The 57,671-nt window shown below is 44.0% G+C and carries 40 protein-coding genes (2 of these 40 cut by a window edge); 16 read left to right on the top strand and 24 right to left on the bottom strand.

Annotation, left to right across the window (positions count from 1 at the left end; all coding sequences use genetic code 11):
• Together LU351_RS07260 and ylqF are read left to right on the top strand one after the other, a co-directional pair.
• On the top strand, nucleotides 1–1,080 hold the 3' portion of the coding sequence (locus LU351_RS07260) for a coiled-coil domain-containing protein (protein ID WP_232593398.1). It extends 714 nt beyond the left edge of the window; 1,080 of the gene's 1,794 nt are visible here — the last part of the coding sequence; the start codon falls outside the window, past its left edge; the stop codon is at nucleotides 1,078–1,080.
• Between the two features lie 50 nt (nucleotides 1,081–1,130).
• Nucleotides 1,131–2,087 (top strand): ribosome biogenesis GTPase YlqF, encoded by a 957-nt coding sequence (gene ylqF / locus LU351_RS07255; protein WP_232593397.1) that lies wholly within the window; start codon nucleotides 1,131–1,133, stop codon nucleotides 2,085–2,087.
• Nucleotides 2,088–2,163: 76 nt separating this feature from the next.
• On the opposite strand, the gene LU351_RS07250 is transcribed toward ylqF, so the two are convergent.
• Both LU351_RS07250 and LU351_RS07245 read right to left on the bottom strand, forming a co-directional pair.
• Entirely contained in the window at nucleotides 2,164–3,057 is an 894-nt protein-coding gene (locus LU351_RS07250; RefSeq protein WP_232593396.1) for a hypothetical protein, read from the bottom strand.
• Between the two features lie 662 nt (nucleotides 3,058–3,719).
• Nucleotides 3,720–5,000, bottom strand: coding sequence for a phosphatidylinositol-specific phospholipase C domain-containing protein (locus LU351_RS07245; RefSeq protein WP_232593395.1), 1,281 nt, complete (start codon nucleotides 4,998–5,000; stop codon nucleotides 3,720–3,722).
• Between the two features lie 1,619 nt (nucleotides 5,001–6,619).
• Here LU351_RS07245 and LU351_RS07240 point away from each other — a divergent pair.
• The gene (locus LU351_RS07240; protein ID WP_232593394.1) at nucleotides 6,620–9,418 is read left to right on the top strand and encodes a metallophosphoesterase family protein; all 2,799 of its coding nucleotides are present in this window, start codon (nucleotides 6,620–6,622) and stop codon (nucleotides 9,416–9,418) included.
• A 460-nt stretch (nucleotides 9,419–9,878) separates the two neighbouring features.
• Nucleotides 9,879–10,508 carry a suppressor of fused domain protein gene (locus LU351_RS07235; protein ID WP_232593393.1) on the top strand — a complete coding sequence of 210 codons (630 nt, stop codon included), beginning with the start codon at nucleotides 9,879–9,881 and terminating at the stop codon, nucleotides 10,506–10,508.
• A gap of 230 nt (nucleotides 10,509–10,738) precedes the next feature.
• On the opposite strand, the gene LU351_RS07230 is transcribed toward LU351_RS07235, so the two are convergent.
• Both LU351_RS07230 and LU351_RS07225 read right to left on the bottom strand, forming a co-directional pair.
• Complete coding sequence (locus LU351_RS07230; protein WP_232593392.1) at nucleotides 10,739–11,356, bottom strand: RNA polymerase sigma factor; 618 nt, start codon at nucleotides 11,354–11,356, stop codon at nucleotides 10,739–10,741.
• 321 nt (nucleotides 11,357–11,677) lie between these two features.
• Nucleotides 11,678–14,152 (bottom strand): zinc-dependent metalloprotease, encoded by a 2,475-nt coding sequence (locus tag LU351_RS07225; protein WP_232593391.1) that lies wholly within the window; start codon nucleotides 14,150–14,152, stop codon nucleotides 11,678–11,680.
• A 176-nt stretch (nucleotides 14,153–14,328) separates the two neighbouring features.
• Between LU351_RS07225 and sstT the strand changes: the two genes are divergently transcribed.
• From sstT to LU351_RS07210, 3 genes are all read left to right on the top strand, one after another.
• On the top strand, nucleotides 14,329–15,576 hold the full coding sequence (gene sstT, locus LU351_RS07220) for a serine/threonine transporter SstT (RefSeq protein ID WP_232593390.1): 1,248 nt from the start codon (nucleotides 14,329–14,331) through the stop codon (nucleotides 15,574–15,576).
• Nucleotides 15,577–15,649: 73 nt separating this feature from the next.
• Entirely contained in the window at nucleotides 15,650–17,896 is a 2,247-nt protein-coding gene (locus tag LU351_RS07215; RefSeq protein ID WP_232593389.1) for a S9 family peptidase, read from the top strand.
• 222 nt (nucleotides 17,897–18,118) lie between these two features.
• Nucleotides 18,119–19,093, top strand: a complete 975-nt coding sequence (locus tag LU351_RS07210; protein WP_232593388.1) for a hypothetical protein — start codon at nucleotides 18,119–18,121, stop codon at nucleotides 19,091–19,093.
• Nucleotides 19,094–19,164: 71 nt separating this feature from the next.
• Here the strand turns inward: LU351_RS07210 and LU351_RS07205 are convergent, their stop codons facing one another.
• From LU351_RS07205 to LU351_RS07195, 3 genes are all read right to left on the bottom strand, one after another.
• Nucleotides 19,165–20,025, bottom strand: coding sequence for a hypothetical protein (locus LU351_RS07205; RefSeq protein WP_232593387.1), 861 nt, complete (start codon nucleotides 20,023–20,025; stop codon nucleotides 19,165–19,167).
• Between the two features lie 4 nt (nucleotides 20,026–20,029).
• Nucleotides 20,030–21,178: a hypothetical protein gene (locus LU351_RS07200; protein ID WP_232593386.1), complete on the bottom strand. Its 1,149-nt coding sequence runs from the start codon at nucleotides 21,176–21,178 to the stop codon at nucleotides 20,030–20,032.
• A 289-nt stretch (nucleotides 21,179–21,467) separates the two neighbouring features.
• Nucleotides 21,468–24,149, bottom strand: coding sequence for a glycoside hydrolase family 3 protein (locus LU351_RS07195; RefSeq protein WP_232593385.1), 2,682 nt, complete (start codon nucleotides 24,147–24,149; stop codon nucleotides 21,468–21,470).
• Nucleotides 24,150–24,248: 99 nt separating this feature from the next.
• Here LU351_RS07195 and LU351_RS07190 point away from each other — a divergent pair, with 99 nt between their 5' ends.
• Complete coding sequence (locus tag LU351_RS07190; protein ID WP_232593384.1) at nucleotides 24,249–24,938, top strand: hypothetical protein; 690 nt, start codon at nucleotides 24,249–24,251, stop codon at nucleotides 24,936–24,938.
• A gap of 57 nt (nucleotides 24,939–24,995) precedes the next feature.
• On the top strand, nucleotides 24,996–25,475 hold the full coding sequence (locus tag LU351_RS07185) for a LabA-like NYN domain-containing protein (protein WP_232593383.1): 480 nt from the start codon (nucleotides 24,996–24,998) through the stop codon (nucleotides 25,473–25,475).
• A 272-nt stretch (nucleotides 25,476–25,747) separates the two neighbouring features.
• On the opposite strand, the gene LU351_RS07180 is transcribed toward LU351_RS07185, so the two are convergent.
• The 3 genes from LU351_RS07180 to LU351_RS07170 all read right to left on the bottom strand — a co-directional run bounded on the left by LU351_RS07180 (nucleotide 25,748) and on the right by LU351_RS07170 (nucleotide 33,651).
• Nucleotides 25,748–26,053, bottom strand: coding sequence for a hypothetical protein (locus LU351_RS07180; RefSeq protein WP_232593382.1), 306 nt, complete (start codon nucleotides 26,051–26,053; stop codon nucleotides 25,748–25,750).
• A gap of 65 nt (nucleotides 26,054–26,118) precedes the next feature.
• Nucleotides 26,119–28,584: a penicillin-binding protein 1C gene (gene pbpC, locus LU351_RS07175; protein WP_232593381.1), complete on the bottom strand. Its 2,466-nt coding sequence runs from the start codon at nucleotides 28,582–28,584 to the stop codon at nucleotides 26,119–26,121.
• A gap of 51 nt (nucleotides 28,585–28,635) precedes the next feature.
• Entirely contained in the window at nucleotides 28,636–33,651 is a 5,016-nt protein-coding gene (locus tag LU351_RS07170; protein WP_232593380.1) for an alpha-2-macroglobulin family protein, read from the bottom strand.
• A 112-nt stretch (nucleotides 33,652–33,763) separates the two neighbouring features.
• Between LU351_RS07170 and LU351_RS07165 the strand changes: the two genes are divergently transcribed.
• A complete protein-coding gene (locus LU351_RS07165; protein ID WP_232593379.1) occupies nucleotides 33,764–34,192 on the top strand; it encodes a GNAT family N-acetyltransferase in 429 nt (142 codons plus the stop codon).
• A gap of 38 nt (nucleotides 34,193–34,230) precedes the next feature.
• Here LU351_RS07165 and creD read toward each other — a convergent pair whose 3' ends face one another.
• Both creD and LU351_RS07155 read right to left on the bottom strand, forming a co-directional pair.
• A complete protein-coding gene (creD, locus tag LU351_RS07160) occupies nucleotides 34,231–35,619 on the bottom strand; it encodes a cell envelope integrity protein CreD (RefSeq protein WP_232593378.1) in 1,389 nt (462 codons plus the stop codon).
• A gap of 167 nt (nucleotides 35,620–35,786) precedes the next feature.
• Nucleotides 35,787–37,805, bottom strand: coding sequence for an oxidoreductase (locus LU351_RS07155; protein ID WP_232593377.1), 2,019 nt, complete (start codon nucleotides 37,803–37,805; stop codon nucleotides 35,787–35,789).
• A gap of 304 nt (nucleotides 37,806–38,109) precedes the next feature.
• Between LU351_RS07155 and LU351_RS07150 the strand changes: the two genes are divergently transcribed.
• The 4 genes from LU351_RS07150 to ilvD all read left to right on the top strand — a co-directional run bounded on the left by LU351_RS07150 (nucleotide 38,110) and on the right by ilvD (nucleotide 43,732).
• Nucleotides 38,110–38,781 carry a TetR/AcrR family transcriptional regulator gene (locus LU351_RS07150; RefSeq protein WP_232593376.1) on the top strand — a complete coding sequence of 224 codons (672 nt, stop codon included), beginning with the start codon at nucleotides 38,110–38,112 and terminating at the stop codon, nucleotides 38,779–38,781.
• A 74-nt stretch (nucleotides 38,782–38,855) separates the two neighbouring features.
• Nucleotides 38,856–40,013: an acetylornithine deacetylase gene (argE, locus tag LU351_RS07145; protein WP_232593375.1), complete on the top strand. Its 1,158-nt coding sequence runs from the start codon at nucleotides 38,856–38,858 to the stop codon at nucleotides 40,011–40,013.
• A 90-nt stretch (nucleotides 40,014–40,103) separates the two neighbouring features.
• Nucleotides 40,104–41,411 (top strand): amino-acid N-acetyltransferase, encoded by a 1,308-nt coding sequence (argA, locus tag LU351_RS07140; protein WP_232593374.1) that lies wholly within the window; start codon nucleotides 40,104–40,106, stop codon nucleotides 41,409–41,411.
• A gap of 482 nt (nucleotides 41,412–41,893) precedes the next feature.
• Nucleotides 41,894–43,732 (top strand): dihydroxy-acid dehydratase, encoded by a 1,839-nt coding sequence (ilvD, locus tag LU351_RS07135; protein WP_232593373.1) that lies wholly within the window; start codon nucleotides 41,894–41,896, stop codon nucleotides 43,730–43,732.
• A gap of 163 nt (nucleotides 43,733–43,895) precedes the next feature.
• Here the strand turns inward: ilvD and LU351_RS07130 are convergent, their stop codons facing one another.
• The 12 genes from LU351_RS07130 to LU351_RS07075 form a co-directional block, all read right to left on the bottom strand.
• A complete protein-coding gene (locus tag LU351_RS07130) occupies nucleotides 43,896–45,257 on the bottom strand; it encodes a tetratricopeptide repeat protein (protein WP_232593372.1) in 1,362 nt (453 codons plus the stop codon).
• Between the two features lie 14 nt (nucleotides 45,258–45,271).
• Nucleotides 45,272–45,880: an energy transducer TonB gene (locus LU351_RS07125; protein ID WP_232593371.1), complete on the bottom strand. Its 609-nt coding sequence runs from the start codon at nucleotides 45,878–45,880 to the stop codon at nucleotides 45,272–45,274.
• 4 nt (nucleotides 45,881–45,884) lie between these two features.
• Nucleotides 45,885–46,289, bottom strand: a complete 405-nt coding sequence (locus LU351_RS07120) for an ExbD/TolR family protein (RefSeq protein ID WP_232593370.1) — start codon at nucleotides 46,287–46,289, stop codon at nucleotides 45,885–45,887.
• Nucleotides 46,290–46,329: 40 nt separating this feature from the next.
• A complete protein-coding gene (locus LU351_RS07115; RefSeq protein ID WP_232593369.1) occupies nucleotides 46,330–46,857 on the bottom strand; it encodes a MotA/TolQ/ExbB proton channel family protein in 528 nt (175 codons plus the stop codon).
• Between the two features lie 11 nt (nucleotides 46,858–46,868).
• Complete coding sequence (locus LU351_RS07110) at nucleotides 46,869–48,242, bottom strand: MotA/TolQ/ExbB proton channel family protein (protein WP_232593368.1); 1,374 nt, start codon at nucleotides 48,240–48,242, stop codon at nucleotides 46,869–46,871.
• Nucleotides 48,239–49,024 carry a DUF3450 domain-containing protein gene (locus LU351_RS07105; RefSeq protein ID WP_232593367.1) on the bottom strand — a complete coding sequence of 262 codons (786 nt, stop codon included), beginning with the start codon at nucleotides 49,022–49,024 and terminating at the stop codon, nucleotides 48,239–48,241. Before LU351_RS07105 ends, LU351_RS07110 begins: the two co-directional genes overlap by 4 nt.
• A gap of 310 nt (nucleotides 49,025–49,334) precedes the next feature.
• On the bottom strand, nucleotides 49,335–49,835 hold the full coding sequence (locus tag LU351_RS07100; protein ID WP_232593366.1) for a dihydrofolate reductase: 501 nt from the start codon (nucleotides 49,833–49,835) through the stop codon (nucleotides 49,335–49,337).
• A 251-nt stretch (nucleotides 49,836–50,086) separates the two neighbouring features.
• A complete protein-coding gene (locus tag LU351_RS07095) occupies nucleotides 50,087–50,923 on the bottom strand; it encodes a thymidylate synthase (protein WP_232593365.1) in 837 nt (278 codons plus the stop codon).
• A gap of 21 nt (nucleotides 50,924–50,944) precedes the next feature.
• Entirely contained in the window at nucleotides 50,945–51,787 is an 843-nt protein-coding gene (gene lgt, locus LU351_RS07090) for a prolipoprotein diacylglyceryl transferase (RefSeq protein ID WP_232593422.1), read from the bottom strand.
• 158 nt (nucleotides 51,788–51,945) lie between these two features.
• Nucleotides 51,946–52,464, bottom strand: coding sequence for a shikimate kinase (locus LU351_RS07085; RefSeq protein ID WP_232593364.1), 519 nt, complete (start codon nucleotides 52,462–52,464; stop codon nucleotides 51,946–51,948).
• A gap of 90 nt (nucleotides 52,465–52,554) precedes the next feature.
• Nucleotides 52,555–54,846: a phosphoenolpyruvate--protein phosphotransferase gene (gene ptsP, locus LU351_RS07080; RefSeq protein WP_232593363.1), complete on the bottom strand. Its 2,292-nt coding sequence runs from the start codon at nucleotides 54,844–54,846 to the stop codon at nucleotides 52,555–52,557.
• A gap of 90 nt (nucleotides 54,847–54,936) precedes the next feature.
• Nucleotides 54,937–55,434: an RNA pyrophosphohydrolase gene (locus LU351_RS07075; protein ID WP_232593362.1), complete on the bottom strand. Its 498-nt coding sequence runs from the start codon at nucleotides 55,432–55,434 to the stop codon at nucleotides 54,937–54,939.
• Between the two features lie 398 nt (nucleotides 55,435–55,832).
• Between LU351_RS07075 and LU351_RS07070 the strand changes: the two genes are divergently transcribed.
• Together LU351_RS07070 and LU351_RS07065 are read left to right on the top strand one after the other, a co-directional pair.
• Nucleotides 55,833–56,486 carry a histidinol-phosphatase gene (locus LU351_RS07070; protein WP_232593361.1) on the top strand — a complete coding sequence of 218 codons (654 nt, stop codon included), beginning with the start codon at nucleotides 55,833–55,835 and terminating at the stop codon, nucleotides 56,484–56,486.
• An 80-nt stretch (nucleotides 56,487–56,566) separates the two neighbouring features.
• A protein-coding gene (locus LU351_RS07065) for an imelysin family protein (RefSeq protein ID WP_232593360.1) crosses the window boundary here: on the top strand, nucleotides 56,567–57,671 show its 5' portion. 179 nt of this gene lie beyond the right edge of the window; 1,105 of the gene's 1,284 nt are visible here — the first part of the coding sequence; its start codon is at nucleotides 56,567–56,569; the stop codon falls past the right edge of the window.

The following is a 57,671-nucleotide window of genomic DNA, read 5'->3' as shown; positions in this document are numbered from 1 at the left end:
ATAAAGCGTCTAGAGGCTGCCCAGAACCCGATTTGGGAAACCATTTCCACTACGGCAAAAAACATCGCTCGCAGTATGGGAATCCATCTTATTGTGGCCATTCTCGCAGCAGCGTTGATTTATCAATTGATCAGTTTACTGGGCAGGCTACCCATTCTGATTCTAGGCAAGCAGCGACCTGAACAATTCATCTCCTTTGAACGCAGTATTAACCTCATCAAACGCATGGTGGGAGCCACTCTTGGTACCCTGGTGTATTTAATGGTGCTCTACGGGTTTTCAGAATGGCTTATTCTCGTATTATCACTGATTATCATCGCTTCCATTCTGATGAGCTTACGCGTTGCGATACCCCAATATTTAGTCGAGCTACGTACGCTACTGAATATGGGGTCTGTAAGGCAGGGGGAGCGCCTAATGTATCAAGGCATTCCTTGGAGAGTAAAAGAATTGGATGTGTACACACATCTTCACAACCCTTGGCTAGACGGGCACTTACGCGTTCCCGTTACAGAGCTTAGCGCCTTATCTTCCAGGCCTTTTCACCAAAATGAGCCCTGGTTTCCATGCCGATTAAATGATGTCTTGTTATTTCCCAATGGTGTCTTGGGTATCGTCGAACAGCTTTCACCTGAGCAAGTTCAAATTGAACGAGGAAAAGCCATATTCACCTATCAAATCGAAGATTTACTCAAAACCCCATTTCAAAACCTCACTCGAAAGGGGTTCAGTATTTTTATGACACTCCCCTTAGATTACACCCTTCAGCCAACAATACTGGAATCGGCACTACCTGCACTAAAAACTTCCATGTTGAGTATGCTACGTACCAGCGAATTTGCCGAAAGCCTGTTAGATTTCACGTTTGAGTTTGATGCTGCCAATGACTCCTCTTTAGACTTTAGGCTTATCGCCTCCTTCACGGGTAAATATGCCTTACAGTATTACCATATCAAGCGACGCCTAGAGGCCAACTTTATCGAAGCCTGTAATAGTAATGGGTGGACCATTCCATTCCATCAACTCATGGTTCATCAGCCGCCATCCACTGAAGGCAAAGCGCTTATGAATGAATCGTGATACGATTCATTCTATCAACACAGGTAAAAATAAAACGGACAAGTAAAAAGATGAGTATTAATTGGTATCCAGGTCATATGCACAAAGCACGTAAGCAGATGATCGAAGTACTCCCTAAAACCGATATACTCATCGAAATTCTCGATGCCCGCATTCCCTACAGTAGCGAAAACCCTGCAATCGCACAATTACGCGGTAATAAACCGTGTATAAAATTACTCTCTAAAACAGACCTTGCCGATACCGAGCAAACCAAAACTTGGCAGCAGTATTTCGAGTCTGACCAGAACGTGAAAACCTTGGCGATTACTACCACAGACCAAACCACTACCCGCACGTTACCACAACTCATCAAAAAGCTATTGCCTAACAAAGTGGCTCAACAGCGTACCATTCACGCCATGATTGTTGGCATTCCGAATGTGGGTAAATCCACTCTGATTAATACATTGGCAGGACGCTCCGCCGCAAAAGTGGGTAACGAACCCGCTGTAACCAAATCCCAGCAGCGAATTCATCTTGATGACAATATTATTTTAAACGATACACCTGGCATTCTTTGGCCAAATGTTGAAAACCCACATAGTGGCTATCGATTAGCCGTGACCGGTGCCATTAAAGATACCGCCATTGAATACGAAGACATTGCCTTATTTGCCTGTGAAAACTTAGCACAACGCTATCCCGAAAAGCTCCAAGAGCGTTATGGCATTACTATCCCCTCGGCAATAGCAGGTAATGATCAAGCACTCATCAATATGCTGGAAGAAATCGGTAAAAAGCGAGGCGCACTTCGTGCTGGAGGAAAAGTGGATTTACATAAAGCCGCTGAAGCCATCATCCATGATATTCGCAGCGGTGCACTGGGGAAACTGACATTCGAGTCACCAGCAGACAGAGAGCAAGAAGAAAAGTTAGTAGAAAAAATTCGCCAAGAAAAAGCCGAAAAAAAACGTGCGAGAAAAGAGGCTGAACAGCTCAAACGCAGCGGAAAGAGACATACCTGATTTTCACTAAAAGTCGGTCAATTTCGCGTTGCAGGTACTTCAATAACTACACCTACACCTACACCTACACCTACAACTAATTAGCCGTCACCACCGTGGTACTCTCCACTCCATTTTCCGAATACACCACTTCACAACCGACGCCCCCACAGCTCACAAAAAAGGGCTCTTGTTGCCAACAATACGCCTCATAAAGCTCTTCCAAGCCACCCCTGACTAAACGCAACCCATCTTTCGGAAACTCACATCCTGCATCCATCATTGTGCGCTCAGCGGCAAATTCATAGCGACCGTAGCTGACTTTATTTCGCATATTCTGAGGTAGCCAATTTCTTGCTAAAGCGCCTTCATTCACATGAACAATCATTTGGTCATTAAACTGACTGTAAGCATGAGCAAACGCATCCTCTACCGAGTTGGACAACACCGCACTTGCCATAAAACTGGATAAAATAGGTACCGCTAAGGAAACCACCCCCAAACCGAGCCGATCCGCTGATATCACACCTGATCGCCCTTTCGCACGTAAGGTCAACACTTTTTTTCCAATGCTGTCGTGAATATCAAATTTCAAATCCACAGAGGCACGCATCAATACCTTATCCATTTCCAAATCCATGATGGTAGGCTTAACCACCAACGCACAATCTGAACATTGGTGAGCGTCAAAATAGCCGTGCCTTACCTCAACCGTCATAAAGTAATTCTCAAGGAAATGTTTAGCCGACTGGGCAAGTGTTTCCCCACACGCAACCTCCCACTCATGAATCGGACCTACCGCCAAAATACCCTGCTCAGAGAATGTTTTTTGAGCCGTTTTTTCTGGAATAAAAACAACGGCTTTACTGTGCGCACCAAAAGACTGTAGTTCTGAATAGCGCTCAGTATGCGGATCAATTGGAACATGGACACTACACCCCACCGCAACGATTGCAGTGAAAAGAATAAAGGTGTGAACAATACATCGCATACCTTGGGCTATCCCTTAGTGATCAAATTTTTCAGAAATGGCATCATTTGCTGAACACAATATAATCAATCCCCCAAGTAAAGGCATGACAGAGTTAACACTTTCAACCAAGAGTAAACCCAATGCAAAAAGAGGTATAGCTCACCCTACAGAAGGCAAATTTTTTTATAAGGGACTGCAGGGAAAAACACTTGTTCTATAAGTTACAGTAAAAAAAAGCCCGCAAAAATTGCGGGCTAAGCTATACGTGTGTAACTTTTGGAGAAACCAAAGAGCTAGTACCTTATAGATATCCTTAACTACAGGCACCACAAAAGCAGCAAAGCTACTTTTGTAAATAATGTAAAGCGGTAACCGCTTTACATTACAGATGCACTCCATTGCACCTAATCTTACAGACGAATAAAACTAGACTACTCTCAATTAAAATTGATTGATTTTCATCATTAGCTATATCGACCAAGATAAAGCGCGCGATTATAACGGCTATCCGGTGGGTGCCGTCAACCTGCAAGGTATCATCAACCTACCAACAAGACCCGATCTTCACCCAATGGTTTTATGTCTGGGCACTCTCAAACCATCTTTAAGTACCTATCACTTTATAAGTGCCCATCACTTTTAAGTGCCCATCACTGATCAAACCCTTCTATGGGTATGTGTTACTGTGAAAGCTTACTCAACTGTAAATCCCCTCTGCAATGCCCCAGTGCCTGGTAGGACAAACCAGATCGTTTGCAATGAGGAGCCCACCCTTGAGTTTGCAACAAACTACTGATTATTTTATCTCGTGCAAGATGTGACCAACGCTTTGCCCCCAAACCATTGGCCCTTGAATTTCGAGCAACACGTAAAGCACGGCCACTCGAATAATCCTCATCCGTCTGTGCTTCTAAATTTGAAATCAACAGGTCCGTGTCGCCAATCAACGACGATTTGTAGTGAATATCATCGTTTTTCACAACTCTCAAAATAGACGTTGCACTTTGAGTAGTTGTACTTTGATGAGTAGTTGTATTTTGAATAGTGGTATCTTGAATAGAAGCGGCGTAAAGGCGCAAAGCCAACTCCCCTCTCCAATCTTGATCGACCACTTCTTCATCATTTCTCTCTAACCAACGCGGAGCTAAAAATAAATTTCTATCCACAAATGCCTTTTGATAATGCACATTCTCAACAAGGTTCAACCCCTCGCTGATAGACACAGTTCGATTACGTTTCGAGTGCTCTTGTGACACTTCAGAGCCAAATTGAGTGGAGTATTTACGAAAAACAGAGAATAAAAATTTGTCACTTAGCTGACTCACAGACTTCATGCTATCGGAATACGTTACAGATCGCCCTGACTCAGAAAACGGTTCGATCACCTCCAGAATACGATTAATTTTTTCCTCAACAATCGCACTGCGCTCGACAAAACTACGCTCACGACCTCCAGTAACAGCCGGCGGGTTGTTGTAATCGTAATCAACAACCTCTAGCAAGACAACAACAGGAGAGTGACCTGGGTTACGCATAGACCAATTAGATAGCTGCTCTATACATTCTTCAAGGGAATAACAATGTTGAAGATCACGCCCATTACTGTGCGCAACCGCCCCGTCACCATCAAAAATATCCAACTCAATAATACGGATACCTGAATCTAACTGGTCATCCAAGGTCATTTGAGACCAATTCTCTTTTGCCGCACCATAACTATTGTGAGAGTAAGCCATGTAGATTTGCGACAATGCAAGATTATTCGAATACGCCTGAAAATAATGCTTATCTAACGCCACCTCCTCCTCACTGCGACTACTCTCATCGGATAACATCATATCTTTAACATTACCACCACATGCAGCCAACATAATTAATGCAGACATCAATGCTGAATAGATGCACCCTCTGATAAACCATCGTGTACTACTCAATAAACATTGTATTTTCAACACACCCATAATAACCCCTTGGCCTTTAATTGTGAGTACCAACAATAACGAATACCGATAGTGAAAATGCATCTCTCAGAAAAGAGGATGTAATTTTATTTTTTGTGAAAATCATCAAGAATAGAAAATCTGAAAGCAAAAAATCACACATTCAGCTTTACAAGGAAGGAGCTTATTGCTAGAAGAAAATGAAATCAATGTATCTCTTCTAATACCTGAAAAGTTAGCACCAAATGGCACACAAATAAACAGAGCATTATTTTAAGTGACAACTTCTTTTAAACCCTGCAATACCATCAAGCCTAAAATGATCACTTACACACCAAAGCTAACCAGACAGACAAAAAAACATAGTGTAGTCACATCAATTAATTTCTGACACATGAGACAACTTTGAATAATATCCACCCAACAGCCTAAAACTCTTCTGCACAGATAAATCCTTTCTTAAACTCCACGACACCATCTTTTTTAACCTTTCTATTCACACAAAAAACAGACTGATTCTTGTGTCGTATACAAAAATCAGATTAATTGACTTCAAAAGCGTTCCCTCCATTACGATCTGAATAAAAACATGAGCACACTTTTCAATACTTTACATATTCCCATTTGTTTCACACCAAAACCTTGTAAAAACACAAAGCTAAGTCAAAGAACCCTCTCAAAAAAAACGAGAAATAAAAAAACATCCCAAAAAAACAACAAAAACAACAAAAACAGAACAATAAAACCCACTTAAAAAAAAATAAAACCTAAAAACACCCTTCCGACAACATACCAATAAAAAACACAACCAAAGAAGTCAAAAAAAACACCATTACTTATTGAAAAACAAAAAGAACAAACAGGAATAAAAAACCAAAGGAATAAAACAATAAAAAAGAAAAAGAGCTCACCCCAAAAAGCACAAAAATTGACGAATATTAGAAGCTGCTGTAGCCTTATCGAATCATTTAAAAGCATCGTCATTGACACAATTCTTAAGAACCTCAAGCGCCTAAAAGTTTTGTGCACCAATTTTTTATTTAAAGGTTTTCTCGCACACATGAGCGGATTGGCACTTGTTTATTTTTCTTTATGTAAAAAAACTCAAATTTGTAGCCGAGCCTTAAATGCGATCAATACGCATCTTTTAAATTATATCGGCTTTAAAAAAGGCACATGGATGGAAAACACCTTTTCTAATCTAAACTAGAGAAACACTCAATAAAATTTCTGAAAAATAACATTATCCCTGTCAGCCATCCTGAGACGACCGTTCAAAGAATGGCCAAAGCTACTCTAATCATTAAATTTAAGAGTAAAGGAAAAAATTGATCGTCTTTATAAAAGAGAATTTTCTTCTACAAAAAGACGATGCAAGGCGAGATAAGCATTTATCCCCTCCTCATAAAAAATAAAAAATACGCAAAAATCTTAGGGCGAAGGTAATTGCGGCAAGTGAATAAAAGGGCATCAAGATGTTCCCTTAATTCAATTACTGCGTCAATCACCAAGAGCTGGCTCAGTGTTATAAACACAGTCTGCATAAAGTAATAATTGAGCGCTTAATTAATTTGCTCTCGATTTTAATTTAACACGAGCCAATACGACATATTCGAGCACTAACCGGAGATACGCTCATTATGAAATACATGAAACTTCCCCTAACTATCGCATTGGCAGCAACCTTAGCCGCATGCGGAAGCGACGATGACAATGATCGTGAAGTCAATAATTTAGAGAACCAAGTAGATGATTTAAACAATCAAATTGATGATCTTAATAGTCAAATTGATGACCTGACAGCAACACCACCGGTATTAGGCAGTGAAGCAACATCTGGAGCGAATGCGTTAGCAGAAAGTGGAGCTAACAAAGTCTGGCGCTTTGCGGTTTTTCCAGACACACAAGGTCGTGACGATGACAATATGAGAGCCGAAGTTAGCCGAGATATTAACGGCAATGATACCGGCGTAAGTGAATACATTGGTGTCGATTATAACAAAGACGGCTACTACGATGGTGGCGCTAAATCCAGTGACGATATTGCCTATTTGGTAAACGTACAAAACCCACTACAACCCTATATTGAAACCGATGATAACGGCGTACCTATTCAAGTAGCCCCAGAAGATCGACAAGATTTCGGTCATGACTGGAAAATTCTTCCACTACCTTTAGTAGACGCGGTTACCGATAAAATCATTGAACTTGACGTCGATTTAGTTTTAGCCACGGGCGATATCACCGAATACCGTGCTGAAAGTGACTACGTTATGTGGATGGAAAAAATCGCACAACCTCTTAGCGATGCCGGAATTAGCATTTTCCCAGCTCGTGGTAACCATGAAGTGGTCAATGGTCGTAACTGGCCACAATGGTTTACCAATGTTGACGAATGGGAACGCCAATCAGTTAACAACGTCTACAACGACATCAACCCATATGAAGGGTTAGAGCAATACAATTACGACCAAGGACTTCGTTTGTATTCCGCCTACGCTGGTCAATTTGTTCAAGACCACCTTGCCAGTGGTAAAGTAACGGGGTTAGAGGGCGCCGAAGAATTGGTGTACTACTTTATTCACGAAAATACACTCTTTATTGCTCTGGACTTTTATTTTAGCGATCTTTATTCAAGTGCCTTCAAAGGAACGTGGGTTGAATTACGTGAATGGTTAACAGAAGTCATCACATCTAATGCTCCAAACGTTGATCACATTGTTGCTTATGGACATGAACCTCTGTCTACCAAAAAACGTCCGCAAGCTTATGAAGAAGAAGCGTTCGCCGTTGCCTCTGAAATTAAAGCAAATTTGTTAGACGCGTTTAATACTGCAACCGAAACTTTCCAGCCTTTTGCTGACCAAGAAGCAGAGCTAACTGAAGCATTAAATACAGCAAATGAAAATGGGGATACCACTGCGGCAGCCACAACACAATCCGATCTGAATGCGCTCAGAGCAGATCCTGATTACGTGACTGCGTCTACCGCTCTTGATGAAGCAACCGATGCCTTTGCCGAAGTTAACGAGCCAGGATTAACCGGTAACGACATGGGACAATTGGGCTACTTACTGGAGCAAGATGCTGCCAGCCCCGGCCTAGCAGAAGATATTCTAGAGCTTTTCACCACCTACCAAGTAAACTATATCGCTGGGCATGATCACCAATATGCTCGAAGCGTTATTCACCCACATGGTGAAGCCAAAGATACACCTGAAGGCTTTTTGCAAATCATCGGGGGTAATGCTTCTTGGAAATCTTTCGAAAATAATTACGGTATCCACGACGAATACGAAACCGGTTTATTCGCTCACAACTATGTCCGAGAAGACAACAAAATTGAATACCGTAACTCTGAAGATTTGCTCTTCGCAGAGTCCACCAGTGGTTTGGCCGAAGGTATTTCCTTCGTTGTGGTTGAGGTGAACGGTCGTCAAATTACCACCAAATCGTACTACGCCTCTCACAATATGACTGAGGTAGATATGAACTTTGGTGCCTATTATGACTATGCTGAGAACACATGGTGTTCATACACAAACTTAGACACCTTCATGACAGCAGGCTTCCCAGACGCAGTTGAAGAATGCCAAGCTGTTGACTGGAAAGTGGTGGATGAAAACACCCGCACCAATGACGCTACTCGTCGTATTGTCAAGCCAGATCAAAGCTACTTTGCTCAAACCTCAACACCTGAAGGGGAAGGCGGATACATTGGGTCAGAAGCAACTATTTTCGATGGTTATAACCTTACCTATAACTCATCTTATGCCGCTTCGGTAAATCAAATCGAAGACATGAGAGAGTTATTGACATTGAGCTGGTTTGCTGACGAAGACGCCACTACACTGAGTGACGTTCTATTCATTAGTGGAAACCAAACTCAAGATGGCACCTACTTCGATGATCACGGCGACATTTTAGAAGGTATTTCCAGTTCTCTGCATTACGAGAATGAAAAAGGCTGCCAAGTTGAAAACCCAACGCACGTTACACGCGATGGATTTATGAACAAAGGCACCGATATCGACGCTTCTCTCAGCGGGAATAATAATACTGTCGGCAGTAGTAGTAATTGCGCAAGCTGGGAAAGTCGTTACGATGAAGATAGTTTAGATTTTGCCGATGCAATGAGCATTTCCTTTACTGCTCCTGAAGGCTCGGAATTAGATACTTTAACTGTTGGTCGTTACGATGAAGAAAGCAGCAGTTGGGTAGCAGCATTCAGCCCAGAATGTTTTGTCCAAACCGGTTACTCTGATCACTATAGTGTATTCTATCGTATCAGCGAACAACATCCAGAAGGACGTAATTCAGACGGTTCTTCCGCTCAAATCGACGGCTGTAACCAACGCTACTGGGGTTACCACCCAGAAAGCAATAGCATTTGGGGCTTCATCCATACTGACGGTAAATTTGCAGTCATTGCTAGATAAAATAAAGTCCTCTTAAAAAAACTAACGCCCTATTGTGTAATTCAATAGGGCGTTTTTATTTTTCCTGCCAACACTTCGCAAAAAACGTATTTTTCTCTAAAAAGAGCACTTAACACGACATCCTAACGAATAAGGATCATCTAAAGATTCAATAGTTGAAAGTGTGAAAGCATGTCAGACTAATAAGAAGGTATTTTAAGTTGCGGAGCTTGCGCATGTACTGTTTGAAAGCAATAGCAGTGATAAAAATTACACACTATTAAAACTGTGGCACGTCAAACTATAGATTATTCATGATAAATATGTGATATATATTACACCTATTTTATTTTAAAAAAATCACTTCACATAAGTTGCAAGCAACGCTAAATATTACACAATAAATACAGTGGGACCCGATTGTGAATCTCACAAAAGAAGCATTGCACCAAAAATAAAGCACTAACAGGAATGAATCATAATGAGTCTATTAAGGGATGCATGGGAACAACGTGAACACGTCATTTATCAATCTATTTTTCATATTTTAGGTAAAGATATCCATCCACTGGACATTAATGTTTTTCAACGTGGATTTGGTATAGATGACATTGACCCACGCTGGATGTTTTCTGGCGTATTCAAATGCCCGCCCACCAATCGTCGGCGCAATTGGGTATATGTCACTTCGGGCATGTCTAACCCATGGGAAACTCATAAAACAAAGGTGGAATCCGGCATTGGGTGTGAATTTATTTTAGAGACGACAGCCGAATGCGACTGGGCTATTGACGCACTAAAAAATCTTATGGCATTAAATATCCTATTATCCAATGGCTATTATGGCGATAAACCTAAAATTGCTGTAGGGGAACGAGTGCCACTGGCAATGAACCAAAGGACAACCAATGTAATGATCGTTGAACCCAAAGACTACCCCTCCTCCTTTGATTTAGTCTCTGGGCGCGTCAAACTCTTACAAGTCATTGGTGTCACGACCTCAGATATTGAATTCGCTCAAAAAAACGGCACAAACGAACTCGTTTCCACACTGACGGCTCGTCACGATACATTCGCTCTCGACCTCCCCCACCAACGTCGTCTCAATTAGATATTCAAACAAACGTTTTTAGCTGATGTATTCTCATTAAGCACAACTCATTAAACACAACTCGTTAAACACAACCGATCAAGCCATTCTTTGTAATGGCTTTCATTTTCATCCCCTATTTTTACAATCTGTTTTACAAGATTTTTATTAACTCTTTTAAAAAAACATTACCGATTTTTCGCTTCCTTTCACCAGAAAAGAGGTATCGCATGGTTAAATTTGGCTAATAATTAAAGTTGATCATGCTTTTTCATACCCATGTTAATGTCCATCAACGCTCTGGTAATATGCTTTTTGACTGACATAATAGAGATTCCCAGCGCCACAGAAATTTCATCACGAGTTTGTCCTTCCACTCTTCGACGAATAAACACATCACGTCGTAATGGTGGCATCGCTTCTATCACATCCGCTAATAACGCCAATCGCTCCTCAGAGGCGTGCATTGACTCCATAGAGGTGCCATAAGAATCAAAGCCCTCTTCAAAAGAAACGGTATCAAAGTTGCTTTTGCGCCAATGATCAATAACCACAGACTTAGCTACCTGCACAGCATAAGCTAAAGGGTTTACCAACAGCCCTCCCTGAGCACTGTGCAAAGTACGCAATAACGTTTCTTGCAGTAAATCATCCACGTCATGATACTCATTGACTTTTGAGCGAATAAATCCACGAATTTTGTCTATATTTAATACAAGTGTACGCTCTATGAATTCTTGCGTCGAAGATGAAGAAGTGCAAGAAGAATGTCGGCAATGTAGAGCGTTTTCGTTATCGGCGTGCTCATATCGAATGCATTGAGAATTAACATCTGAATATACAACATTGTGATAATTTGGCGTGGACATTTTTCGTCTCCGGAGAAGAGCGCAGAAGAAAAGAAGCCAAGTTCAGAGGTATTTATTGCTCAAAAATAAACCAGGCACACTTCAGAATGGCGCCAGACTAAACATCATAGATTTCGTTATTATGACAAAAAAATCTAAATCCATTTAACACTTCAATCAATTTAACTTTTATTTTTCACTCACTAAATAGACTCAATACAAAATTGCATCACCCTCCACATCGAGTGATAAAAAATAAAAAGCTGAATAAAGTGACAAGAAACAGAGACGAACTCATCGCTCTGTTTCAAAAAACGGCTACAATAAGTTCATCAGCATCCATTAAATAGGGGAGCCTGGAGGCAATGTTTTAGGAAGAAAATATTCTTTTCTTGAACCTTCCTCTAGATATTTCTGAAGAGAGAAAGCCATCTCCTGCGATACGGCACTATTTTTGTCTCGATATAACGCTTTTCTTAATACTCGAAGCTCTTGATGAATTTCAGCTCTCGCTTCTGGCGCCAACACTGAAGAATCAGCCACGTTTATCAAAGAAAATAAGGCTACAAATTTTAATCGATTATTCAACAATTCCGCAAAAGTCCCTTTTTGAGTTTTCGTTACGTCATTATTCACCACGCGATTGATGACTGATTGAACTACCCCCTTTAAAGAGAACGCTTTCCATTGTTGCTGATGTGATATTTGATGCAAACGGTTCAAGCGTTCCGGTTGTAAAATAAAACGTAATGTATGGGCTGCTGCGGATTCTGCAGCAGAAATAGGGTCAAATAACAGTCCATTACGCCCTTGAAAACTTTCACGATTACGACGATACCCATAAGACTTTGGCGGAATTAATGTGATCAATGCCTCCGGCAAAGATAAATAATTCACTGATACCGTTTGTAATAATATATCGAGTGCCTTCAATTGCATTTGCATTGACACAGGAGATAACCCTACTGGCGCTTCCTCAGGCTTATTTATTTCATAAGAATATTCATACCCGCCAATTAACTTCGCCACCGCCTCCACTTGATACCGGTGCAACAAATAAATAGGTGCTAACCGCTCTTCCAATTCAGAAAAAGGCAGCCCATAAGGCAAACTAGATTTACCAAATTGCGCCAAAGCCAGTGCCCTCACTTCAGAGAGATTTTTTAATTCCTCAATAGTATCGTCACCGTTATCCCATAAATGCCCTTGGACACTTACCGCATGGGAAGGACGTGCATCTGGGTCGGAAAGATAGCGCAACCCCGCCGACTTTGTGCGATCAATAATGCTCTGTAATTCGTTTTTTTCCTGCTCAAGAGAAGCAAAATGCCTATAGCCATATTCAATGACGTGAAAATCCCACTCGCCTAATCCGGTGGCATACGCCTCTGAAAGGTCAACCCGCCCCTTTTTTACCGACAACATCGGGTGTGGATAATCCATCACCGAAGCACGACCATTTTCACTGGCGGCGAAATTATGAGCAATACCCAATGTATGCCCAACTTCATGAGCAGCTAATTGCTTGATGCGGCTTAACGCCATCGCTTGTTGAGATTGGGTCAATTCGCCCAAACGGTTATCGCTTTGATTTTCAGTAAATGGGCTGGTTAACCCTAGCGCGATTAAAAAATCCTGCCGTACTCGCAACGACCCCAGTGTGACATGCCCCTTGATGATTTCTCCAGTGCGCGGGTCGATTACCGAACTCCCGTAAGACCAACCTCGTGTTGCTCTATGTACCCACTGGATAACGTTGTAACGTACATCCATAGGGTCTGCCCCTAGTGGTAACTCTTGTACTTGAAATGCATTTTCAAACCCAAGACGCTCAAAACCATCATTCCACCATAAAGCCCCTTCTTTAAGGGCTGATTTAATGGGTTCAGGAATGCCTGGGTCGAGATAATAAATAATCGGTTCAATCGGTTCGCTCATTGCCGCGCTCGGATCTTTTTTTATCAAGCGATGGCGAGGAATAAGCCGTTGGGTTTTTTCGGCATAAATCGGCTGGGAGTAATCTTCATAATCGATACTCCAGAACCCCGAATACGGGTGAAACACGCGCGGTTTGTAGTCGTCGTCAGGCAATTGAATAAAGGAATGATGCAAATGAACCGAAAGGCTATCGGAGGTAGGACTGACCTGCTTAAGGTATTCCCCAGTGCCTTCACCGCCGAAGGTCACCAATGCTTCCAACTCCGTATTCTGCTCAAAAGCTTTTGTTCGAGATAAATACACACCGCTGCGCTGGCGATCTAGAGAAAAACTCCCCTGCTTTTTGTCTCTGAGGCGTTTGCCCACACCGTGTATGTCAGACAATAAAAACTCCGTGTAATCCACTAGCCATTGCTTATCATTGGCCGCCACAATGGGCAAACCGGCAATCACGGCACTGGCGAAAGCTTCTTCAACACTGGCACGCTCCGCAGGATTAGCAGCGCTGGCACGAAATTGGGTATTTATCTGCTTAAGTAAGAGTTTTTTCCCAAATTGCTCAAATTGAACCAGCCGAGTTTCGCCCAATTGACCACGATCTAGCCCTATGTCATTCGAGCCAACACCATGCGGCAAACTGCTCTGAAACAAATATTGCGGAGATTGCCGAGCAATGGCCAAATACACCGAGCCACTTTCGACATCGTAATACACATCCAGCAAGCCTTCTTGTTGTTGGAAACCTTTCGTGTAAACCGACAGATCAGGCAATGGTTCAGCGGCATTTAAGTGGCCACTTACCGTCAGAAAAAGCCCTGTTATCAGCATAATTACCCAACTAAACCGATAAACACCGAATGCATTTTGTATTTGCCGCATACTGCTCCCCCGAATTATTGTTATCACATCACCACCCCGTCTTATGTATTGAACCAGAAATTGTTCACGTTTACTGGTATGTTATTGGCCGAAACAAACCAGAGCGTACTGTTGATGGACAAAATTTGTTCACCTTCAAAAACGCCGCGAATTAAAAATGCAAAAGGCGAATTATTATGATAACCACAATGGCTTCGCGCCTATTGACCGTTTTTACCCAAGGCAATTTAGTATTGTTAATTGCAGCGGGTATTGGACTCGGGGTGATTTTAGGAATAACCGTACCGGAAGTCGCCCTGAATGTAGGGGTACTCGGTAGTTTTTTCGTTGGCGCATTAAAGGCCGTCGCCCCCGTGCTCGTGTTTGTATTGGTAATGGCCGCCATTGCCAACCACAAACCGGGTAACGACATTCCTATGCGCCCCATCATCACTCTCTATTTTATCGGGACGCTCTGTGCGGCATTTACCGCATTAGTATTAAGCAGTCTCTTTCCTACCCAATTAACCCTCGTTGCCTCCACCACCGATACCCAGCCCCCACAAGGCATTGGTGAAGTTATTCACTCCCTGTTATTTCGCATTGTGGATAACCCCGTGAATGCCCTGATGACAGCCAATTATATTGGCATTTTGGCATGGGCCATTGGCCTGGGTATTGTGCTCCATCGAGCCGCACCTACCACGAAAGCTTTATTGAACGATCTGTCCGACGCTGTCTCAACCCTAGTGAAATGGATCATTCGCCTAGCACCATTCGGTATTTTTGGTTTGGTATCTCACACCGTTGCCAAAACCGGTTTTGATGCGTTATTGGGCTATACCCATTTGCTGATCGTTTTAATTGGCTCGATGTTGGTGATTGCTTTAGTGGTCAACCCGGTTTTGGTCTTTGTCAAAACGCGCCAAAATCCTTACCCATTAATTTTCCAATGCTTACGCGAAAGTGGCGTGACGGCCTTTTTTACCCGCAGTTCGGCGGCCAACATCCCCGTAAATATGGATTTATGTAAACGCCTGAATCTCGACAAAGACACCTACTCTGTTTCCATTCCGTTAGGCGCCACCGTTAATATGGCCGGTGCCGCCATTACCATCACGGTATTAACACTCGCTGCCGTGCACACCTTAAATATCGACGTCAGTTTTGGCACCGCTTTATTATTGTGTGTGGTCGCTGCATTTTCTGCCTGTGGTGCATCAGGCGTTGCTGGTGGCTCTCTTCTGCTCATTCCTCTGGCCTGTAGTTTATTTGGTATTCCCAATGACGTTGCCATGCAAGTGGTTGCGGTCGGATTTATTATTGGCGTTTTACAAGACTCCGCAGAAACCGCATTAAACAGCTCCACAGACGTGGTCTTCACCGCTGCTTGTTGCTCGCCTGCCACGGAGAATTCTCCGTCGATGAATGCCGAATCTGTTTAAATTTCCCATCTCTTTTTCGTTTTATATTGATGCGGCGGTAAGCAACCGCCGCTGCACCTTTGGAGCCGAATTAATGTTGAAGACTTTATTATCAAGTGTTCTGGCCAGCACCCTTGCTTTATCCAGCACGGTTATTTGCGCTACCCCAACAGAAAACAACGATACCACCCTATCGATTGAACGTATTTTTTCCTCTCCAGACTTATCCGGCAGCAGCCCCAAATTACTCAAGCTTTCACCCGACGGCGAACGCGTCACTTACATTAAAGCCAAACCCACAGACATCAACCGCTACGATTTGTGGGAATACCACATCGAAAGTAAACAACATCAATTGCTGGTGGATGCTGATCAATTGCACAGTGGCGCCGAAAATTTATCCGATGAAGAAAAAGCCCGCCGTGAACGTATGCGTCAATACGGTACCGGCATTATGGATTATCGCTGGTCGAAAGACGGCAGTGCGTTACTCTTTCCGCTGGCCGGTGACGCCTACTATTTAAAACTTGGCGATAAAAAGCCCAAGCAAATTCTGAATACAGAAACCTTTGAAACCGATATTCGTTTCTCCCCCCAAGGCAATTACATCAGCTTTATTCGGGACCAAAATGTCTTTATCAAACACATCGAGTCCGACAAAGAAACTCAAATCAGTCAAGACGGCGGTGGATTAATTAAATACGGCATGGCCGAATTTGTCGCCCAAGAAGAAATGGGCCGTATGACCGGTTATTGGTGGTCGAGCGATGAAAAACACATCGCACTCACTCGCGTGGACGAATCCCCGGTGGAAGTGATTACCCGCAGTGAGATTTACGCCGACTCCATCAAAATGATCGAACAACGCTACCCTCGCGCCGGGACACCCAATGTGGAGATTACATTGGCGGTGGTGAATATTGAAAACCAACAATGGGATTGGGTCGATTTGGGTAAAAATAAAGACATCTATCTTGCCCGAGTCGATTGGATGCCCGACAACCAGCACCTCACCTACCAATGGCAAAACCGTTCGCAAAACCGTTTAGAGTTACGCCGGTACGATATCGCCAGTAAAAAGCAAAAAACCCTAATTAAAGAAAAAAGCAAAACCTGGGTAAACTTAAACGACGACCTCACCTTTCTGGACGACAAACAACATTTCGTGTGGGCATCTGAGCGTGATGGCTTCAAGCATTTGTACCTTTACAACACCAACGGCAAACGCATCAAACAATTAACCAAAGGGGATTGGACAATTGATGCACTAGAGGCCATCAATCAAGAAAAACAACGGATCTACTTTACCGCAAGAAAAGACTCGCCTTTAGAACGCCACCTTTATGCCATTAATCTCACTGATTCTAAAAAGCCTGAGAAAATAGAAACCCTCTCGTCTCGTGTGGGTACGCATAAAGTCTCTTTCAGCAAAGACGCCAGTGTGTACGTGGACAAATACTCCACCATTAATTCACCCTGGCAGGTGAGCCTTCATCAAGCAGATGGCCAGCATCTGACGTGGCTTGAGGAAAACACCATTAATGGCGCTCACCCTTTATCACCTTACCAACCGCAATGGGTTGAACCCACCTTTGGCTCACTCAATACCAAAGATGGCGCAGAGTTATTTTATCGTTTATACACACCGAAAAAATTAACAGGTCAACACCCTGCCATTATTTACGTGTACGGCGGCCCTCATGCACAAGTGGTGAATAATCAATGGGCAGGTGATCGCGGTTTACTGTTCCAATACTGGGCCAACAAAGGCTATGTGGTGTTTAGCATCGACAATCGTGGTTCTAATTATCGTGGTAAAAAATTCGAAGAGCCCATTTACCAAGCCATGGGCAATATTGAAGTCGAAGACCAAATTGAAGGCGCGAAGTTTTTACAAAGCCTTGATTATGTGGATGCCAACAATATTGGTATTTACGGGCACAGCTACGGTGGCTACATGACCTTAATGACCATGTTCAAAGCCGGTGATTATTTCAGTGCCGGGGTTTCTGGTGCACCTGTTACACAATGGGGGCTGTACGATACCCATTATACCGAACGCTACATGGGCAACCCAACAAAAGTACCAGAAGCCTACACTAACTCTTCTGTTTTCCCCTATGCGAAAGACTTAAAGGGTGATTTATTTATCTACCACGGCATGGCTGACGACAACGTGTTATTTCAAAACAGCACCGAATTGTATAAGCACCTTCAAGACTTAAGTATTCCATTCCAGATGATGGATTACCCCGGTAAAAAACACAGCATTCGCGGTAACAATACTCGTATTCATATGTACCATACGATTACGAATTTCTTTGATCGTACTCTTAAATAAGCTCTACACTGTTTATAGGTACTGTTTATAAATCGTGCTTATAGGTAGTAGTACTTACAGATAGTAGTACTTATAGATCACACTGACAGATACCGCTAAATTAGCGGATAAATTATAAGCGTTGATAAAATCGCCATATATTTTCAATACTGTATGGCGATTTTTCGATGACTCAAATACCTTCAACTCAACCAACTTCTTTTTCAAATTAACATCGTCATTATGATTATTCCTCTCTATTGGGCAGAGCACACACAAACCGAAACCGTTCAAGGTAAATCCTACACACTCAAACGCTATGGTTGGTCAAACACCTCACAAGAGGCCGCACAGGATCACGCCAAACAACGAATGGAAGAGGCTTTCTCACAATTAAAAGTCAACGGAAAAATTCACCGCTCCGACCCCAAAGTGGCCTACAACGGGGCTGAAGGTTTACCCATTCGAGAAGAAATTATTGAGCGTATTGACGATGCCATTATCACCCGCAACAGTTACGGCGCGTTGTGTTTAAATACACCGGACATCTTTATCGCGGATATTGATTTTTCCCATACCCCCCCGTTCTGGATTCATTCGGCGGTGACGTTATTACTCATTATTTCAACGGTATCGCTAGGGGTTTTCTTACAAACCAGTTGGGTTTACTTTTTTGGCTTAGTCATTACCTTCGTCATCAGCCCTATGATTTCCACGGCCATTGCGAACGCGACGGTCAATAAACCAAAGAACCTAATTCATAAATCACTCAGCAATTTTAACGCGGCCATCAAGAAAAACCCACAGGCTAATTTCAGAATTTACCGCACCCCAAACGGCCTACGCGCCATCGCCACTCACATTCGTATGAACCCTCGGGACGATAAAACGCTGGCCCTAATGGAACTACTAAAAGCCGACCCGGTTTATCAAAGAATGTGTAAAAACCAAAACTGCTTCCGCGCCCGAATCAGCCCTAAGCCATGGCGAATCGGCATGCAAAGAATTCACCCCAACGGAGTGTGGCCAGTAAATGAAGAGAAGCAGTCTGCTCGAAAAGAGTGGGTGAAAGAATACGAAAGGAAATCTGAGGAATTTTCGTCTTGTCACTTTTTACAGGACATTGGCAGTGGGAAGGTAGGTAGGGATATTCAGTCAGTGATTGATTTTCATGATGAACATTGTCAAGCACGCAAGGTAGAGCAATTTATAGCCTAAAATGCTTAATATTCTCATTAAGCTGCTTTATATTTTAAAGATAAAGCAGCTTAATGCATCACTTTTGTAACCTACCAACCGGGGGTTGAGTCATCATCCGATACACTTCCCCAACCGCCAAAATTTGAGTCTTGTAATTTTTTCATTTTCGCGGCCTTTTCCTCCTCCAATTTTTTAACTACCTCCTCATAGTCCACCAACTCTTCATTTTCATCCCGAATATAATAGCCTGGCTTACGCTCTAAAGTTGAGGGGTCTCGAGTGATTCTTACATAACTGATAAACTCTCGAATACCTTCCAGCACTTTATCTAGAATATCCTTTGGCACATCCTCATTATTATCCCAAAAGCCACTAAAACCTAAATCCATCGTAAATCTCAAAACATGCTGATTTGTTATAGGCGTGACCAAAAAATACATAAAGCTGGCACCTCGATTATAACGATTAAATGATGTCCACTCTCTTCCATTGATTTTGATTTTTTTAAATTGTAATTCAGGCACAAAAACATTTGACATTCTAGATGACTTAGAAAGATCATCCAAGAAACGCTGATAAATCAACTCATCCGTATCCACGTTATGGAGCTCTTCATCATTTAACTTAATAAGTGTTGGTGAAAGATCAAAAACACCAACCCTTGCCGTAGTTTTTTCATCTTCTGGAACATAACAATTCCAAGAAACACTGGGCAACCCTACCATGCCATGACGATAGCCTTTATGATCTCTGCCATAATGGCTTAGAAAAAAATTATCATCATCATAAATATCAATTGCTCTATTGCTGTTAACTTTATAGCCTGGATTCGAATCTGCACGCCCAATATAGCAAAGTAAATTTCCAGACAAATCGACAATATTAAGAGGCATTTTTTTTAAGTCATGCCAATACATATCCTCAGCAGAATAAGAAAAAGGTTCATTCATAGCATCACCACTTTGATCTTTCTTCTATCATATGCGCCAAACTCATAAAAGTTTTCTCTTCCATTAAGCTTTTATCTTTAGTGTACTTTGTTAAATTTTCTTTAACCCCACCATAAAAACCCATTTGACCTTTAAGATATGTTTCATCTTTTTCCGGCAATAAATTTGAACTTTCTAAGTACTTACCAATTGTAGGAATATCCGAAATCTGATAAATATAGCTTTGCGGTTTTGCTTTTATACTATTGACACCTTTATCCACATGCGCACCAACACTATCAATTTTTTTAAATAGCAAACCCACATTAAATTCCGGACTGACTAAATGAAACTTGGTATTTTTAAGCTTTGCTCCCCCATAATTAGGAAGCATATTTAATGCCTTATCCAATACTTCAGCACCTTTACCGATGACAAACCAATGATATATCGGTTCTTTTTCATCTTCATCCACTTGATTTTGAGTACTTACTAAAATTTGTGCTAACTCTTGAGGCCCTTTGGTGAGTCCATTCGACTTCAGTTCTTTATCCAACCACACTCCATCTTGGTCTTCCATATATGTAGGGCAGTAATATATGGAGGCTTCTGCTTTATAAGTTGCCGCAGTTTTTGATTTTTCTAATACTGGTTCAGCAGCCTTCATTGTCTCATGAATACTGAATCGATGATTTTTTCTATCGTACTCAGCACCAATCACACCAAATGGCTGTTCAATTTTTTTTGAAGTACTTTTATTAACTTCCCAACCTTTTCCTCCCATATCTTCAGCATGATATAGGCCTTGGGTATATTTTGCGTCTCTATGAGCTATCCGCTTAATATTAGTAATATACAATCCGGAGCCATGGTTGTTTTCATTTTTTTCCTGAAAAATAACGTAAAAAACTTCAAAATCACCACAAGTATCATTGTGAACATGAGGGGTTGTCAGATTATCACTGGTTCCACTACCAGTGTAGCTAGAAGGAAGCATATTCAATGCTTTTTCCGTCATCAAAATATCGTAATTACCAGCAGAGTGAGAATACTCAACAAACACTTGAAGCAGGTTAGGATTTATATAAACGGTCTTACCTTGAGCACCACGAGTAGTTTTGCCTGAAAGATAAAGGTAATTATTAAAGCTTTCGTTAAAAATGTTGCTAAACATACATCTTCCTTGTAACAAAAAGAGCAAAAAACTTAGTTCTTTATTTCCGTAAGGTATACCAAAAGGTCACACCTACAGGCAAAACCAACTTTATAAGATAGATAAAACAAAAAACATTACTCTTATTAAAATTTATGCGCGTTATCAAAAAAATGTATAAATTGGCGCCAAGTGCTAACTTATCTCTCTAGCACTTCGATAAAATAGGAAGGAAAGGAGTGGTTAACCCCCTAAAAAACAACGGAAGGAGAAAAGACGACCAGAAAAGTCGCCTTTAATCATCAGAAGGCTATTCGTAATCCACAATAATTTGAGAAAAGCTCAGCGCAGCGCTCTCCCCTTCTGTTTGAATACCAGAAATTTTAATTTCACTTACCGCAGACCAACTTACCTCTGACAACGCCGTTACGGGTATTTTTAATTGATGCCATTCATCTTGTGTGACAGACGCTAAATAATCGACCAAATTAACACTCTGTTCGACATTTTTTTCATCATCATTAACACTGGTAACAATTAATTCAATTTTATCAATCGCCACACCTGAGCGCTTTAACTCAAACAGAAGTTGATCTGGCTGAGCGCCGTCTTTTAATAAAGATTGCGGAGTATCGGCAATAAAGCCCACCCAACTGGATTGCGCATTTTCTTGTGCGAACCATTCTACTTGGCGAGCATCTTCTTGAATTATTCGATCAATTGTACGCAAACGAATGCCCTCTAATTCGTGGCTGGCCGATTCTGCTAATAAGGTTTCTTCCCCACTGCCAATATGCAGCGCCCATGGTGCCGTAGCGCGGCCTGCAAACAACACTAAATCTGAGCTGTCTATGCCTCCAATTTGCACACCCTCTTCGCTCAAATTATTTTCATGTAAGGCTTTAGCGAATAAGCCCTGAGGCTCAAGTTGACGCTGGTAATCTAATCCATAACCTAATGCAAAGAGCGTTGCATCACTTTTTTCGCTGCCACCTTGAAAAGAATCGTAAGGGTTAGCCTCAGAAGGCCAACGGTAAGGCAGTGTTCCATGAAAATTAAATTGAATTTCACCCTGTGTATCGCTAAAGAGAACATCGGCCACAGCCCCTCCTTCAGTACCAGGCCACCAAGCAGCAACAAAAGCCTCAGACGCATTTAATTCCGCATTTACCCACATAGGACGACCACTTAAAAATACAGAAACGACCGGTATATTTAATGCTTTTAAATGTTGCAATAACGTCAAATCTGAATGCTCGCCAGCTTGGTACTCTAGCCCTTTCAGATCGCCTTGGCCTTCTGCGTAAGGGCCTTCACCAAACACGACAATGGCCACATCTGGCACGCCATTTTGATGATCACTGAATAATTCTTCGGTGGATGAAGCTGACAATATCTCTTCGCTTTCTACTAAATGGACTTTTCCTCCACCCTGGTGAACGGTATTTTTAATGCCCGAATAAATCGACTCTCCATTAGGAAAATCATTATTAGTATTACCTGTACCCTGCCAAGATAATGTCCAGCCACCGCTTTGCTTACCGATATTATCGGCGCCATCACCCGTTACTAAGATATTTTTTTTCGGGTGCAAGGGTAATAATTGATTATTATTCTTCAATAAAACCAACGACTCCCTTGCGGCTCTGCGTGCCACAGCTCTATGTTCTTTCGCGCCCAATAACGATTGCTCTTTAGAAAACAAACGCTTAGAGGGGGGAGGTGCATCGAAGAGTCCTGCACGGTATTTCACACGTAGAATTCTTCGAACCGCATCGTTAATTCGTTCTTCGGTAATTTCCCCGGTGTGAACTTGGCGAACAGTATTGGCAATAAACGATTTCCACTGCTCAGGCACCATAATAATATCGACACCGGCATTAATGGCCTGCGGACAATTATCGTTAGTACAACCGGGCACCTGCCCATGACCATTCCAATCGCCCACCACGGCACCATCAAACCCTAGGCGCCCTTTTAATACGTCCGTTAATAAATACTGGTGGCCGTGAGCCTTATCCCCCTGCCAACTGTTAAACGAGGCCATAATTGTCTGCACACCCGCTTCCAGCGCACTCAAATAACCGGCCAAATGCACATCAATCAGTTCTTGCTCAGACACCAGTGTATTGCCCTGATCTTTGCCTTTATGGGTGCCGCCATCGCCAATAAAATGTTTTGCAGTGGCAATCACATGCTCCTTGCCAAGCCAGCCTTCATTTAACTCGCCTTGCAAGCCTTCAACCAATGGGCCAGAAAGCCGCTCAACCAATTCTGGAGATTCGGAGTAACCTTCATAAGTTCGCCCCCAACGATTGTCTTGCACTACCGAGACCGCCGGCGCAAAGGACCAATCCACCCCGATAACACGCGTTTCGCGAGCGGTGACCTCACCAATTTCCTTGAGTAGAGACTCATTAGCCGTGGCACCTAGGCCAATATTGTGAGGAAAAATCGTCGCGCCATAGACATTATTCACGCCATGAACCGCATCCGTACCCCACATGATAGGAATGGTATTAAAGCCATCCGAGTCATCCATCGACGCTTGATAAAAACCATCCGCCAAGGCTACCCAGTCTGACGCCTGGGCATTCTTGTTACCTCCAGGAAAAGAACCGCCACCATTCAAAACAGAGCCAATGTGATAGCGCTTTACCTCCTCAGGGGTAATGCTACGCAATTCCGGCTGGGTCATTTGCCCAACTTTTTCCTCTATGGACATGCTCGCCAACAGCGCATCAATTTTTGACTCAATCACTGGATTCAACACCACAGCACTAGACAGCTGCGGCCAGCGATTGATATCCCGAGAGGAATCAACTGATTGCCCAGGCTGGCTATTGCCCAGGGCTTGTGTATTTAGGTCAGACATAGTTTGATTAGCACACCCACTGATGGAAAGAACAACAATTGCGACAGCTGAACTGAGCACACGAGAATATGTAAACACCGATACCCCCCGATTGGTATCTGTAGTTGAGTTAGTCATAGCTTGTTATTATGCCTAGGGCAGTAATAGGTACTCCCTAGAATGCTTCAAATATAATGATGACAATCAGAATGTAAACGATAAAAGAATTCAGTGCATATGTATAAAGAAATACCGGGCTTACATTTTTTTCCTGAATTTCTAAGCGCTTCTGACTGCCAAGCCATGCTTGACGGGGCACTCTGTATCCATAAGCGTTTGAAAAACGCAGTGTCATCCCTCACACAAAGGGTCGATATTCCCCAACCACAATTGGTTCAAAACGACAAAGACGGCCTGAATCAGCAGAAAACCTTTTCACGATATACCCTCCCGGATCACCCAAAAAGCATACAATGCGAAGTCTTTTCCAATTACGGTGGGGAAGGGCATCAATTGGTGTATTGCCGAGGCAATGAGAATCTACCTTGCTTCATTGAAATACAGTTACCTAAAGTGATAGAGCAACTGCAAGCCCTTAATCTGGTTACAGAAAACCTGAGTTCGCCATCATGGCGCTTTACTATGAACTTTTATCATCATCATAAAGGTCAGGTTGCCGGCTTTCCTTTTCATGTGGATATTCCCGCCAATGGTGTTGTTACCATGATTATGAATATTCAACGAGAAGCCACTTTTGAAATCACAAATGGTCAATGTACAGAAGCCATTCACTTACCGGTTGGAGCATTATTGCTACTAAGCGGAGAAAGCCGTTACCAATGGAAGCACCGTGTACTGCCTACACGCAGTACAGAAAATAAAGAGAGCAAAATTGAACGGGTTTCTTTGGTATTGGGAATAAAATAAAAAGCCGAAAATCCTTTAATAAAACTTAGTCTAAAATGCCAGAAGTGAAATCCTGAAATGGAAAAATTATTAATCTTAGTCGATGTCCAAAATGTCTATTACACCACTCGCCAAGTCTTTAAGCGTAATTTTGATTACAACCAATTTTGGGCACAAGCAACTCATAATCGAGAAGTAACCAAAGCGTTCGCCTACGCTATCGACCGTGGCGATCAAAAACAATATGAATTTCAAAACATTCTTCGCGCCATTGGTTTTGACGTAAAATTAAAACCTTTTATTCAACGCTCAGATGGCTCAGCAAAAGGCGATTGGGACGTCGGCATTACGGTGGATGCGTTAGAATATGCTCAGGATGTGGATGTGGTCGTTTTAGTCTCTGGAGATGGGGACTTTGACCTTCTTGTCGATAAAATACGTAGCCGCTATAACAAACCGGTAGAAGTATATGGGGTTAAATCGTTAACCGCGAATTCCCTAATTCAATCAGCCAGCGTGTTTGTGCCAATTGAGGGCGACCTACTATTAAATCGATAGCAATCAGGTTGATATCCGCGCGTCATTGATCACTATTGTATTTGCACACCGCAGACTTTCACTGACTTAAGTGAGATATATCCTACAATACAAAACCGACATTTCTTACAGACAATCCTCCCCTATCCATTAATAATGCTCCTCATCGACAAGGACGTCGAATCTATGGATAGACCCCAATTCGCTGTCACCACTACCGGCTGTAGTGCCAGGGACCAGGCTTTTGTGCCGGTGGCAGCGCCTTAATCAGTTCAATAAAAGTCAAAAATTAATCAAGCTTCGTCGGAAATTTTTTCCCAAATTGAACCAAATCCACTTTCTTCCATCAGGGTATCCATTTCATAGGCAATATCTGCACCCATAGCCGTATTATCAGTACCACTTAAAACCACATCTCCCTCTTCACGATCTTTGGCCATTTCATCTAACATTCTCCATATAAAATAACTGAGGTGCTCTGCCTCACGTTCCAAATTCAGCCCCTTCTGAAGTATCGATATAACCATGTCATCAGACAATTTATTAGCGTAATGCAGAACAAGATCGTTAACATGAGGGTATCTTACAGAAAAAATCATAGAGTATTCTCCGCCGAACGAATAACTGACATTTTATCTGCCACCCATTTTAATTTTAATCAACGTTACAATACAGATACATTAATCCTATCAACATTCCCCGCCTCATCCGTCACCACAATTTCATACTCTCCCGGCGTCCCCACTTCATGCAAAATCGATTTGTTTCCTTCTGCACTGTATCGCCACTGACCATTTATGTACCAATGGTATCGCCCATGCCCTCCAAAAGCTTGAAGCGTTAAACTGAGAGGAGTATTGCTTTTTTTAGGTAATCGATAAGCACCATTGGGCGTTAATCCCGTGATTTTTAGTGTACTTAATGATGCGGATGAAAAATGAGAACACAAAGGATCAGCTTGGGGGATAAGCGTTTCTCTTTTAAACCGCTGTGGCAACCACGGGTCGAGCATTTTGGGCCACAAAGCAATACTGATTAATTCGGAATCTTCTTTACTTTCTTTGCAGCCAGGGCTAACTCGTAGGTTTGTTTTTGGGTTAATCGAAATACGTGCAGGGTTAGACTGCCATGCATCGGAGTCTGCTTGATGCCATGTGGGAGGAATGACTTCGTCAATAACGTGTGTGTGAAAACGTCGATGACAATGCTTAGGAAGTTGCTCTTTCGCCGTCGTGCCGAGTGGCCAACAAATAATGTGATTGGTAATGGAGTTGGGTTTCTTTAAAGGTGTGTTTTTTATCCCCAAAAAATCTGCCACCTTAAATAACAATGGGCCAGCCGTATCTCGTCCAACAAAACCGGGCATAGGCGTTCCGTCTGGCCTGCCCACCCATACACCAAGGGTATACTCTTGTGATGTGCCAATCGCCCAGGCATCACGAAACCCATAACTGGTGCCCGTCTTCCACGCTAAAGGTTGTGTGCTAGCGGTATTGGCAGAAGTGCGTAATACCGAAGGTGATTGCACTTTTTTTAAAGTGTTATAAGTTAACCACGCACTGCCTTCACTCAAAAAATACGACTCGCTTTGTTGCGAATTCGTACGCGCAGTCGTTGTTTGAGGGTCGGTGGTTTGAATATCCGTCGTTTGAATGCCGGTCGTTTGAGCAACGGTCATTTTAGAAACATTAGTCGAAGGATTGTCTGCATAATAACGAAGCGGTTGAACTTTACCCCCGACAGAAAAAGCACGATATGCCATCACCAAGTCTTCTAAAGAGATCCCCACGCCACCCAATATCACAGACAAGTTAGGCTTACCTTTCATTACCGGCGTCATGCCTGCCCCTTGTAAACGCCCAATAAAACGATTTGGACCATAACGTTCGAGCAAATCCACAAAAGGAATATTTAAAGAGCGAATTAATGCCTCACTGGCCGACACCGGCCCCGAAAATTGTCGACTGAAATTTTCAGGCCGATAAGCACTAAACGTACGCGGCACATCGGCCAATAAAGAGTTTTCATGAATTAGCCCTTCATCTAACGATAGCGCAAATAAAAAAGGCTTTAACGTTGAACCCGGCGAACGTATCGCCGTTACCATATCCACATGAGCAAAGCGCTTAGGGTTTGAAAAATCCGCAGAGCCCAAATACGCTTTTACAGCGGCAGAGGTATTCTCCACCACCAAAATCGCAATAGAGGTTTTATCAGGAAAACGATGCACGTACTGTTGTACATAATCTTCCAGCGCTCTTTGTAAATCGCCATCTATCGTGGTTTTGATCGCGCCCCGATGGCGATTGCCGGTAGCGTTATCTTTATCATTAGAAAAAACGTCTTTGACTAATCGTCGTGATAAAAGCGGAGCAATTACCTCTTGGTGAGACCGAAAACCAAATACCGATTCTTGCATCGCATCGGCAACCACATCACTCGACCATTGATTCAGCGAGGCCATTCGATTGAGTACTTTATTTCTCGCTTCTTCTGCCGCACTGGGGTGCAAATCGGGTCGAAAACGCGTCGGTGCCTGCGGTAACACCGCCAACAACGCGGCTTCGGCATGGCTTACATCACTCACGGGTTTATTTAAATACAAATAACTGGCCGCCTGTACGCCCTCAATCGTGCCGCCATACGGTGCAATATTGAGATACATCTCCAATATCGATTTTTTACTGAAATGCCACTCTAATTGCAGTGCTCTGAACAATTGCTGAAGCTTGCCACCGTAGGAGCGATCATGCGGGTGAAGTAATCTTGCCACCTGCATGGTCAAGGTCGACCCGCCAGAAACAATTCGATCGTTGGTGGCATTTTGAAAAAAAGCACGGAGCAGGGCCGCCGGGTTCACGCCGGGGTGATACCAAAACCAACGGTCTTCGTAGGTTAACAACGCCTCTAAATAATAGGGCGATACATCATTGAGGGTAACAGGGTAGCGCCACACACCATTATCGTCGGCAAACGCCCTGAGGGGGCGCCCTTTTTCATCCACGACGATGCGCGCAAAAAGCGCATTCTCTTTGGGTATCGATAATGGAAAAAAGAAATCCAGTAAAAGCAGCAGTAACCCGGTTATTACTAACGAGGCTACGACTGCGTTTACCCATTTAAAAGGCATGAGAAAACGCCTTTTATTCACAAACCCACGCCTTGTTCATCTCCATAATGATTATAAATTAGGTTGGGTAACGGAAATACGATCCACGGTTTCACCCACAGCTCTTCTTTCGGGACGGTACATATCTTCCACGGTTGGAGCTGGCACTTGATAATCTCCGGGTGTTACAGCACGAAGCACATAGAAAATATGAGTACGGTTGTACGTGTTAATATCCATTGCGGCTACAAAACGATCATCTCGAAACTCTTGATGTTTCACCTTTGACCTGCGCTGCAACTGCTCAATGCTTTTCCCATCAATGGTAAAACTCTCTAATTGAATTGCATGTTCTAGGTTTTGATTTTCAATCTCAAATCCTGCGGGAATAAAATCCACCACGAGAGCATCGGGTGTTCTACTGTTTGCAGATAGCTCTAAATGCACGATAAATAAATCCCCCACTTCAACATTATCGGGGCTCACCAACTCCCCTTTTTGGTTATACCATTGACGATGTATCGACAACCCCGATTCAAACGGTTCCGGCTTGTTTTTTGGATATCCCATAAGATGGACATTTGAGAATAGTATCTCGTCATTGGTAGACGTAAACGAAAAACCATTATTAATAGAATGGTCATCCAGTACTTGTTGATACATTCCTTGCTGCGAAAGGGTTTGTGATAATTGATTGAGGATGACCTCACCCGTCCAACGCCCTTCACCGGCTTTTGATAATTCTATGCCCGCTAAAAATAAAGCATTACGTTCTTGTGTGCTCAGCCAACGTCGATCGTGTATTTCCTTGGCAAGGGATAGGCTTAATTCCATGGCCTCTTGGGTGAAATAGTGATTCGAAAGAAGGAGATGAATGGCTAATGCTTTATCCCGTATTGGACTACCGTAATCCCCTAAATACTTCGTGCGCTCCGGGAAAGTTTGCAGGGAGGCTTCAAGAGCCGCTCGACCGCGTTTTTTATCTCCCATGTTCATTAAAGCAATGCCTAAATGCACTTTGGGTAGCCCCGATTGCGCCCGCTTAAATTGACGATCGTATAAATTTCGTAAAGTGCCCAAAGGCGCTTGATTCACTTTTGACAACACATAGGCACTGTAAGCTTTGTAAGCAAACGAATAATGATTTTGGTCTTCACTCCAACGCTCACCCACAAAACGCCCAGATCTATTCACGTAACGCTTTAAACGTTTTAGAGCGTTATCCAATAACGATGGCGGCACTTCCGCACCCGCATCACGAGCCAATAATAAAAAATCGGTAACAAAAGCAGTTAGCCAATGTTCTTCTGGCGAACGATTATTCCATAAGCCAAATCCACCATTGCCCAGCTGCATGGTTGCCACACGATCAACCCCTTCTTGCAAACGTTTAAATCGCTCTTGTTGAGTTATTGCCGGCAAGCCAAATCGCTCTTGGTTTTCTTTTGTTGCGTAAACAAAGGGGAAAGCACGGCTGCTGGTTTGCTCTAAACATCCGTAAGGGTAGCGCAATAAATTCTCGAATTGATTTCGTAATCCGAGATCCACACTGGGAGACAATACGACGGTGGCATCAACGGAACCAGACAAATAAGGCAATAGGTCTTTTTCTCCTAATTGAATTGAATCGCCTTTTTTTAACGTCGTAGATCGATACTCATTGACCGCACTGTAAGCTGGGCGCATGCCTAATTTCCATTCTCGATGCAGCGGCTTCATTGGCTCTGATTGATCAGTTTCATTTTCAGACTCAATGGATAACTGCACAATTCCTTGACCAGAAAAGTCCGTTGCTTTTACCGGAAAATGCAAGGTCGTTTTTTTCTGATCGTCCAGTACGACTTTTTTCATTGTTGTTTTTTCAGCATCGTCATTTCGTAACGACATCGCCCCCGACACCGATAATGACACATCAAGATGTTGTCTCTCGCCACTGAGGTTATGAATATCCAACGCCAGGCTAGATAAATCTCCCATGGCTAAAAAGCGCGGCATAGACAATTGCGTGACCAATGGCGCAGCAACGGTAATGTCTTTTTCTTGATGACCAAATTGATTGTCTGAAAAAGCCAACGCCATCAAGCGTAAGCGACCATTAAAATCGGGCAGTTCTACGGGAATCGAGGTTTTGCCATTATTCATTTTGACAACGCCACTGAATAACGACACAATTTGGACATCCGATTGTGGCGCTTGCCCACCCCGCGCCATGTCCGCATCACCACCAAACCGAATACTGGCTTTGTCTGCCTGGCTCAGCTCAATCACTTTGCCATAGAGGTCTTTACTTTCTATTCCGTACTGACGTTTTCCAAAAAAAGCTTCCTCTGGGTTTGGTGTCTTAAAATTACTGATATTAAGCACACCCACATCCACCGCCGCGAGCGTGACAAAAAGCGTTTCTTCCGTTGGGATTTTTACACCAGATAAGGCCTCATCAATCGTGATATCCACCATTAACGTTTCTTGCGGCAAAGTCTCATCCGGCGCATCAATCACCACGCTTAAGGATCGATCTTGTCGGTCTAACGGTAAGTGTGCCAATCCAAAACTGCGTTTAGGCGTGATGGTTTTTTTATTATTACCCGGTCGTAAAACCGTTGCAGTCACATAAGTATTGTGCTGATTCCATTCTTCACTGACAGGAATTTCAATGGTGATACCCTCATCGGGTATGGAAAGCCGCTTCATCCAAAGAGGCTCATCCGCTTCAACCATAATAATGGCTTCACCCGCTTCAGGTGGGGTTATTTTTACCTGAGCAACCTCTCCTGGCTGATAAGCCCCTTTATCTAATACCACTGCGACTTTATCTGGGCGAACCACACCTTGATTATTTTGCGCCGCTTTCCAATTTGCATACCAATTGTAACCTGCATAAAAACGGACATTGGAAATTAACCCCGTTTCAGGGTTACGGACCTCCATTCGATAACGGCCATAACTGACAGGAAATTCAACGTGCGTAGATTTGCCTTCCGCAATGGATACCGTTTGCGTGATTTCAGTAAATTCTTTATCCGTCCACTCGTAATGCCAACCACGATTATCGTCAAAGACCCAAAAATATTGTCGGTCTTCACGAATGAGTTTTACATCTAATCCCGAGGCCGCTTTTAACTCCCCCTGCGCGGTTGCATTAACAATATCAAAGCCCACCCGTGAATTCGCTTCTGGGTTGTCATCGCTAAAATCAGGCCGGATACCAATGACGGTTTCTGCGGGCCACATTAATGATGAATACGCTCGTGTCACAGGCCGCCCACCCGATTCGTAAACACTGCTAACCAACTGAATGCGCAACGGGGATTGGCTATGACGCCAATGACTGGCTTTCGCAACAATATCCGCATTGCCATCGGCACTTAACGTGATATCGTCAAGTCCAAATTGTTGCGTTGTATTTTTCTCTGTAGCATCGCCAAATTGATAGTGTTGCAAAGATTCAATCGGCAAGCGCCAAGGAGATACATTAACCAAGGTACTTAATCGATTACCCGCCGCCGGTGCGCCATACAAGTATTCCCCAAGAATCGGAATCGTTAATGATGCTTGTCGTTGAATAATTTCAGGTTTTTCGTTGCCCTCATTAAACGTGAGTTTCATACGCTCAGGTAAAAATTCTTCCACCTTAAATGGAAAAACAACCGGCTTGTCGAATGCCCCTTCGACGACCAATTCCCAATTGCCCACTGGCGCAGACACAGGAATATTCCATGCATAGTGGTAATACCCCAATGCCTGCCCATGCCACTTGAAGGTTTTCATCACCGAGCCATCTGGTTTTTTGATTTTCGCGGTCATGATGGCAGGGGCGGTTTTCTTTCCATCAAAATCTCTGAGCAGGCCATTAAAATCGATCATTTCACCCGGTCGATAGAGATCACGAGGCGCATAAATATAAAATTCTACGGGCAATTGCGGGCGCTTTCCGATATCAAATTCAGACAAATCCAAGGCGGGCTGTCGAAAGGGAATATGAGAAAAATGCTGGCCTGATGGCGTATCCGTCTGAGCAATAATGTGCTGAACATTTTGAGGGATGGGCTGAAAAGTGACGATGCCTTCAGGCGTACTGGTTCGTTCACCCACCACCGCAGAGTGATCATCCAATAATAATACCGACACACCACTCAGTGCTTTACCGGTTTTAAGAGAAGAGACATGCACATCCAAACGCTGTTGATATTCTCGTGCATGTAAGCCGATATCGGTAACCGAAAACCAAGTGATTTTCGGTTGTGTGTATTCCCCCGCAGGCAACATCACCGCTAGGTATACGCCCGGCGCGTTTAATTGCGTAATATTTTCAACATCCAATGTCCGTTTTGTGCGGGTATTTTTAGGAGTGTTTAATTCAAAACGACCACTGTAGGCCAATTCACCAAAGTGGGTCATGTCCTGAATACGCCAATAATAGAAGCGGTCGAACTCCCTTAAGAATGAGTGCAATTGCTGATCATCAATGCGAAAAAAATCCACATTCACCGCATCGATATTCACAGCCGTCACCGGAATACCATTACCAAGACCGGCTGTTAAAAAATGCCCTTTCGAATCAAAACTGACCGAAGGTTTTAAATCTCGAGTGGTGAGACTCACCGTTTTCGTCAAGGCGAGCTGACGGTCGGTGGCCGCCGTTAAGCCTTGATAGATCGTAATGTCATAGGCAGTGTTTGGCTCTGTATGGGTAAACCACAATACCTTTCCAGAGGGTGACAACACCCATGCGCCATCGGCCTTCCCACTCATCTTACCGCTGTCTTTCTGGCTCACATCAAGGTATTGCTGGTGATTTTTGGCAGGGTCTAAGGGAACCGACAAGGTAACCGCTATCGCGTTTTGCCCTTGCCACTCCCGTTCCGAAACGTCCAATACCGTTAACGGTTGTTCTTTGTACTCCTCAAGCACCTGTGCACGATCAAATACGGCCTCTTCAATAGAACTATTTTGAGAACCATCGTTTTGAGAACCATCGCCTTGAGCTTGTGATGCCTTAGTATGGGTATCATCAGGTGCCTCTTGCGAACACCCAAAGAGCAGAACAAACACACAACAAAGTAAGGTGTTAATCAAACAACGAGACATATTTTTCCTCTCTTGGGTTCCGTGAGCAGACAAAGATAATAAAATAGAAAATGACGAATTAAGGTTTATTTTGGCACGCTATATACCATACACATTAGCATGAAGCCTCTTTATGATCATACGTTCGATTACCAGTGATGAAACCTTACCACTACGACAAGCCGTTTTATGGCCCCAAAAGTCTCTGGCATTTTGCCGCGTTGAAAATGATCACATCGGCAAACATTTTGGTGTTTTTTCTGATACCCAAAACGAGCTGATTTCTGTCGCCTCTATTTACATCGAGGGGAAATCCGCCCGATTGAGAAAGTTTGCCACCGCCACGAAATATCAAGGGCAAGGTATTGGTACAAAAATGATTCAATTCATTCTTCAAACACTCTCAGATGACAAGATTGATCTGTTTTGGTGTGATGCCAGAGAAAGCGCCGTTGGCTTTTATCAACGTTTTGGTATGAAAATTTCTGGCGATAAGTTTTTCAAACACAATGTCGCTTATTACAAAGTCGAAATAAAGCTTAATAAACAAGAGAAAGTGTAAACACTTCCTCTGTCTTTACAGTTTATAAAAGCCCACCTTTATAACGTTTCATTTAATTTTTCAAATTGATTAATTTCATACCAATTTACTCGTCGGGTTACCGACATGAGTATTGCCAGCACACTGAATACCAATATCGCGCCCATTAAAAAAGCAAAATCTTCTGATTGAATAATAACGTACAACAAGCCGTAAACCCCTATAAACACCGCCGTAAATAACATAGCCACAACGGTATTACCTAACATATAGGGCAAGTACATTATCAATAACAAGCCACATGCGACGACGGCAATCAGGTAAGCCCACTGAAAACCGACATGCTCTGAGAGTGAAATCAAAAGAAGATAAAAGACCGCCAACACCAAGCCAACAAAGGTGTATTGAACAGGATGAATTCGAATTTGACGCATTTGTTCAAAAATCAAAAAAGTGATAAAGCCTAAACCAATAAACAAAAATGCGTATTTTATCGATCGCTCCGACAACATATAAATATCAATAGGGGTGATAAATTCGATGCTGGTCATCGATGCAGATAATGCAGCACACTCTGCATAACGAATACAGCTCAATAACAGTTGTTTATTATTATGGCCATACTGAGAAAATACCCATTGTGCCTCAAATCCATCTTGATCGATGTGCCGCTCCATCGGTAAAGACGAGCCACCAAACTGAGGGTGAGGCCAGTCTGATACCACTTTTACACTGGCATCATTAGCGATGGGTAAAAAGGCGATTTTTTCTGCTCCTTTCACAGAGAGGGTCAATGTAAAAGGCAGAGCTTCGTCTAACTCTGAAAGCGTCTCTGGTTCTGAAAGTACATACAATTCTGAAAGTCCCGCTAATGAAGAGTGAATCCCCTGGGATTGACTTAACAGCGGTATGGAGGGTGAAACGTTTCTCAACTTACCATTTAATGAGAGTTGAGGTGAACTTTCAATTCCTCTCATGTCACTTAAATTCATGGCCATAAAAGGCGCTTCTTTAAGTGTTCCAGACTGATATTCATTCAATGCCCGCGCAAGCTGTTTCACGCTTTCAGGCGCAAAGTTTCCCTTCATTTCGATCGTCACCGAATAAACAGGTATGTGATGTATCCCCTTTTTGAGTATTCGATTTTTTACTTGAAAATCCACATCAATCTTAGAGGGTTCAAGCACATCATAGTAACGGTTTCGACTTTCTATGGAATTGACCTGACCAAAGCCATTCACAACTTCGACGGTATTTTCTGTGGGAATAACAATATAGGGTAACGTAATGGCTTGATTACCTGTCCAACTGCTTACCACCGATTCACGAGCCACACCTTGATTTAATTGTCTTTCGTGAATTTTAGATTTCACCATCTGAATAGGAATAAGCAACAGTATTGCCAGTACGGCAATCGTTGTAATTTTAATCAGAATTTCTTTTTTCATTGCACTCTCCTTAGGTAGGCAACGCCAAGCATAAAGTGCAATTCTGACAATGTAGGGCAGGAAAAATGATGAATTATGACAAGATGCCATCAAGGCAGGTTATGGCTGGAATATAAAAAAACACCTGTAAAAATACAGGTGTTTTTTTGAAGGATAAAGGCTAGCAACTACAATTGCGCGGCTAAGCGAGTTCCTTGATCGATGGCTCTTTTTGCATCCAATTCAGCGGCTTCATCCGCACCGCCAATTAAATGATGAGGTTTGGTTAACCCTCCCACCAATTCACGTAATGGCTCTTGCCCAGCACAGACAATCACATTATCCACAGGCAAAACTTTACTCTCACCATTGAGGTTAACGTGTAATCCTTCATCATCGATTTTTACGTACTCCGCCCCCGGAATCATTTTCACACCTTTATTGGCTAGGCCGGTGCGATGAATCCAGCCAGTGGTTTTTCCTAAGCCTTTTCCCACTTTGCTTTCTTTCCTTTGCAGTAAATACACTTCTCGTGGGGAAGGCGGCACTTGTGGCTCGATACCTTCAATGCCGGAACGCGCCTCCAATGTCATATCCACACCCCACTGGCGCATAAAGGATTGGATATTCACACTGCTGTCATCATCACCGTGAGTTAAATATTCACTCACATCAAAACCAATACCACCGGCTCCCATGACCGCCACCGATTTTCCGACAGGCTTTTTGTGTTTTATGACATCGATATAATTCAATACTTTAGGATGATCAATACCTGGTAAAGCTGGCGTACGAGGTGCAATTCCAGTCGCAAGAATGATTTCATCAAACTCACCGTTATTTAGCTCTTCACTGGAAACACGTTTTCCCAATTGCAATTCAACGCCCGTTAACTCCACTTGTTTTTTGAAGTACCGTAAGGTTTCGTAAAACTCTTCTTTACCCGGAATTTGCTTGGCAATATTAAATTGTCCACCTATTTCTTTTTCACTATCGAAGAGTGTGACAGCATGGCCACGTTTGGCAGCCGTAGTGGCAAACGCTAATCCAGCAGGGCCAGCACCAACTACCGCAAATTTTTTCGGTGCAGAAGTTGGGGCAATGGTTAATTCCGTTTCATGACAAGCACGAGGATTCACTAAACACGAGGTCATTTTCCCAACAAAGACATGATCCAAACAGGCTTGGTTACAACCAATGCAGGTATTGATTTCATCTGCTCGATTTTCTTGGGCTTTCACAATAAATTCAGGGTCTGCCAAGAAAGGGCGCGCCATCGACACCATATCGGCATCGCCCCGCGCTAATACTTCTTCTGCTTTTTCAGGCGTATTAATACGGTTAGAGGTAATGACCGGAATCGAGAAATGAGATTTGAATTTTGCCGTTACCCATGTAAACGCGGCGCGTGGGACTTTTGTAGCAATGGTAGGAATACGCGCTTCATGCCAACCAATACCGGTATTTAAAATCGTCGCACCGGCTTTTTCAATGGCCTTGCCCAAGGCTACAATTTCATCAAAGTCACTGCCGCCTTCCACTAAATCCAACATAGAAAGGCGATAAATGATTATGAAGTTCTCACCGACGGCTTCTCGCACACGACGAACGACCTCAACCGGCAAGCGCATACGATTTTCATAGCTGCCTCCCCATTCATCATCACGCTGATTAGTACGCTGTGCTAAAAATTGATTTAAGAAATAGCCTTCCGAGCCCATGATTTCGACACCATCGTATCCAGATTTTTGGGCCAACAGTGCCATATTCACAAAGTCCTGTATCTGTTCTTCGATTTCCTCTTCTGTCGCGGCACTGGGCTTAAAAGGGTTGATAGGCGCTTGAATAGCAGAAGGAGCAATGGGATTTTCGTTAAACGCATAACGACCGGTATGCAAAATTTGCATACAGATTTTACCCCCCGCTTCATGTACGGCATCTGTAATTTTTTTATGGTCTTTACAATCGTCATCACTGGATAACATTTTGGTGTGCTCATGGGTAGCACCGCGCACATTGGGGCCAAAACCACCCGTGACGATCAAGCCAACGCCACCTCGGGCACGTTCTGCAAAGAACGCTGCCATACGATCATGACCATTGGGCGCTTCTTCTAACCCTGTATGCATGGAGCCCATCAAAACGCGGTTTTTTAACGTTGTGAAGCCCAAATCCAAGGGCTTGAACATATTCGGATAATGAGTCATCGCCTTACCTTACTAATCATCAATGAATGGTTGTGGTCTGTTTGTTGTTATATAAGTGTGGTTACAAAACATGCTTATAAAAACATGCCTATAAAAATATGGTTATAAAAACGCAGCTGTAAAAAATAACTGAAGCTTTATGCAATCTAATATGGTCGACTAACTCATTTGATCGGCCAAACTTGACAGCGTCTAGTTTACATTAAACGCTTCTATTTTGACGGCGTCAAGATCTATTGATAGCCTGCTACTTCATCCTATTTATCGTTCTACTCGCAGATACTTTTGTGCAGATATCATCATTATGAATAACGAACAAGAACCTAACCAAGGCCACGCAGAATGTCTGCTTCAAGATACATCCTTAAAAACCAGTAAAAAATCGTATCATCATGGTGACCTGCGTACGGTGCTATTGGATAACGCCATTTCGATTTTACGCACCGACGGTATTCAGGGGTTAAGTATGCGTAAACTCGCCACCTCAGCCGATGTTTCTCGCACTGCGCCTTATCATCACTTCAAAGATAAAAAAGAACTTTTGTGCGCCATAGCAGAAGAAGGGTTTCGACTTTTCAGTACCCGCGTTGATGCCAAGACCATCGAACCTGCTCCAGCAACATTGCTTATTTTCACAAAACAGTACCTTGAGTTTGCCCTAAAAAACAAAGAGGTTTACGAGCTCATGTTTGGCAGCGAACTATGGCAACAACACAGCACCACAGAGAGCTTGAAAACACGAGCTCACGCTTCATTTCGACAATACGCCACCGCCATTAAAGATTGGCACGAAGACAAACTCATCAACCAAGCCGTCGACCCTTTACGTTTTGCTCAAGTTAGCTGGAGTACGCTTCATGGGATGAGCCGGTTATTAATTGATGGGGTGTATGTAGACGGAGAAGCCATTGATGCCATGTGCGAAGAAACCGCTCAGTTGTTTTGGAGCCAACTTAACCCTGCCGTTTCATTTTAGGGCGTGCTACTGTACCAGTAAGCTACTCATGTGATTGAAACACTCCTCTTTTCCTTTTTGACTGAGATTCATTCATGCGCTTACCATCCATAAAACAGCAACTTACCGAAATGGTTGCCCTCCCTTCCGTCAGCAGTAGCCACGCCCAGTGGGATATGGGCAACCTACCGGTTATCGAGTTACTCGCCACTTGGCTCTCTGATCTCGGCTTTGAAACAGAAATATTGCCCTTATCTGGTGCACCCAATAAAGCCAACTTAATTGCCACACTCGGTAAAGGCCCTGGTGGACTGGTGTTATCGGGCCATACCGATACCGTACCGTACGATGACACACGCTGGGCACAAGACCCATTTTCACTCACTGAGAAAAACAATCGTTGGTATGGGCTTGGCGCCACGGACATGAAAGGATTTTTCCCGGTCGCCATTGAAGCCGCCCGAGAATTTTTGGATAAACCACTCAAAGAACCCCTGATTATTCTGGCCACTGCCGATGAGGAATCTTCCATGAGCGGCGCACAGGCACTCGTGGAACTCGGGCGCCCCAAGGCTCGCCATGCGGTGATTGGCGAACCCACAGGCTTAACCCCCATTCGCGCCCATAAAGGCATCGCTATGGAAAGTATTCGTGTGCAAGGGCTTGCCGGGCATTCTTCCAACCCTGGTCTTGGCAAAAACGCCATGGAGACGATGCATAGGGTGATTTCTGAATTAATGGATTTTCGTACCTATTTACAACGCACCTACCAAAACCCGTTATTTTCCGTAGAGGTGCCAACACTGAACCTCGGCCACATCCATGGAGGAGACAACCCAAACCGAATTTGCGGCCATTGTGAATTGCACTTCGATATTCGTCCTTTACCCGGTATGCCTATGGACGAATTACATGGCTTACTTCACTCCCGCATACAACATGTGTCCGAAGAATGTGATATGCCTGTGTATTTGGAGTCACTTTTTCCCGGTGTTCCGGCATTTGAAGAATCGGAACACTCAGACTTAGTAAAAACTCTGGAACGTTTAACAGGGCATTCTGCCGAAGCCGTTGCCTTTGCCACAGAAGCGCCTCACTTACAAAAACTCGGTATGCAAACAGTCGTAATGGGCCCAGGTTCAATAGATCAGGCCCATCAACCGGATGAATTTATTGAGCTCAGCCAAATCCAACCAGCCGTGAACGTGCTGAAACAATTAATTGCTCAATATTGCCTTGGTGAAGAACAATAAACCCATCCTCCAGTTAACAGGAGAAAGAACAAACACTACAATCCTCTCTTAAATTTTCTCCCCATTGCCGTGGCCTAAGGAATCACAAGATTGAGTAATTCAGATTACATTGCCTGGTTTCGACACTCTTCGCCTTATATTAATGCTTATCGAGGCAAAACCTTTGTTCTTACGCTCCCTGGCGACGCGATGGAAAACGATAACTTCCAGCATATCGTGCACGATATCGCCCTACTCACCAGCCTCGGTGTTCGATTAGTTCTGGTACACGGTGCTCGGCCACAAATTGAAGCCAGGTTGAAGGAAGCTCGCGTTGAAAGCGAGTTCAGTGACGGAAAGCGCATCACAGACATTTCTTCTCTGCCTTATGTACTGCAAGCCATTGGCGCCACTCGATTAAAACTGGAAGCGGCCTTATCCACAGGTTTACCCAACTCGCCCATGCACGGCGCTGACATTCGCCTTACCAGTGGCAATTTTGTCACCGGGATGCCCAAAGGGGTGATCAATGGTGTCGACTATCAACACTCTGGTAAGGTCAGAAAAATCGATATCAGCAGCATTCATCACGCTCTCGACCACAAAGCAGTAGTGATCATTTCGCCTATTGGTTATTCAGCCACAGGAGAAGTCTTTAATATTCCTGTGCATGAAGTCGCTACTCAAGTCGCGATCGCCCTAACTGCAGATAAGCTGATTACACTCATCCGGCCTCAAGGCATCAATGATGACAACGGCAACTTACAAAGACACTTGTCTCTCAGTGCTTGCCGTGAATACTTATCAAATGCGCAGTTACCCGAAGAACAACTGGCCGCACTGGAAGCCAGTTACCAAGTCTGCTTACAGGGCGTCAATCGAGCACAAGTGATCAGTTACGCGATTGATGGTGCTTTGATTGAAGAATTATTCACCCGAAACGGCAGTGGCACATTGGTGCATCGAGACAGCTACGAAATCATTCGCCAAGCAAGAATTGGCGATGTCGGCGGTATCCTGGCTCTCATTCAACCTCTAGAAGAGCAGGGCATTTTAGTTCGTCGTTCTCGCGAGTTATTAGAAACCGAAATTTATCGATTTGCCGTGATGGAATTAGACGGCATGATTGTGGCCTGTGCAGGGCTTTACGCTTTCGAGGATGACAACATGGCAGAACTGGCCTGCGTGGCAACCCATGAGGAATATCGGAATGCCGGTCGAGCCGAACAACTCTTAGAATATATTGAATCTCAAGCCAAACTCCAAGGCATGGAATCTATTTTTGTCCTCACCACACAAACGGCACACTGGTTTTTAGAAAGAGGATTTATTGAAAAACCATTATCGGTTTTACCGCAACAAAAACAAACACTGTATAACCTACAACGGCGCTCCAAGGTATTTATTAAAGCCATATAGAAATATGGAATTATTGATAATAAAAAATCGGAATAGAAAAACCACTTTCTTTATACGATCCAACCCACGTTACCCTTCACAAGCTGCGTTTTTTCCGCCTTAAAATAAAGCCAAAACAAAGCACATGAGACACACCACTAGCAATATATCCATACTATTACTCCTAACTCAAATTGCTAACAAACCAGATTCACAGTAATACCCAATCGACTATTTCTAAGCGCTATTCACTAGACCAACATCGCATACTCCGTCATTTTTGCTATGATACTGATCCAAATAATATTGTGTGTTTAACTTTATAGGCCAGTGGCAACTTTCACATTTTTATTTTAAGGAGTTCTCTCTACCGAGGCTTTTATCTTCTCTCGATTTACAAACACCATGCCTGACACCCCAAAGACGGCATATACTGACAAAAATAGAGGCCAAAAATGGCCCCAACAACCACTGGCCAGCCATTCCAAAGAGGTATATTTATAATGCCCGTGTATCGTTCCAAAACATCGACATCCGGCCGTAATATGGCGGGAGCACGTGCGCTATGGCGTGCAACCGGCATGAAAGACGAAGATTTTCATAAACCTATCATTGCTATCGCTAATTCTTTTACACAATTCGTGCCGGGACACGTACACCTGAAAGACTTAGGCCAGCTCGTTGCCCGAGAAATTGAATCTGCAGGTGGCGTCGCAAAAGAATTCAATACCATTGCCGTTGATGATGGTATAGCCATGGGCCATGACGGAATGCTTTACAGCTTACCCAGCCGAGACGTCATTGCCGACTCCGTTGAATATATGGTTAACGCCCATTGCGCAGATGCTCTCGTGTGTATTTCTAATTGCGATAAAATTACTCCGGGAATGCTGATGGCTGCCATGCGCTTAAATATTCCCGTGGTTTTTGTCTCAGGTGGCCCCATGGAAGCTGGAAAAACCAAGCTATCAGAGCACAAGTTAGACCTTGTAGATGCCATGGTTATTGCAGCAGACCCCAATGCCTCAGACGAAAAAGTGGCCGAATACGAACGCTCGGCCTGTCCGACTTGCGGTTCCTGTTCTGGTATGTTCACCGCAAACTCAATGAATTGTCTGACCGAAGCACTTGGCTTAAGCCTGCCCGGCAATGGAACCACTTTAGCCACCCACGCCGACCGTGAGCATTTATTCAAACGCGCAGGCCAGCTTATCGTAGAAATTACTAAACGTTACTACGAGAACGACGCAACGAATGTATTACCACGGGATATTTGTACCAAAACCGCGTTTCGAAATGCCATGACACTCGACATTGCCATGGGAGGGTCAACGAATACCATTTTGCATTTGCTGGCAGCGGCACAAGAAGCGGGTGTAGATTTTGATATGAAGGATATCGACACGCTCTCACGAGAGGTACCGCAGCTGTGTAAAGTCGCCCCTAACTCCCCTAACTATCACATCGAAGATGTGCATCGTGCGGGAGGCATCATGGCTATTTTAGGTGAATTAAACCGATGCGGAAAATTAGATGCCTCGGTTCCCACTGTCCATAGCCCAACGCTGAATGCCGCGCTTTCAGAATGGGATATTATGGCTTCGCCATCACCAAAAGTAATTGAGTTTTACAAAGCCGGCCCTGCGGGTATTCCAACACAACAAGCATTCAGCCAATCTACCCGTTGGCCCAGCCTTGACGCAGATCGCGAAAACGGCTGTATTCGTTCATACGAAAATGCCTTCAGTGAAGAAGGTGGGCTAGCGGTTTTGTATGGAAACATTGCCGAAGATGGGTGTGTTGTAAAAACCGCTGGTGTGGATGAGTCTATTTTAATTTTTGAAGGCAAAGCTCATGTGACTGAATCACAAGATGAAGCCGTTGATAATATATTAAATGAGAAAGTGAAGCCCGGTGATATTGTCATTGTCCGTTACGAAGGTCCCAAAGGCGGCCCAGGCATGCAAGAAATGCTTTATCCAACCAGCTATTTAAAATCAATGGGGCTCGGAAAAACTTGTGCGCTCGTTACCGATGGGCGCTTTTCTGGAGGCTCTTCAGGTTTGTGTATTGGCCATGTTTCACCAGAGGCCGCAAGCGGCGGCGCCATTGGTCTCATTCAAGATGGCGACAATATTCAGATCAATATTCCCGAGCGCTCAATTAACTTGATTATAAGCGACGAAGAACTTCAAAAAAGAAGGGATGAGCAAAATTCAAAAGGCTGGAAGCCAGAAAAAACACGCCCAAGGAAAGTGTCTCCGGCCCTTAAAGCCTATGCCCATTTCGCAACTAGCGCTGATAAAGGCGCTGTAAGGGACCTATCCAAACTGGACGATTAGGACACATAAAAAATCAAGGAAGATCTTTTTTATTTTCTAATACCAAAAAGAATTACAACCATCCGCTTAAACTCAAAGAAACTCGGTATAATTTTTAAAAACTTTCATCCCAATAAAAAACCCCAGCATTGCTGGGGTTTTTTATTAAAGCTTCATCGAAAAATCAACTGTTGCCGAGTTGACGTTCGCGCTCCAACTCACCTTTACAATAGGTAATCCAGTTTTCTGCAAACACTCTGCTACGTTTATCTTTCTTCGCCTCTTCAAAGGCTTTCATCGCACTTTCCCATCGGCCAAGGTTAGCTCTCGCCATACCAATCACAATGTAAAGTTGATCAGGCCGTTTAACACCACCACGCTTCAAGGCTACACTTGCCACTTCTAAGGCTTTTTCATTACGGTCTGTGTCTAAATAGTTACCTGCAAGCAATGCATGCAAATTACCATTTTTCGACTTATCCGCTGCCTGAGACATGGTTTGGATAGACTTCTCCATCTCTTGTGATAAGCGCCATGCAGTTGCAAGGACTTCAAGATTCTTTGATGTCGGCTCAATTAATTTCTTTTTGATACCGTCATCAATAATCTTTGCTGCCCGGTAAGGATATTCCTCTCCCAAGAACATGTAAGCCAAGTTCAGTAGCTCTTTCTCTTTATCCAGAGTTTTTGCTACATAAGCGGCGTCCGTTAAGTAGACCTGACGCTTTTCTTTACCTACAAGCCCATACATACCCGCAAGCTGCTTCCAGTAAGTCGGCTTCGAGTAGTGACGACAAAGTTTTACTAATACTTCAATCACTTTATCGTTCTGACTAAGCTCAAAATAAATAGCTCGCTGAAGAGATAACCAGTTTTCTTTTGGCACCTTCCCTTTAGCTTCATACATTTCGACAGCTTTGTCAGCGTTGGGACGAGCGCTCTTCATATCCTGAAGCTGGTAATACGCTTGAGCTAACAAAACATAAGAGTCTGCACCAATAAATTGGGGATCTTGTTTTGACATCCACTCTTTTAGCGTTTTGATTGCCGCAGGATAATCTTCCTCAACAAACTGCAACTGAGCAATAGTGTAGAGAGTACCTACTTCAAGCCCGACAGGAATATTTGGAGATTGATCAACCACTTTACGGTAGTACTTAATGGCCTGAGCATTATTCTCTAGGCTGTAGTACACAAACCCATAGTAGTTGTACAACTGAGCTAACTCATAGCCATTCCATTTTCCCGCACCTTTTTCAATTTCCTTCAGCTCTTTCAAAGCCTCGGGGAAATTAGGTTTAGCATCGTCGCCTTCAGGGTTGGTCAACTCTTGAATAATGGCCAACTTCTTGAAAACAGCTTGGCTTAAAGCAGGCGTTTTACGAGTTTCATACTTTGGCTTGGCGGCTTCTTCTTGCGCACTAGCATAAGACCAATCAACAGAGTAGCCGAAGCCTTCAATTACCAGTGAAGAAATCGCTGGAGTGAAGGCTAATGGCACTGCCAATGATGTGGCCTGGACGAGTTTTTTCAAAACAGCTTTCATGGCTTCCCGTCCCCTTACTTCGCGATTGCAAAAGTGATTTTGTTACGTACACCAGGAACCTCGATAGGCTCACCGTCTACGACACGCGGTTTATACTTAAACTTAAGTGCGGCTTTCATCGCGGCCTTGTTAAAGATATTGGCGGGCTCCGCCTCTACCACAACAGGATCGCGCACAGCACCACTTTTCGTCACAGTAAATTCCACAATGACATAGCCCTCAATACCACGTTGTAAAGCGCGGCGAGGATATACAGGCTGAACCTTCACGATGGGCAAGTACTCACCATCACCACCAAAGCCTCCAATACCACCCACTTTTACTTGGGTGTTACCTTTTGGCGCTGACATATTTAGAGCGTCTGGATTGAGGTCTGGAGTCTCAAAATCAGGCTCAGGCATATCAGGTGGTGGAACATCTGGTTCTGGTGGCTTGTCCGGCTTAGCGGTTTCGTACCGGGTTTCAATTTCTGTTTCCGGCATGGTCACGTCAGCAATTTTAAGCTGCTCCGGTTCCTCAGGCGCTTTAGCGTTCATCTGAATTAAGGCATTCATTAAGATGAACAAGCCACCGGTGACAACAATTGCAAGTAGACCTGCCGTTATGACTCGTACAATGTTCATAGCGTTAGTTCTTCTCTGTAGCTACCGACACATCAAGGATGCCTAGCTCACGAGCAGCCTCCACGATTTGTGCCATGGCCTCGACATTTGCTTCATCGTCAGCTTGAACAACGATGCCGCCCTTTGGGTTTTCTGCATGCAAGCGCTCGATAGTCGGACGCACTTGACGCGGATCCACCATTTGCTTGTCGATCCAAATTTCATTACTGGAGTTAATAGCTACCAAGATTGACGCATTTTTCTTAGATTCCGCTGTGTTCGCCTCTGGGCGATTAACTTCTACACCGGGCTCTTTAATGAACGAAGCAGTCACAATGAAGAAGATCAGCATGATGAACACTACATCCAGCATTGGAGTCAAATCAATGGCTCCAGCCTCTTCTTCCTGGGTCTCGGTTCTTCTGCTCATGATTATTCCTACAACCGGTTAATTCTTGGTGCGATTTACCTTAGTGGTCCATCGTCAAGTGGTCTTCGAGTAACTGCTTTTCGCGTTGCGCGGTTTGAGTTATGTAGGTATTACCAAATACACCAGAGAGTGCCGCAACCATACCTGCCATAGTAGGAATTGTTGCTTTTGATACACCACCGGCCATGGATTTCGCATCTCCACCACCGGTAACCGCAAGAACATTAAACACATCGATCATTCCGGTCACTGTGCCCAACAATCCAAGGAGTGGGGCAAGAGACACCAAAGTACCAATCATGTCTAAGTTCACATTTACTCTCTCAGATACCCGAGAGATCAACGCATAACGCACTTGATGAGCATTCCAAGACTTACGCTCGCCGCGTGCCTCCCATTGGTCAAGAGCCGTTTTAACGTCTCGACCTAGAGAGGTTTTGAAATACCAAATACGCTCGAAAATTAATGTCCACATGAAGAATGTGAGGATGGCGATACCAATTAAAACAACGCCACCCGACTCCACAAAGGCTTTAATGGTTTCTATGTAATCCATTAAATCCGTCATGTGAATTCTCCTTACTTACGCTCAGCGTTTTCAGCAATAATGCCCGCGCTTTGCTCATCTAGAATGTGGAGAACTCGTTTTGCACGACCATTCACCAATGTGTGCATCAATACTGTTGGGATGGCAACAACCAGACCAAGTACTGTGGTAACCAGTGCACCAGAGATACCGCCAGCCATTGCCTTAGGATCACCTGCACCAAAGATAGTAATTGCCTGGAAGGTCACAATCATACCGGTAACGGTACCAAGTAGACCTAACAGAGGAGCCACTGCTGAGATGATCTTCAATAAATTCAGGCCAGACTCAATGGATGGTTTCTCTTTTAAAACAGCCTCTTCTAACTTCAGCTCTAGAGACTCACCATCAAGACCTTTGTTATCGTCTGCAACCTTTAACACTCGACCCAATGGGTTATTGGTATTAGGAGAGGTCGCACGCAGCTGAGCACTTACCTTAGCACTTACAGCACTCAACACGATCATTCTGAATAGGCCGAGCAGCATTGCAAACACACCAACACCAGTAATGATGTAACCTACGGTTCCACCTTGATGCCAACGCTCGACTAAATCTGGACTATTAATTAATGCGGCTAGGAAAGAGCCGCCTGAAGGGCCAGTAGGATCAATACCCACTTTCACAAAACCACTACTCGCAGCTTGCAGCTCAGACATGGCACTTAAGAATTCACCCGCAGGTTGACGAGTCAACTCAGACATATTCCCGCTGTCAGCAGAGTAAGTCAGATACTTGCCATCAGAAACTAAGTTCCATGTACCAATACGAACCACTTCTTGAGTTGATTGCTCACCATCTGGCTTCGCAACCACGCCATTGAATTTAACAACCTTTCCACCTTCGATGGTTTCACGCTGCAATTCATACCACAAACGCTCAATTTCTTCGATGTTTGGCAGTTTGGTGTTTGAGTTCATTTTATCGATGAGCTCATCCAAGAAGTCACCACGATTTGGATATTGGGCACTTACAATAGAATTATCAATATTCGTACGAAGATCACCCGCTGTTGAAGTCAGGTGACCAAATAACTCTTGCAATGAACCCAGTCGCTCTTGCAGTTGAGCACGCTTGGCTGATACCAATACTTCTTGTTCTTCATATGTCTTTTCTAACTTTTCAGAGCGAGCTTCTTCTGCAACTTTGGTGTTCTTGGCTTGATCTAAAAGTTGTCTCTGATTCGCTTTTTGACGCTTAAATTCAGCTTCACGCTTTCTGTGATCAGCAGACTCAGAAACTTTACTGTCTTTGACCATCTGTAAAAGCTGATCTAGTGAAGTTGCTTTATCTTGGGCTACCGCACTGGACGCAATTAAACCCGCAGCTGTGAAAGCAAGTAATTTTTTAGCGAAGGTCAATTTCATTGCGCTGCCTCCGGAGCTAAAACTGGTAAATTCATAATATCGATCGTTGCTTGCTTCTTAGCGATACGAATACCTTTCAAGATAGCGCTGCGGTAAGCACCAGAATCAAGAGGAACCCATGCACCCTGCTTAGCATCCCAAGCACCTGAAAGCTGAGTATCTTTTGTTTGATACATCAACGCGATACGACCAACACGTAACATGTTCACTTCACGCTCTTGGCCATTAAGCTCCAATGAACCTTCATAGGTGTCTAATTTACGACCATATTCAGCTTCAATTTTGTAAGCTTCGAGTACTTGACGGAATTTCTCTGCTACAGAAATATCTGCACGTTCCATATTGTTGCGAAGCAACTCAATACGTTTTGCACGCTCATCTGCATGGAAAGGCACATCAAGAGAAACAAATTGCTCTAGGCCATCAAGCATACGTAACACTAATGGCTGGATTTGACGCTCCATAACCGTCACGTTTTCGATAGACTCTTCGAGATCCTTAATAACATCGCGCTGACTTTGGAGTTGTTTTTCCAATTGAGCGTTGTAAACACGCAAACCTTCGATTTGCTTATTTACGGTTTTAAACTCTTGCAACAAAGTTGCTGTTTCATCAGCCAATTTGTCGATGCGCTTTTGCGATTGCACACCCGCTGTGATCTTAGATTGGCCTACCTCAAAAATAGAGTTTAAGGTTTGGTCCGCATATGCGCTCCCACCAAAGAGTGCGCCAGCGGAAAGCATAGTGGTAATCGCCACTATCTTAGTTCGCTGCTTCTTCATAAATCCCCCAACTCGGGTGCTAGCTTCCAAAGTTTTTTGCGACAAAAAATTACTCGCCGATGACAAAGTTATATAAAAATTCGGCATCTCTGCGACCAATAGCTCGCCATTTTAATAACAGGCCAGTTGAACATTCAATGGCTATACAGACTCATTATTAAATTGAGTAGTAACGTAACACCATTAAGTAACATTCATCAAGCCTACAAACACCCTCAAACAGGGCATATCCAACAACCGCTTTGCAAAGCGTTTATTTGGAAAAACAAAACATTCTCGATTTGTTACCATTAGAATCATTACAGAGTATTCAGAAACACTTCCCATAACGCACAAAAGAGTAATCAAATGAGTTCTTTTCACATTTCTTATGATCTTCTCTGAAACTTTCCTGCCAATTTGACCAATCTACATTGGGAAAATAAGCATCACCTTCAAGAGTTGTATGAACATGCGTCACATACAAACTGTCCACTAAAGGCAAACCCAATTGGTAGATTTGAGAACCACCAGCAATCATTACCTCTCCATCAGCAGACGTATTTTTACTGGCTATGTCAAAAGCAGCTTCTAAACTCGATGCTACATGAACTCCATCAATGGACAGTCCAGATTGACGACTCACAATAATATTTAGTCGGTTAGGAAGTGGGCGGCCGATAGACTCAAAAGTACGCCGCCCCATAATTAACGGCTTACCTACGGTATTTTTCTTAAAATACTTAAGGTCATTGGGGAGGTGCCACGGCAACTGATTTTCAATTCCGATAACACCGTTCTGCGACATTGCAACAATTATTGACTTTTTCATCCAATGGTACGACTTAATTAATTTCCCTAAACATAATCGATTAAATAAAAACCAAAAAATGCGATAAACATAAGACTCTATACTAACAGCCTTAAAGACCAAATCGTGTGAATAATTACAAATTCACATAATCTATGCACTATGTGCCTTGCTTTCCACCTCATAACACCACATAGACGTACGAAATGTACTATGCCGCACAAACTTAACACCACACATTAAAAATTGTGGATGAGAAGCTAATATACTTTTCAAACTGCCACCGGAGCGGGGATATGAGGATACGGGTTGTAATTCTCAATAGAGAAATCTTCGTAAGTAAATTCAAAGATATCTTTTACGCCAGGATTAATCTTAACCGATGGTAAAGCCCTAGGCTCTCTTGAAAGCTGCTCTTCAACTTGCTCATAATGATTTGAGTACAAATGTGCATCACCAAAAGTATGGATAAAATCGCCTGGCTCCAAGCCAGTTACTTGTGCCATCATCATCGTGAGTAAAGCATAGGATGCGATATTAAAAGGTACACCAAGGAAAATATCTGCACTACGTTGGTATAACTGGCACGACAGCTTTCCCTCGGAAACATAATACTGGAAAAGTGTATGACAAGGTGCCAGTGCCATTTTGCCGGCGGCTACATTTTCTTGCGGTGTGAGACACTCATCAGGTAAATCCGTTGGATTCCACGCTGATACGATCAAACGCCGTGAATTTGGAGTAGCTTTAATTTGATCAACAACCATTGCTATTTGATCAATCGTATGGCCTCTGTCCGCATTACCCCAGCTGCGCCACTGATAACCATAAACAGGACCTAAATCACCTTCATCACTGGCCCATTCGTTCCAGATAGATACTCCATTCTCTTGCAAATAGGCAATATTAGTTTCACCTTTTAGAAACCATAACAACTCATGGATGATTGAGCGTAAGTGACACTTCTTTGTGGTAACCAAAGGAAAGCCATCTTGAAGGTCGAATCTCATCTGATAACCAAAAACACTTTTCGTTCCCGTCCCAGTGCGATCACCTTTGAACGTACCATGGTCACGAACATAGCGCATTAAATCCAGATATTGCTTCATTATTTTCCTCAAAAACGGCTTTTACTCTGTAGCTTCCGCTTGAACAGGCTTTTTAGTGGGTATCTCCTGCTTTGCAGCGCGAGACTCTCTCCACCAAAAAACAACAAAAAGCACCAACCCTGCAAGTATCATTGGTGTGCTTAATAACTGCCCTCGGGTCATCCAGCCCATCAAATCGAAACCGATATGACTATCAGGCTCTCGGAAAAACTCTACAAGGAAGCGGAAACTACCATAAAAAATTAAAAACAACGCGCCAACCGTACCGGCAGCACGAGGCTTACGTGAATACCAAAGTAATATAAGGAAAAGGGCCAACCCCTCGAGAGTTGCTTGATATAACTGAGATGGGTGACGAGCCAATTGTTCTGGGTCTTTTGGAAAAACCATGGCCCAAGATACATCTGTTTGACGCCCCCACAGTTCCTGCCCAATAAAATTACCAATTCGACCAAAGCCTAAGCCTAAAGGCACTAAAGGCGCAACGAAGTCCATTAAACGCAAGAACCGAACGTTTATTTTTAATGAATATAAGAAAATAGCTAGGATGACCCCCAGCATTCCGCCATGAAAGGCCATTCCACCTTCCCATATGCGAAATAACCACAACGGGTCTTCAAGAAAACGTTCAAACTGATAGAAGAATACATACCCAAGACGCCCCCCCAAGACTACGCCAAACGCACTCCACATAATAAGGTCTTCAACTTGGGCACGGGTAACAGGGGACCAAGGCTTAGCCGCTCGATGCATGGCAAGCAACCAAGCCGCCGCGAAGCCAAGCAAGTACATAATGCCGTACCAATGAACGGTTAACGGCCCAAGACTGAAAGCAACAGGGTCTATCGCTGGATATTGCAAAATGAGATTCCTTGGAGGGCACCTACATTAGATCTACTTTGTGGTTGAACCACGCTTGGGCAGGCATCATACACGAATTGTGGCGGGCTGATAGCTGTGTTATTCAAATCAAGTATCTGCTTACCATGTAAGACAAAAATAAACAGCAAACTGATCAGGTTTTAGACATTGGAAATCAATTGAATCAAACGGTCTACACACTCAGAAGGCATTAATGTTTCTGCCGTTAGGGTGATATCCGCATACTTTTTATATAAAGCATCCCGTTCTTCTAACAATGATTCAAAAGACTGGTCAGGCCTACGAGCAATCCCACGTGCATCATAGTTATGAATGCGGCGACGTAATTCTTCGATTCCAACATTCAAATAAATAACCACGCTGTGCTGCTTTAGATAGCGCATACCAGAATCGCTGTATACCGCACTGCCACCAGTGGCGATGACCTTTTTAGGCTCTGCACAATCCACTTCAAGCAAGACGGACTCTTCTACCGCTCTTAAAAATAAGTAATCGTTTTGATCCAAAATTTCTTGCAGAGTCTGCCCTTCTCGTACCTGGATTAATAAATCCGTATCAACGAACTCTAACCCCAACTCTTTCGCCAACAAAACCCCAAGAGTACTCTTGCCAGAACCCGGCATACCAACAAGAACAATATTTTTCTGATACGTCGTCACATCAAATCCTTCGCCAATACTTCAATTTTACCGCCATAAGTAGTCGTACTCACTGCTCAGGCCTTACCACACAAGGTTTCGCTGAATACTTCATTCATTGGGCAATTCGCTGGGTAACAAGGTGTCATTAATAGAGGGTCTCAGTAACTTCGCAATGCCTGCGGCACGTAAGGCCTCCTGAACACAATGATTCACACCAGAAGCGTCTGGCATCGCCTTAACTCTCTCTAGCAACGTCTCAGCATCCTCCAAAGTCACCGCTCGCAATGCAGACTTCACCTTGGGTAAATTCGTGGCGCTCATCGACAGCACATCATACCCCATGGCGACCAGCAACATAGCAGCTCCTGGATCGCCCGCTAGCTCTCCACAAATACTGACCGGCGTGCCCTCCATATGAGCCTGGCTCACAATGTCACTCAAAGCACGTAAAACCGCCGGGTGTAATGATTCGTATAAATCAGCAACACGTGCATTGTTACGATCTACCGCCAACAAGTACTGCGTCAAATCATTGCTGCCCACCGAAAGGAAATCTACCCGGGCTGCCAACTCTCGGGCTTGATAGACCGCCGCAGGAACTTCAATCATGACACCGATCGGCGGCAAAGTAATTTGGAAACCCTCTTCCAATAACTCATGATATGCACGATAAATCAGCACCTGTGCTGCCTCTAATTCCGCAATACTTGAAATCATCGGCAGCATGATGCGCAAATTATCCAGCTTTTCACTGGCTTTCAGCATCGCCCTTACTTGAGCTAAGAAGATTTCAGGGTGATCCAAGGTAACTCGTATACCACGCCATCCAAGAAAAGGGTTCGCCTCCTCGATGGGAAAGTACGGTAACGCTTTGTCTCCGCCGACGTCCAATGTCCGCATCGTAACCGGATGAGGGTGAAACGCTTTGAGCTGCTCACGATAGATTTGACGCTGTTCTTCTTCGGAAGGAAAGCGATCTCGCAACAAAAAAGGCACTTCGGTTCGATACAAACCAACCCCTTCTGCACCACGCTCCAGCGAGCGCATGACATCAGCCATTAAACCAGTGTTGACCCACAGTGAAATTCGATGCTTATCCAATGTTTCACAAGGCAGATCTTTGAGCGCTTCTAATCCTCTGACTAGCGCCTGCTCTTCAGCAACAATACTCTGATATTGACGGCTCAATTCTTCAGAGGGATCTGTTACCACCACCCCTCGATATCCATCCACCACAATATTGCGCTGCCCCAAACGGGTGTAGGGTAAATCCACTGCACCCATCACAGTGGGAATGTCCATGGCGCGGGCAAGAATGGCAACATGAGAATTCGAAGAGCCTTGTACTGACACCAAACCTGCAAGCTTTCCAGGTGGCACCTCACCCAACATGGAAGCCGTCAACTCTTCACTGATGAGTATTGTATTATCGGGGTATTGCCGAGTCTCATTCTCTGTCGCTTGTAAGTGACTCAATACCCGCCGGCCAAGATCCCGCAGATCTGCCGCTCGCTCACGTAAGTAAGGGTCTTTCATACTGGCGAAGGTGGCTTCATGCTCAAGGATCACCTCCGCCCAGGCAAAAGCGGCACATGCCCCTTGGCGAATCCGCTCGATAACCTCCCCACCAAGAGAGGCATCGTCCAACATAGCCAAATAAGCATCAAAAAGTGCTTGCTCCTCTCGGTTCAAGCGATCTTTCAGCTCACTGCCTATGCGTTTGATATCGTCACGAGCCAAAGCTAAACCGTGATTGAAGAATCGAATTTCTGCGTCAATATCGCTACAGGCTTCGTAGGGAACCGCTCGAAGATCCGAAATAGGCGCCACCACCACGGCGGTTCCCAAAGCAACACCGGCTGCACCCGAAACACCAAAAAAACGGGCTTCCTGCGTATGATGGCCGATCGCTTTGAGCATACCCGTCGCTTCTGCATGAGCAATAACGCCGGCCAACTGTGCTGACATAGTGACTAAGAATGCCTCTTCACTTTCATCGAAGCGACGATTCTCCATCTGCTGAACAACCAACACCCCCAAGACTTGTCGGTGATGAATAATGGGGGCACCGAGAAAAGTTTGGTAACGCTCTTCTCCGGTCTCAGGAAAATACTGATATCTTGGATGGCGGGCAGCATTTTCTAAATTAATAGGCTCCTCTCTAGACACCACCCAGCCAACTAACCCTTCATTGTGCCGCATTCGCACAACACCCACAGATTCAGGCCGAAGCCCCTTTGTAGCCATTAATACATAATCGTTTTTTGTGTCCCGAAGGTAGATAGAACACACCTGAGTATTCATGGCCTCGCGCACTCGATCGACAATAATGTCCAGCGCCGAGTGTAAATCCCTGGCAGCGTTCACTTCTTGGACAATCGTTCTCAATGAGTGCAACATAAATCTAGAAAACCTAAGCGTCGTTAAAGAAAGTCAGTGACGACAAAACAATGACTCTTGCCATAATGTAGCCGTATAACACAGAGGCAGCTACAAACCCCGAGCAACCTCTAATTGACTGTGATAACGAGAAAGCTCTTTTAAAGCTCGGCGATAAACATCGCGCTTAAACGCCACCACTTTTCCTAATGGATACCAATAGCTTACCCAGCGCCATTGATCAAACTCTGCGTGCCCCGTACAGGATAAATCGATACAGCTATCATCACTCACCAGCTTTAGCAAAAACCATTTTTGTTTCTGCCCAACACACACTGGATCAGAACCCTTACGGACTAAACGCTTTGGCAAACGATAACGCAACCAACCTCGTGTGCACCCAACAACTTCCACATCTGACGCCGTTAAACCCACTTCTTCATGCAGCTCTCTAAACAGCGCCTCTTTGGGTGATTCATTTTCATTTATCCCACCCTGTGGAAACTGCCAAGCATCTTGGCCATTGATACGCCGCGCCCACAGCAATTGTCCGTCCCGATTGGTTAATATAATTCCAACATTCGGCCTAAACCCATCAGCATCAATCAAGACCGCCTCCTACAGCACCGTTTCTCTTTAGATCATTATTCTAGTGTCATCCCACAAGCGTGTTGGCCATCACGGCCAAGAAGCAACAACTCTTGCCTAAGGAAGTGTGTTTTTAGAACCTTCTATCCTAAAAGTGATGGTTTAACAAGTGTTACACGCCACTGAGGTGGTAACGCCCCCAGATTTAATCAGAATGTGGAGGGGTTTGATCAACTGCGCGCTTTTGTCGCACTGAATGCAAGCCACCATTAATTGATGCTCAAACACTCTCGCCCAAAATATGATTGAGGCATCTTACATGGATCGGTAAGCTGGCCGTTCGAGCTAAAGGCCATACTGACCACCGCTTCAAACCCCGAAACACACATAATGTGAAATCAATTCAAGAGAGATACCCTGTGAGTTTAGCGATATTTGACTTAGACAATACTTTGATTGGCGGCGACAGTGACCATAGCTGGGGGGAGTTCCTTGTTGAACGAAATTTCGTTTCACCAGACATCTATAAAGAAGCAAATGATCGCTTTTATCGTGAATATCAAAACGGCACTCTAGATATTCATGAATACCTGGGCTTTGCATTAAAGCCACTTTCACGCATCGCCCCAGAAGAATTAGAGAACCTAAGAGTGGCGTTTATGAAAGAGAAGATTCACCCTCTTGAGCTCCCAAAGGCGAGAGCACTCATCGAAAAGCACCGGCACAATGGCGACGACCTATTGATTATTACCGCAACCAACGATTTCATCACCACCCCCATCGCCCAATGGTTGAATATTCCCAACCTGTTAGCCACCACCGCTGAAATCAACAACGGTCGCTACACCGGCTGCGTCGCAGGCACTCCTTGCTTTCAAGAGGGAAAAGTGACACGTCTGAATGAATGGTTGAAGGCGTATGAAGGCAACCTAGAAGGCAGTTTTTTCTACAGCGATTCCGCTAACGATATTCCCCTATTAGCGAAGGTAGAAAATCCCGTTGCCGTCGACCCGGATGAACGTTTATCTGCCCATGCCGAGGCCAATCAATGGCCAATCATCAGCTTGCGCTGATACCTGCTTATTAATAGAAAGCTCAAGTCAACACGTTTCTACCCAATGAATACTAGCCTGTTTAACAAAAGGTCTTTCTAATGCATGTGAACACCGCCTGGTCGCAACGCCAACACCTGTCATTCTTGGGTAAACTGCTGTTAGTCACTTTTATTATAGCCGGGTGCAGTGAGCCCGAGCCCCCCGCCCCCAATATCGTGACGCCACCGCCAGCTGAAACCACAGAGGCCGATACCCAAAGTGCAGAAAACCTACAGGCACTGGCCACCGCTTTAGTGGTTGCTGTATCTGCCACTTCACAGGCACTCTCTGAAAAAGCCCACCACTTCGCCAAAAATCCCACCAACGAATCCCTCGCTGAGTTGAAATCTGCGTGGGGTAGCGCCCACCGGGATTTGACCCGAGCGAATATTTTATTTGCCTTGGCTGATACCAGCCCAGCCCTGTTTGGCGCGCTCGAGAGCCATCGCTTTAATCTGGATGCCGAACCCATCCAGCCAGGTTTTATTGATCGTTTTGGAGTCTATGAACAAAGCGGCATCGTGAACGACATCTCCTTACCCCTCAACGCCACCCATTTACGGGAACAACATGGCCTCACCGATAAAAGCGATATCGCACTGGGAATACACGCGCTGGAGTTTTTAATCTGGGGAGACACGCCAAGAACCTTGGATGATTTCGTAAAACGCTCACTGCCGAAAGAAATGGAGGCGTCAGGCCTGCGTGTGGTCGACTTGCCTGAAAACCGGCGTCGAGAATACATTCGGCTTTCCGCTCAGATGCTTGCTGACGATGCCTCCGCGTTAGAGGCTGCTTGGCAAGCAGTACTGCGATTACAACTCGAACAACTGCAACCCTTGGCTCGATTACAGATTTGGCACGGTGCGGGGCAAACTTACTGGAACCAATACGTGCTACAACCCTGGATCAGCGCCACTGGCGAATATCCGCCACTGGTTGCAAGCGACCTACCTGAACAAGTCGCCATTGCAACCGCACTCACGAGCGACACGACTTCCACCAGCCAGCTACCGGAAGAATTCAAACAAAATCGCTTCGCAAACTTGGGGGCAGACCTCTTTGCGCAACAACTCAGCGTACTAAAATCCACATACTTAGATTCTGGGCTGGGCAAAGCGGTACTAACACCTGACTCGCTATTGCAACTCAATAGCTCAATGG

It is taken from the genome of Marinibactrum halimedae, from assembly GCF_021234875.1.
GTDB classification, from domain to species: Bacteria; Pseudomonadota; Gammaproteobacteria; order Pseudomonadales; family Cellvibrionaceae; genus Marinibactrum; species Marinibactrum halimedae.
Note: the sequence above shows the minus strand (reverse complement) of the source record. Positions and strands in the feature narration are given on the sequence as shown.

What these genes read in the sequence shown, in the direction of transcription:
- creD (WP_232593378.1), bottom strand. Translation starts at nt 35,619, where the DNA reads ATGAAAAAAGAAATTCTGATTAAAATTACAACGATTGCCGTACTGGCA.
- LU351_RS07210 (WP_232593388.1), top strand. Translation starts at nt 18,119, where the DNA reads ATGATTATTCCTCTCTATTGGGCAGAGCACACACAAACCGAAACCGTT.
- LU351_RS07240 (WP_232593394.1), top strand. Translation starts at nt 6,620, where the DNA reads ATGAAATACATGAAACTTCCCCTAACTATCGCATTGGCAGCAACCTTA.
- sstT (WP_232593390.1), top strand. Translation starts at nt 14,329, where the DNA reads ATGATAACCACAATGGCTTCGCGCCTATTGACCGTTTTTACCCAAGGC.
- ptsP (WP_232593363.1), bottom strand. Translation starts at nt 54,846, where the DNA reads ATGTTGCACTCATTGAGAACGATTGTCCAAGAAGTGAACGCTGCCAGG.
- LU351_RS07195 (WP_232593385.1), bottom strand. Translation starts at nt 24,149, where the DNA reads ATGACTAACTCAACTACAGATACCAATCGGGGGGTATCGGTGTTTACA.
- LU351_RS07230 (WP_232593392.1), bottom strand. Translation starts at nt 11,356, where the DNA reads ATGTCCACGCCAAATTATCACAATGTTGTATATTCAGATGTTAATTCT.
- LU351_RS07155 (WP_232593377.1), bottom strand. Translation starts at nt 37,805, where the DNA reads ATGACTCATTATCCGAATATGTTCAAGCCCTTGGATTTGGGCTTCACA.
- LU351_RS07150 (WP_232593376.1), top strand. Translation starts at nt 38,110, where the DNA reads ATGAATAACGAACAAGAACCTAACCAAGGCCACGCAGAATGTCTGCTT.
- LU351_RS07165 (WP_232593379.1), top strand. Translation starts at nt 33,764, where the DNA reads ATGATCATACGTTCGATTACCAGTGATGAAACCTTACCACTACGACAA.
- LU351_RS07125 (WP_232593371.1), bottom strand. Translation starts at nt 45,880, where the DNA reads ATGAACATTGTACGAGTCATAACGGCAGGTCTACTTGCAATTGTTGTC.
- argE (WP_232593375.1), top strand. Translation starts at nt 38,856, where the DNA reads ATGCGCTTACCATCCATAAAACAGCAACTTACCGAAATGGTTGCCCTC.
- LU351_RS07120 (WP_232593370.1), bottom strand. Translation starts at nt 46,289, where the DNA reads ATGAGCAGAAGAACCGAGACCCAGGAAGAAGAGGCTGGAGCCATTGAT.
- ylqF (WP_232593397.1), top strand. Translation starts at nt 1,131, where the DNA reads ATGAGTATTAATTGGTATCCAGGTCATATGCACAAAGCACGTAAGCAG.
- LU351_RS07095 (WP_232593365.1), bottom strand. Translation starts at nt 50,923, where the DNA reads ATGAAGCAATATCTGGATTTAATGCGCTATGTTCGTGACCATGGTACG.
- LU351_RS07190 (WP_232593384.1), top strand. Translation starts at nt 24,249, where the DNA reads ATGTATAAAGAAATACCGGGCTTACATTTTTTTCCTGAATTTCTAAGC.
- LU351_RS07170 (WP_232593380.1), bottom strand. Translation starts at nt 33,651, where the DNA reads ATGTCTCGTTGTTTGATTAACACCTTACTTTGTTGTGTGTTTGTTCTG.
- LU351_RS07130 (WP_232593372.1), bottom strand. Translation starts at nt 45,257, where the DNA reads ATGAAAGCTGTTTTGAAAAAACTCGTCCAGGCCACATCATTGGCAGTG.
- LU351_RS07115 (WP_232593369.1), bottom strand. Translation starts at nt 46,857, where the DNA reads ATGACGGATTTAATGGATTACATAGAAACCATTAAAGCCTTTGTGGAG.
- LU351_RS07205 (WP_232593387.1), bottom strand. Translation starts at nt 20,025, where the DNA reads ATGAATGAACCTTTTTCTTATTCTGCTGAGGATATGTATTGGCATGAC.
- LU351_RS07245 (WP_232593395.1), bottom strand. Translation starts at nt 5,000, where the DNA reads ATGGGTGTGTTGAAAATACAATGTTTATTGAGTAGTACACGATGGTTT.
- LU351_RS07235 (WP_232593393.1), top strand. Translation starts at nt 9,879, where the DNA reads ATGAGTCTATTAAGGGATGCATGGGAACAACGTGAACACGTCATTTAT.
- pbpC (WP_232593381.1), bottom strand. Translation starts at nt 28,584, where the DNA reads ATGCCTTTTAAATGGGTAAACGCAGTCGTAGCCTCGTTAGTAATAACC.
- LU351_RS07225 (WP_232593391.1), bottom strand. Translation starts at nt 14,152, where the DNA reads ATGCGGCAAATACAAAATGCATTCGGTGTTTATCGGTTTAGTTGGGTA.
- LU351_RS07250 (WP_232593396.1), bottom strand. Translation starts at nt 3,057, where the DNA reads ATGCGATGTATTGTTCACACCTTTATTCTTTTCACTGCAATCGTTGCG.
- ilvD (WP_232593373.1), top strand. Translation starts at nt 41,894, where the DNA reads ATGCCCGTGTATCGTTCCAAAACATCGACATCCGGCCGTAATATGGCG.
- LU351_RS07110 (WP_232593368.1), bottom strand. Translation starts at nt 48,242, where the DNA reads ATGAAATTGACCTTCGCTAAAAAATTACTTGCTTTCACAGCTGCGGGT.
- LU351_RS07215 (WP_232593389.1), top strand. Translation starts at nt 15,650, where the DNA reads ATGTTGAAGACTTTATTATCAAGTGTTCTGGCCAGCACCCTTGCTTTA.
- LU351_RS07200 (WP_232593386.1), bottom strand. Translation starts at nt 21,178, where the DNA reads ATGTTTAGCAACATTTTTAACGAAAGCTTTAATAATTACCTTTATCTT.
- LU351_RS07180 (WP_232593382.1), bottom strand. Translation starts at nt 26,053, where the DNA reads ATGATTTTTTCTGTAAGATACCCTCATGTTAACGATCTTGTTCTGCAT.
- LU351_RS07105 (WP_232593367.1), bottom strand. Translation starts at nt 49,024, where the DNA reads ATGAAGAAGCAGCGAACTAAGATAGTGGCGATTACCACTATGCTTTCC.
- LU351_RS07185 (WP_232593383.1), top strand. Translation starts at nt 24,996, where the DNA reads ATGGAAAAATTATTAATCTTAGTCGATGTCCAAAATGTCTATTACACC.
- LU351_RS07100 (WP_232593366.1), bottom strand. Translation starts at nt 49,835, where the DNA reads ATGAAAAAGTCAATAATTGTTGCAATGTCGCAGAACGGTGTTATCGGA.